Raw genomic sequence first — 57671 nt, 5'->3', positions numbered from 1 at the left:
TCTTTGAGCGCACGCAGCTTGGCAGCGACAGAAAAGGCAGCCTGGCCGCCGCCCACGATGACAAGTCCGTCCGACATAGTGCCGTTCCTTATATAAATAGAGGCCAGCACGTGGCCTTGCGCAGCCGCTGCTTCACAGGCACGGGTAGCGCCGTCATTCGGCCGCGTCAATGGAATCCCACCTTGCGACATGTGTGGCGGAATCTTCACCTTTTTCAGTGAATTGACGGCATTTTATGCTTCAGCTTCAGGATGCAGCAGCGATCCATCCGTATGATGCGGGTGTAACAGCAATGGGAGGGTGCGATGCCCTTGGGATTACATAAGGAAACACCAAGATCGATTCCTCATGACGAGGTTTTTGAGAAGTTTCAGATCGACCGGCCCGGCAAGATCATTTTCGTCGGCCACCACCTGAGCACGAAAACGCATTTCCGCTGCCTCGTGCGCAAGATTTCACTCTATGGTGCAGAGCTGGAAGTCAGTCCGCATTTACCGGTACCGAAGAATTTCTTCCTCGAAATCCTCGGGGTTCGCGACGATATTGGCTGTACGCTCATTCGACGCGAGGAAGAAAAGGTCACGGTTGGCTTCAACATGCTGATCGATTCCGAATTCCTGCATCATGTGATCAAGCTCAGCTTTGCCTCGAGCCACTGATTGATGACACGCTGCGACGGGAGGCGCTGGAGGAGGCGCCTCCCGCTTTGGCGTACTGGCTCTTGCTCATCTCGATCGCCTGCCCTCGTCGGAAGGCAGGCTGCTCCGGTCTTGCGTGTGCGCCAAACACCCCTATGGTGTGGCCGTTTTCACCGATGACCGGACCCCGAGCATGACTGCCTTTCAGCGCTTCACTCCCCTTCTCGCCAGCCTGCCCTCCACAGTCCCGTTTGTCGGGCCGGAAGCAATCGAGCGCAATCGCGGCCTTGCCGTCAAAGCGCGCATCGGCGCCAATGAAAGCGGTTTCGGCCCGGCACAGTCGGTCTTCGAGGCAATCGCTGCGGCTGCGCGCGAAACCTGGTGCTATGCAGATCCGGAAAACTTTGCGCTGAAGCAGGCTCTGGCAGCCCATCTTGGCTGCGCACCCGCCAATCTGGCCATCGGCGAGGGCATTGATTCGCTGCTCGGCCAGATCGTGCGCATGGTCATTGAGCCCGGCATGACGGTTGCCACTTCGCTCGGCGCCTATCCCACGTTCAATTTCCACGTGGTCGGTCATGGCGGACGCCTCGTGACCACGCCTTATGTGGATGATCGTGAAGATCTGGACGGCCTTCTCGATTTGGTGAAGCGCGAGGATGCGCGGCTAGTCTATTTCGCCAATCCCGACAATCCGATGGGCAGTTGGTGGGATGCAGACGCGGTTCTCGCCTTTGCCCGTGCCGTTCCGGAAACCTGCCTGCTCATTCTCGACGAAGCCTATTGCGAAACGGCGCCGGCGGGTACGACACCCGCCATCAGCGCGCTTCTCGACCGACCCAATGTCATGCGCACCCGCACTTTCTCGAAAGCCTATGGGCTTGCCGGTGCGCGCATCGGCTATGTCATCACCACGCCGGACAATGCCACTGCATTCGACAAGATCCGCAACCATTTCGGCATGCCGCGCATCAGCGTCGCCGCCGCCATCGCGGCCTTGAAGGATCAAGCCTATCTGGCCGATGTCACCCAGCGCATCTTGCAATCACGCCAGCGTATTGGCGCCATCGCTCTCGCCAACGGTCTTTCACCCCTGCCCTCTGCCACGAATTTCGTCACCATAGATTGCGGGCGCGATGGCATCTATGCCCGCGCCATAGTCGATGGGCTGATGGAACATGGCATCTTCATCCGCATGCCGGGCATTGCCCCGCTCAATCGCTGCATCAGGATCAGCACAGGCACGCCGGCCGATATGGATCTTCTGGCCGATGCCCTGCCGAAAGTACTGGCGGCAATCGGCTGATCCAAGGGCTGAGCCAAACACGAAAGCCGCGCCGGTCTTGTCTCGACCGGTCGCGGCTTTTCGTTGGGCCAGCGCCGTCATGGCGCAATGCCAGCGGCCCTTCATTGTTTTTATTGTCGTAGCTTTCAGGCGTTCCGCACCGGCATCAGGCTGGCCAGCGCTCGACCTTGTCAGTGCATGGTCATCCACTCGCGGGCGGCACGCAGTGCCTCGGCAAGCTGCATCTTGGTCATCGAATGCGACAGGTCTGCCCGAAGTTCGGCCGCCCGGTCTGAGCCCTTGATGGCCGCGATATTCAGCCATTTGTGGGCCGCGACCAGATCGACAGGGCAACCGCGACCGGTGGCATACATCAACCCCATGTCGCAGAAGCTTTCAGCGCGAGCTTCGCCACCCATGCTGGCCATTTCGGAATGCTGCATTTCAAAGCGTGCCATCGGTCAAAATCCCTGTTTCGAGCCTGTTGTCGGTAGTCCCTGTCTTCTTCTTGCCCTTTCGGGCCCCGTGGAGATCACCGTCTTCAGCGGCTTTTTGATCCTTGCGGGCGGCAGGTTTTCCCTGCTCGTTTGATGTCCCCATACTGCCTGGCGGAGTTCAAAATTCGCCTAAAATGCATGATTAATTTGAAGAAAACAAAGTGCAAACGCTTGGTAAACTTGGGTTTTTGTTAAACATCACAAGCCCTGCGCATTAAGGATTTCAGCGCTTTTGGAAGCTTCCATTAACCATGGCGATTTTACCCTTCCTTCACCCTGTTTCGACGAGTGATTTTTCTCAAAGGCTTTTCCGGTCGTCGAAAGACCTCGAAAAATCAGGCACGAAGACCCGTTTACCTTTACGTGTGCGTAAGATAATTTGCGCTCTGGAATATCCGGCGCCGGGAGGAGCCTGCGCTTGGAGCCATTATGTGCAACGGGAGGAGAGACGACATGATCAGGAAGACGGGATTGGTGGCCGCCACGCTACTGGCATTCGCCGGCAGCGCATGGGCCGCAGAACCCATCGAAGGCAGCTGGAAGACGGCAAGCGGCGAAACGGCGGCGATTGCCAAATGCGGCTCGGCCTTTTGCGTGACGCTGAAAACCGGCAAGCATTCCGGCAAGCAGATCGGCAAGATGAGCGGCACAGGCGCCGAATACCAAGGTGAAATCACCGATCCGGAAGCCGACAAGACCTATAGCGGTTCCGGCTCTGTCAGCGGCAATGCGCTGAAGATGAAGGGATGCGTCATGTCGGTATTCTGCAAGACGCAGACCTGGACGCGCCTTTGAGGCTAAGGCCTGCTGCCGGCGGCTGATGCGCCGGCTATCGATACGGGGTGAACCGGCGCTTGCGCGGGTTCACCCTTTTTTTGCGAAACAGAGCGCCTTGGCGCCCTGCCTCGGCAAGGCCTGCAGCGAGACGCTTGGAAAGATCGGACAGACAAAGGGAAAGACGTAATTTGCTTGTTAGAAAGAGCACATTATAATGGCTCATGAGCAAACGAATCTTTTCCCTCTCTTCACCGCCCTTCATCAGCCCCGCGCCGTTTGAGCCGCAGATGTTCGATGATCCTGCAAAGGCCGTCGATGCGCTTGCCGCACTTTACGAGCGCAATACCGCCTTCCTGATCGACGGGTTTGGCGGGCTTGCCAAGGGCGAACCGGTCAGCGGACGCTATCGGGCCTGCTATCCGCAGGTGAGCATCGAAACGAGAAGCTTTGGCCACATCGATTCGCGCCTCTCCTATGGCCATGTCACCTCGCCCGGCATCTACACGACAACGATTACCCGCCCAAAGCTGTTTCGCCACTACCTGAAGGAACAGCTCGGGCTTTTGATGCGCAATCACAATGTGCCGGTCACCGTCAGCGAATCGACGACGCCGATCCCGCTGCATTTCGCGTTCCGCGAAGGCGCGCATGTTGAGGCCTCGTCCTCGACCGTCCTCAATGACATGCCGCTGCGCGATCTTTTCGATACGCCCGATCTCAACACGACGGACGATCTGATTGCCAATGGCGAATATGATCAGGTGCCGGGCGAGCCGGCGCCGCTTGCGCCGTTTACCGCGCAGCGCATCGATTATTCGCTGGCGCGCCTCAGCCATTACACGGCCACCAGCGCGGAACACTTTCAGAATTTCGTGCTGTTTACCAACTACCAGTTCTACATCGATGAATTCGCCGCCTGGGCACGCGAACTGATGGCGAATGGTGGCGAGGGCTATACGGAATTTGTCGAGCCCGGCAATCTCGTCACACCGGCCGGCAGTGACAAGCCGCCCGAATCGCTGGCCCGCCTGCCGCAAATGCCGGCCTATCACCTGAAGAAGAAAGGCCATGCGGGGATTACGCTCGTCAATATCGGCGTTGGCCCCTCGAATGCCAAGACGATCACCGACCATATCGCCGTGCTGCGCCCGCATGCCTGGCTGATGGTTGGCCATTGCGCCGGCCTGCGCAACAGCCAGCGTCTGGGCGATTATGTTCTGGCACACGCCTATATGCGCGAAGACCACGTTCTGGATGATGACCTGCCGGTCTGGGTGCCGATCCCGGCGCTTGCCGAAGTGCAAAAGGCGCTGGAAGATGCGGTTGAGGAAATCACCGGTCTCGAAGGCTTCGAGCTGAAGCGCATCATGCGCACGGGAACCGTTGCGACCATCGATAACCGCAACTGGGAACTGCGCGACCAGGCAGGGCCAGTCAAGCGTCTCTCCCAGGCCCGCGCCATCGCGCTCGATATGGAATCGGCAACGATTGCCGCCAATGGCTTCCGCTTCCGCGTTCCCTATGGCACGCTGCTCTGCGTCTCCGACAAGCCGCTGCATGGCGAGTTGAAGCTGCCGGGCATGGCAACCGAATTTTATCGGACACAGGTGCGCCAGCATCTGAAGATCGGCATCCGCGCCGTGCAGAAACTGGCCGCCATGCCCACCGAGACCCTGCATTCCCGCAAGCTGCGCAGCTTCTACGAGACGGCGTTTCAGTGACATCACGCTAGAGATGCGTTATGGTGATCTGCATATGGAGGCTCCTATGCAGATCACGTTCAATGTAGACGATGCCCTGTTGATCGAAGCCAAGGAAGCGACAGGTCTGCCCCTGACCGCGAGCCTGGAAGACGTGCTTCGTCGGTTTCTCATCATCGAGAAGCAAAGGCGTGCTCTGGATAAACTTGAAGGTACCGGCTGGGATGGCCCGCTTGAGGTACGTCCCAGCTTGGAAACGCTGGCGGCGGAATTTCGGGCGCTCACTGCACATAGGCAGCACACACCGTCAGAGGATCTCATGCGAGAGGGGCGCGCTGAGCGGTGAGCATCTTCGTCGTAGACGCAAGCGTGGTGATCAAGTGAGTCGTCAATGAGAGGGAAACGCCACAGGCGGTTGCCCTTGCCAAACGGCACCAGTTGATTGCTCCCGATCTGATCCTGCCGGAATGCGCCAACATCTTCTGGAAGAAGGTGCGGCGCGGCGAGCTGACGTCGGCAGAGGCACAGTTTGCCGCACGACTTATCGAAGGTTCCGACATGCAGTTGGCGCCGCTCCTGCCGCTTTTCGGCAAGAGCATTCAGCTTTCCCTCCTACTCGATCATCCGGCCTACGACTGCACCTACCTTGCGTTGGCATTGCAGGAACGCTGCCAGTTCGTCACGGCGGACGAAACGCTCGTCCGCAAACTGCAGCAAAGCGCCGATTCTGACCTGCGGCAGATAGCACTATCATTGGCGAATGCCGTTTAGCGGTCTGACGATCCTTCGGCCCTTCCCCTTGCCACCAGCATGGACAAAAGCGTGCCGACGACGGAACTGACGATGATCAGCAGATGTGCGTTGACCGACGCCCGGCCAAGCACACCCAGCGCACCTTCTTTGTGATCGGCACCGGAGCCGAGCGCGCCGGCAATGATGCCGGCCGGATAGGTGCCGATGCCGCCCGGCGCATGGACGGGCAGAACCGAGGACAGCTCTCCGCCCAATGCACCGCCAAAGGCTGATCCCAGCGGGATATCGGCGAGCAACAGCAGTACCCAGGCGAGCACCGCAATCTTGACGAACCAGTTGATCAGCGTCGCCAGCCAGGCGCGGATGAAGGCCGGGGTGTCGAGCGGCAGGCCGGCTTCGACTTCGCCGAGCATGCGTTGCAGCTTCACCGGCAGGGTTCCGTGGAGAAGACGAAACAGCGGGCGGCGCAACGCAAAGCCGAAGGCCGGCAGGAGCGCGAAGAGAACCCAGCCCACCCAGAGAAGCAAGCCGCCCTTTTCCAGCAGAAGTCCCGCCCCGGCCGCCGCCAATAGCGCATGCAGGTCGAAAAGCCGCATGACGAGGAGCGCTGCACTGGCTCGCGTGAAGGAAACGCCGAATTCCTGTTTCATCAATAGGGGAAAGCTCACCTCCCCGCTTCGAAATGGCAGCATGACATTCAACAGGTTATGCACCTGCACCAGCCGCAGAAGACGGGGAAACTGGCCGCGGGTTTCAGTGGGGAAATAATCGTGTATCCGCCAGGTGCGCAGCACATAGGTTGAGAGCAAAAGGCCCATGGCCGTGCACAGCATGGCCCAGCCGGCATCCTGCCAGCGGCGGACAATCTCGCCCCAGCCCCAGAACCATTCGATGAAGAAGCCATAGGCCAGCACTGCGCCCAATGTGACGAGCGTGGCTCCGTGTCTTTTGGTCCAAGATTTTCGTCTGGCTGGCATCTCATACATCATATAGTGAAGGCACGCGTGACGTCCGTTGACGTTGCAAGGACGGCGCGCCCAGCGTACCGAAACCATCGTGGTTTAGGAGAAAGAGCCAGTGCAGACAATTGCGGAAGCGATCAAGCCCTCTCAGGCGCCAATCGCAGATATTGAGCTTTCCATCGTGGTTCCGGTCTTCAACGAAGAGGAAAGCCTTGGGCCTCTGATTGCCCGAATCACGGATGCCATGGCCGCCTATGCCTTGCCATGGGAGCTCATTCTGGTTGACGACGGCAGCACGGATGCGACGCTTGCCAATGCAAGAAGCGCGCTCGGCAGACCGGGGCTTGATCTGCATGTGGTGGCCCTGCAACGCAATTTCGGCCAGACGGCTGCCATGCAGGCCGGCATTACCCAGGCGCGCGGTCGGTTGATAGCCACGCTGGACGGCGACCTGCAGAACGACCCCAAGGACATTCCGCACATGGTGGCGGAACTGGAGCGGCGCGAACTCGATCTTCTGGTCGGCTGGCGCAAGAACCGTCAGGATGGCCTGCTGCTGCGCAAGGTCCCTTCCTTCATCGCCAACCGGCTGATCGGCCGAATGACCGGCGTGCGCCTGCATGATTATGGCTGCAGCCTGAAGATCTACCGCGCAACCGTCATCAAGCAGGTGAAGCTGATGGGCGAAATGCACCGCTTCATTCCGGCCTGGGTGGCCGGCGTGGTGCCCAGTTCCCGCATTGGCGAAATGCCGGTCGCCCATCACGCGCGCCAGCACGGCACGTCGAAATACGGCATATCGCGCACCTTCCGGGTCATCCTCGATCTTCTGTCGGTGATGTTCTTCATGCGCTTCAAGGCGCGGCCGGGCCATTTCTTCGGCTCTCTCGGCCTCGGACTCGGCAGCCTTGCCGGCCTGATCCTCGGCTATCTCTTCATCGATAAGTTCGTCTTCGGCAGCCATATCGGCACGCGACCGCTCTTCCTGATCGGCGTCATGCTGTTTCTGTCTGCCGTTCAGCTGATCACCACCGGCATTCTCGCCGAGATGATTGCCAGAACCTATTATCGCGACGACAATTCCGTCAGCTACATCGTTCGCGATGTCTATAGCGACGAAGCGCCCCGCTGAACTGCTCAGCGGGAGGCCGTATCACGCAAGTGATCGAGCCCCTTGCGCAGGGTCTCGGTCATCTGGTCCACTTCGCTGCGGGAAATCACAAGTGCCGGTGAGGCCAGCATGCGGTCGCCGGTGGCGCGCATCACCAGGCCGTTTTCCAGGCAATGATTGCGCACAGTGGAACCGGCATCGTCGGGCTTGGCAAACCGGCGGCGGGTTGCCTTGTCGGCTGCAATCTGCACCCCGGCAATCAGGCCGACGACATCCACCTGACCGACGATCTCGTGGTCTTCCAGGCTTTTGAGCGACGCTGCGAAATAAGGGCCGATATCGTCGCGCACCCGCTCGACCAGCCCTTCCTCCTCGATGATACGCAGGTTCTCAAGCGCTGCTGCGGCACAGACCGGATGGCCAGAATAGGTAAAGCCGTGGTTGAAGTCGCCCGCCTCCTCGATCATGACGCGGGCGACGCGGTCGCTGACCAGCAAGCCGCCAATCGGCAGATAGCCGGATGACAGACCCTTGGCGATCGGCGCCAGATCCGGCTCGAAACCGAAATGCTGGTGACCGAACCAACTGCCGAGACGCCCAAAGCCGCAGATCACCTCGTCGGCCACCAGCAGGATATTGCGCTCGCGGCAGATGCGGGCAATCTCCGGCCAGTAGGTGTCCGGCGGTACGATGACACCGCCGGCCCCCTGGATCGGCTCGGCAACGAAGGCCGCGACATTTTCCTCGCCCAGTTCGTCAATCCTCGCCTCCAGCTCGCGCGCCATCTTCAGCCCGAATTCAGCCGGCGTCAGATCGCCGCCATCGGCATACCAATAGGGCTGGCCGATATGCGAAATGCCCTCGATCGGCAGGTTGCCCTGCTCATGCATGTGCTTCATGCCGCCCAGCGAAGCGCCGGCCACCGTCGAGCCATGATAGCCGTTGCGCCTGCCGATCACATGGGTCTTGGATGGCTGGCCCAGCGCCTTCCAATAAACGCGTGCCATGCGAAACCAGGTATCGGTCGCCTCGGAGCCCGAATTGGTGAAGAAGACATGGTTCATCCGCCCGCCGGTATGGGCGGTGACCTTCTGCGCCAGAAGCGTTGCCGGCTCGTTCGTCGTGCCGAAGAAGGTGTTGTAATAGGGCAGCTCGTTCATCTGCCGCGCCACGGCCTCGGCGATCTCACGGCGTCCATAGCCGATATTGACGCACCAGAGGCCGGCAAATCCATCGAGATATTTCTTGCCCTGCGCATCCCAGATGTGGACGCCCTCGCCGCGCGCGATGATGCGCGTGCCCTTCTCGTTCAGCTGCTTCATATCCGAAAAGGGATGCAGATGGTGGGCCGCATCGATGGCACTGAGATTGGAAAGGGCTTTCATCGCGTTCACGGCATCCTCCGCATACCAAAGGGCCGTTACGGGCTATGGCATGCCTGATTGTAAGGCGGTTTCTGATCGGCTACGAACATGGACCAAGGGGAACACGTTTGGCAAGGAGCCCTGTCGGCTCCCGCATGCGAACGCAAAAAGACAGGGCAATGGGATGACGAATGACAGCATGACGGACGGTGGACAGGCGCAGGCCGAGGACACAGCAAGCCCCGAGGCGCGCATCGAAGTGCTGCTGGTTGGCATGAACGGTGATCTGCGCGGCAAGATGATCCCGCTGAAGGCCGAGGACAAGGTGTGGAAGAACACCGTGCGCCTACCCTCCTCCACCCAATCGCTGGATATCTGGGGCGACGACAATGACGACATCACCCAGATTTCGCTGACGCTGGGAGATCCGGACGGCATCTGCGTGCCGGACCGCAATTCGCTGGCGGCGCTACCCTGGGGGCCAAAGGGTTCGAAACAGGTTCTGGCCACCATGCATCGCCTATCGGGTGAACCGCATGAGATCTGCCCGCGCGCCATCCTTACCCGCGTGCTGGAGCGGTTCAAGGAGCGCGGGCTGACACCGGTTGTGGCGACCGAACTGGAATTCTACGTCATCGAGCCGGATTTCCGCGAGACGGGAAAGCCGATGCCGCCAAAGGCGCTGGTGATGAATGGCGAGGTAGAAGGCTTCCAGCTCTATGACATGCGCGCCACGGCAGCCATGGAAGACTATCTCGATACGGTCCGCCGCTTCTGCAACGATATGGGCCTGCCTGCCGATGCCACAACGGCGGAATTCGGCCCCGGCCAATTCGAGGTGAACCTCCTGCACAGGCCGGATGCTATGGCCGCTGCCGATGACTGTATCTACCTGAAGCGCGTCGTGGATTTTGCTGCCCGCCGGCATGGGCTCAAAGCCACCTGCATGGCAAAACCCTATGGCGATCAGGCAGGCTCCGGCCTGCATGTGCATGCCAGCATCATCGACCGCGACGGCAACAACATTCTCGACGCACGCGATGGCGATCCGCTCAAGCTCAAATCCATCACGGCCGGCATGCTGCAGACCATGCAGGCGGCGCAGTTGGTCTTTGCCCCCTTTGCCAATTCCTATCGGCGCTTCCAGCCAGGTTCCTTTGCGCCCGACAAGATCGATTGGGGTTTTGGCCATCGCGGCACGGCCATCCGCATCCCGGATTCGTCAGGACCGGCAGCCCGCATCGAACACCGCGTCGCCGGCGCCGATGCCAATCCGCATCTGCTGCTCGCGGCCATCCTCGGCGGCATATTGCTCGGCCTTGATGAGACGCTCGATCCAGGCCCCGTCACCGCGCCGGGCAGCGAACCCGGCAATCCGGACGTGCTGACGCATGATTTCCTGACCGCCGTCGATCGGTTCCGCGCCTCGGATTTCATCCGCGATCTCTTCGGTGCCGAATACCAGCGTATCTATGGCGATACGAAACGCAAGGAGGCCATGACCTTCCTGCGCACCGTTTCCAGCTTCGACTACCAGACCTACCTGCCGAGGATTTGAGGCCTCACAGCCCCGCAGCAGTCTGATCCAGGGCGCCCTCCCGTGCCTGCACCTGGGCCATAGGGTGCTGCGGCTTGCGCACCAGCACCTTCAACTCGCCCGCATGGATCTTCAGATGCACATCGCGATCCATTGGCAGAAGTTCGCCATCGATCACGCAGCGCAGATCATGGCGCTTGCGGGGAAAATGCAGTTCCACCTCCTGCACGGTCATGGCGTTGACGGACTCATTGTCCTTGAGGCGCCCGCGCAAGATATCGATTGCCAGTCGGGCCACGCCCGTCGGCGTCAGCGGATCGGCCGTATAGAAACCGAGGTGCCCGCCTGTCACGCTATCGGCAAACAGCAGCGCATCGCTGCCAAACTCGTTGTTCGATACCGAAATGGCCGAAACCCTGCGACGACCCTGATGGCCTCTCGCATTGAACTCCATCTCAAAGACCGGCGGATTGAGCATGACGCTGAGGGCAGCGCGCGTGCTGGCGCGTATCTTGCCGAGTCTTGAGGCAAAACTCATCTGGTTGCGATAGCGCACCATGCGGGCATGCAGACCGGCGGAAAACTGGTGCACGAAGCTGCGCCCATTGGCACTGGCAATATCCACCTGCGCCACCTCCCCCTTAGCCAGCACGTCAAGCACCTGCCAGATATCGAGCGGCAGCTTCAAGGTGCGGGCAAACAGGTTCATCGTGCCGGCCGGTACGATCCCGAGCGCCAGGCCGCTCCGCCAGGCAATGCCGGCGGCAACCGAAATCGTGCCGTCACCGCCGCCGGCAATCAGGCCATCGACGCCTTGAGTGACTGCCACCTTTTCCATCGCATCAACCACGTCCTCTCCCGAGACGACACGGCATTCGATGCTATGCCCCTCGGCACGGAACACCTGCTCGGCCTTGCGGCAATAGGCATCCATGTCGGTCGTCCTGAAAGTGCCGCCGTCGCGGTTGAAAATGGCGATAAGGTTCATGGGCGCATGGGTTCCGGGACAAGAGGGCGGCATCACAACGGGGTAGCGTCAAAATGGTTGCTTGCGGCGCGGCGGCAAGTGTCAGACGCCTTATGCTCGCCAATCGTGATAATTTAGCGACCGCAATTTCGCCTCTCCCGCAACGCAAAATAGTATGGTAGCCTTATCAATAGAGCTTTCCTTGAAGGCTCGACCTCCTCCCAAATTCGGCCGGCGCCCAGGCGTCGGCCTTTTCTTGAAAATGCCATGACCGACGCTACAGCCGATCTTTCCCAAGCGCCGGCCCGCCACGAGGCCGCGCCGCTTTCTCCGCTCACCATTGCCCTGATCGAAATTGCGCTCGCCGTCGGTGGCTTTGCCATCGGCACCGGCGAATTCGCCATCATGGGACTGTTGCCGAATGTGGCTGCGACCTATGACGTGTCGATCCCGCAGGCCGGTCACGTTATCAGCGCCTATGCGCTCGGCGTCGTCATCGGTGCGCCAATCATTGCGGCACTCGCCGCCAAGCTGCCGCGCAAGACCCTGCTTCTTCTGCTGATGTCGGTGTTTGCGCTCGGCAATGTGGCAAGTGCGCTGGCGCCCGAATTTGCAAGCTTTACCGTGTTGCGCTTCATCACCGGCCTGCCGCATGGCGCCTATTTCGGCGTGGCAGCACTGGTGGCCGCCTCCATGGCGCCGCCGCACCGGCGGGTGCGGGCGGTCGGTCGTGTCATGCTGGGTCTGACGATTGCAACGCTGATCGGTACGCCGGTTGCCACCTTCCTTGGCCAGATGATGAACTGGCGCGCGGCCTTTCTGCTGGTGGCAGCCGTCGGCGGCCTCACGGTGGCGCTGATTGCCCTTTACCTGCCGAAAGACCGAGTGGCCGAAGGTGCAAGCATGCGCCGGGAACTCAGCGCCTTCGGGCGTCTGCAGGTCTGGCTCGCCTTTGCGGTGGCAGCCATCGGCTTCGGCGGCATGTTCTCGATCTTCAGCTATATCGCCAAGACCACCACCGATACGGCCGGCATGCCGGTTTCCATGGTCGCGGTGGTGCTGGCACTCTTCGGCATCGGTATGAATGTCGGCAATATTGTGGGCTCGCGCATGGCGGATTATTCGCTGAACGGCACGATCGGCGGCATGCTGGCCGCCAATGTGCTGATCATGGCCGTCTTCTCGCTCACGGCGCACAATCCAGTCATGCTGTGCATTTGCGTGTTCCTGACCGGCTGCGGCTTTGCCGCCTGCCCCGCCGTGCAGACACGGTTGATGGATGTGGCTGCCGATGCGCAGACGCTGGCTGCTGCAACCACCCATTCCGCCTTCAACATTGCCAATGCGCTCGGCGCCTGGCTCGGCGGACTGGTGATTGCCGCTGGCTTTGGCTATGGCGCCACCGGCTATGTCGGCGCCGTCCTGTCCGCGCTTGGCCTTGTCGTCTTCCTGATTTCGATTGCCGTCGAGAAGCGCGAGAGACGCCGAACTGCCTGACAGAGCCAGTGCCGCAGAGCTTTTCAGCCTGACGCACCGTCTCTTCAAGTCAGGCGCGAGCTTCCTGGATGACGACCACCCGATCGCCAACCTTGACGCGGGCGGCCAGGTCGATGACGTCGTGGTTCATCATGCGCACGCAGCCGCTCGACATGGCATGGCCGATGGACTGCGGCTGGTTCGTGCCATGGATGCGGAAATGCGTGTCATTGCCGCCGCGATAGAGATACATGGCGCGCGCGCCCAGCGGATTGTTGGGACCGCCCGGCATGCCGCCGGCATATTTCAGGTTTTTCTGCGGATCGCGACGGATCATGTTTGCCGTCGGCGTCCATGTCGGCCATTCCGCCTTGCGCCCCACATAGGCATTGCCGGACAAAGCAAGGCCGGCGCGGCCGACGCCCACACCGTAACGGATCGCCTTGCCATTATCGAGGACGTAGTAAAGGCGGCGCGCCGGTGTATCGACCACGATGGTTCCGGGCTTGTGCGGCGTTGCATAGGCCACTTCCGTGCGGCGCAGCTCCGGCTTGATCTGGTCGATCGGCACCGTCTTCAGCGGAAACTTTTCTGCCGGCAATGCAGAATAATCAGCCTGCGGGTTCATCGTTGCTGTGGAGCATCCAGCCAGAAACAGCGGAAGCCCGAAGATTAGCCCGCGGCGCGAGATCGACATGATTGTGTCCTTATTGCGGTCAATTCTTGGATTGACGGCAACTTACGGACATTATGGTTAACGAATAACTAATACAACCTTGAAGTCTATCTGCTGCGCGACAGATTTATCGGCAACGCAGGTTCCTAATCATCATCGCATGGCCAGCTGTCGGGCACAGACAGCCCCTGCGGAAGCTTCGTGTGCTGATCGCCACAGGCCAGCGCCACCTGATCCTGCTTCAAACCAGTAGCCTTGGTCAGGTCCAGCCCCTCGATGCGGGTCAAAAACATGAAGGCATTGTCGAAATCGACCGGGCCGTCGAACGTGGCATTGTGGAAGGTCGCACGCGATAGGTTCGTCATCGAGAACCGCGTATCGCCGATCTCTGCCTTATAGAAGATCGCCCGCCCCAGTTCGGCCTTGGTGAAATCGACGCCATGCAATTGCGCGCCAGTAAAATTGGCCCTCTGGATTTCGGCTGACAGGAAAATCGCACGATCGGCGCGAATGCCGGAGAAATCGGCCCGATGGCCCTCGGTCTTTTCAAAATTGGCGCCCGTTGCGTCTGAACGGGCCAGCGAAGCCCGCATCAGGCTGGCTTTGGTCAGATTGGCGGATTTCAGGCTGCTGCCGCTCAGATCCGTCATGCCAAAATCCACGCCAGACAGATTGGCGCCATCAAAGACGCTGCCGTTCAGCATCAGCAGGCGCTTCTTGCACTGGCTCCAGTCAACGCCCTGCGCCGCCTCGCTCTTGCATTTGCCAACCGCACTGGATGGCTTGGAGGGAACGAGAATGAACAGTCCGGCCGCCACCGCCACGACCGGCAGAAGCAAGCGGCCCCGGCTGCGGCGGCACCGCAGCCAAAGTTGTCGCAGGGTCCATGCTTTCATCGCGCGCGCTTTTGACGTCATGTGCTCACCCGTTGCCCGGCAATCGAAAGCCCGGCTCCATGTCTTCCCTTGTCAGTATAGCCTAAAGCGAAACAGGATGACACTGCGCCGGACATGTTACATGCTCGGATAGACCGGTCCCTCGCCGCCTTGCGGCGGAACCCAGTTGATGTTCTGGTTCGGGTCCTTGATGTCGCAGGTCTTGCAATGCACGCAGTTCTGCGCGTTGATCACATAGACCTCTTCGCCATCCTTCTCGACCCATTCATAGACGCCGGCCGGACAGTAGCGCGTCGAGGGACCGGCAAAGATGGCAAGTTCCGAACGCTTCTGCAGATCCATGTCCTTCACCTTCAGGTGAACCGGCTGGTCCTCCTCGTGATTGGTATTGGACATGAATACCGAGGAGAGACGATCGAAGGTCAGCACGCCGTCGGGCCGCGGATAGTCGATCTTCGTGTGGTTGGCCGCCGGTTCCAGCGAGGCCGCATCCGTCTTGCCGTGCTTCAGTGTGAAGGGCGAGGTGCCGAATATCTGGTTGATCCACATATCGATGCCACCCAGCGCCACGCCGATCGCCGTCCCGAACTTTGACCACAGCGGCTTGACGTTGCGCACCCGCTTCAGATCGCGGCCGATATCGCCGGCGCGCCATTCGGCCTCGATGGCCACAGGCTCGTCATTGGCGCGACCGGCAGCAATCGCCTCTGCAATCTTTTCCGCCGCCAGCATGCCGGACAGAACCGCGTTATGGCTGCCCTTGATGCGCGGCACATTGACGAAACCGGCGGAACAGCCGATCAGCGCGCCGCCGGGGAAGGAGAGCTTCGGCACCGACTGGTAGCCGCCTTCGGTGATCGCACGCGCGCCATAGGAAAGGCGCCTGGCCCCTTCGAACGTGGCGGCGATGGCCGGATGTGTCTTGAACCGTTGGAACTCCTCGAATGGCGAGAGATAGGGGTTCTTGTAGTTCAGGTGGACGACGAAACCGACAGCCACCAGATTGTCGTTCAGGTGATAGAGGAAGGAGCCGCCACCGGTCTTCATGCCGAGCGGCCAGCCGAAGGAGTGCTGCACGAGACCGGCCTTGTGCCGCTCAGGCTTCACCTCCCACAGTTCCTTGAAGCCAATACCGTATTTCTGCGGCTCGCGGCCCTCATCCAGCTTGAATTTCGCGATGAGCTGCTTGGCAAGCGAACCGCGCACGCCCTCGCCGATCAGCACATATTTGCCCAGAAGCGCCATGCCGCGCGTGTAATTGGGGCCGGGCTCACCATTCTTCTCGATGCCCATGTCGCCGGTCGCAACGCCGATTACGGCACCGTCACCATTGTAGAGCACGTCGGTCGCGGCAAAGCCCGGATAGATATCGACGCCCAGCGCTTCGGCCTTCTCGGCCAACCAGCGACAGACGAGACCCAGCGAAACGATGTAATTTCCGTGATTGTTCATCAGCGGCGGCATTAGGGCATTCGGCAGCCGCACGGAGCCGGCAGGCCCCAGAAACAAGAACTGGTCATCGGTCACTGGCGTCTGGAAAGGATGCCCCGTCTCATCGCGCCAATCCGGAAGCAGCCTGTCGATGCCGATCGGATCGACCACGGCGCCGGACAGGATATGCGCGCCAACCTCTGCCCCCTTTTCGAGGACGACGACGGAAAGCTCTGGATTGACCTGTTTCAGACGGATCGCGGCCGAAAGACCCGCAGGCCCCGCCCCGACGATCACCACGTCGAACTCCATGCTTTCGCGCTCGGGAAGCTCCATATCGCTCATGTCTCTGCTCCGCTTAAGCCACACCCCATATCCTCATTCTCCTTGTCAAAACGCGCACCGCTTGTCGAGCCGGCATGCGACAGTGAATGGTCCGGTTGGGCAGGCTCCTCCTCATTCCACCGAAAAGATTATATTACGCTTACGTACACGTCAATAATATCTCTGGAAGCCAGCCTCAATCAGGCGCGTGATTGCGTCCGGCCAAGCCGATCATTGTCGCCTCCGCGACGAGGAAACGCCCCGGATCAGGAAAAGATGGAGTGCGCCTTGCCCGATAGATGTGGAAACTCTCAATCGCTCTTGCAAATCTACGCCGAACCTCGGCTTCTTGTCAGCCAAAACCGGAACGCAAGGACCAAGCAATGCCGAAAGAACCCAAGCTTGAACATTCGGAATTCTCCGGCGAGTTCGAAGACGATGGCGTCACGGTTCTGGTGGATATATTCCGCCCGGCCGGCACGCAGAATGACTGGCAGCTCGAAGTGGTGAGCCAGGACGATTATGTTACCTCCTGGGACGAACCCTTCGGCACCGATCGCGATGCCTGGGAAGAGTTTCTGGCCACCGTCGAGCGCGACGGTATCCACTCCTTCGCGGAAGACGACGAAGACGACGTGGACGAAAGTGCCGCCAAGCACTGAGCCTGGCGAAAAGCTGAGACACGGCTGGCGCCCTGCCCGCGTTGAAACCCTGCCTCCGACGCTATAGGCTTGGCGCAGCAAACGCATACGAGAAGGATCGACCCCATGGATTTCGGCATTTCCGGCAAGCGCGCACTCGTGCTCGCCTCCTCCCGTGGCCTTGGCCTCGGCATCGCAACGGCCCTGGCACGCGAAGGTGCCAATGTGCTTTTATGCGGACGAAGCGGTGAGCGGCTGGCCGAAAACTGCAAGGTGATCAATGCGCTCGGCAAGGGCAAGGCCGACTGGGTCTGGTCGGATCTGGCAGAACCGGATGCGGTGGATCACCTGACCAAGGCTGTAGCGGAAAAGCTGGGTGGCGTTGATATCCTTGTCAACAACACAGGCGGCCCGACGCCCGGCACGGCCGAGGAAATGACCACAGCCAAGCTCGAGAGCTTCTTTCAGAGCATGGTGATGAGCGTCATTTCCGTCACCAACGCCTTCCTGCCGGCGATGAAGGAACAGGGCTTTGGCCGCATCCTGACGGTTGCCTCTTCCGGCGTCTTCGAGCCCATCCCGAACCTTGCTTTGTCGAACACGCTTCGCGGCGCGCTGGTTGGCTGGAATAAGACGCTGGCAACAGAAGTGGCGGGCCACGGCATTACCGCCAACCTTCTGCTGCCCGGCCGCATTCATACCGATCGCATCGACGAGTTGGACGGCGCCAATGCCAAGCGCACCGGGCGCTCGCTGGACGAGGTGCGCACCGCCTCCATCCAGTCGATCCCGGCTGGACGTCTTGGAACCGTCGAGGAATTTGCAGCAGTCGGCGCCTTCCTCTGCTCTGGCCCTGCGGCCTATGTGACGGGCAGCATGATCCGCGTCGATGGCGGGGCGGCAAAGTCGCTCTGACAAGCGCCTGCGGCCATCAAGCAATGGCATGGATTTGCATCTGGCTGGTCGGTTCAAAAACCGGCCGGCTTTCATATGAGGAGCTGACTAACATGCGATTGATCCGTACTGCCGTCACAGTGCTTGCCTGCCTCTTCATCCTCGTCGGCTTGATCTGGATCGGCCAGGGAACAGGCTATTTCCCCTATCCAGCCTCCAGCTTCATGATCAACCAGACGCCGTGGATTGCCTATGGTGCGCTTCTGGCTGCCGTCGGCGCCGGCCTGTTGCTGGCATTGCGCCGATACCGTCGATAGGCGAAACACTCTCAACTTTTCGCGATCGAACTCTATTTGGCGGACATTACCGAAGTTTAAGGTGCTTTTTGACCGCGTGAGGCGTTTTCTCGGTCTGCCGCCATTTCGCACTGCAGCATCATGGCGGAGGTTCCGCACTCGACGCTGTCAGGCACACTCATGAAAAAGCTCTGGTCCTTCCTCGGCATCACCATCATTGCTGGTGCCGGCGCCGTGTACTACCGGGATTTACTCCCCCCTGCCTTGCAACTCCCTGCAATCCAGCCGTTACTTGCTGCAACGGGCATCATCGATATGCCGGCCAAGGATGCGGCAGATCCCGCCCAGCACCGCTCCGCCTCCACGGGCGAGACGCGTACACCGGGCCAGCATGCCGACGGCAAGGGTCAGGGGCAAGGCAACCAAGGCCAAGGCCAAGGCCAGGGCCAGGGCCAGGGCGGGCGCCGCAATGGCGGGCCATCCGTGGTCAAGACCGTGCCGGCACGGCTCGGCACCCTGCCGCTCGACGTGACCGCCACCGGCTGGGCGGAGGCTGCCCGCATCACCACAATTGCCGCCCTGCAACAGGGCCTGGTGGTTTCCGTTGCCGCCCGCGATGGACAGGAAGTGAAGGCCGGTGATCTGATCGCCAAGCTGGATGATCGCACAGCCATGGCAGCCGTTGCCAAGGACAAGGCGAATATCGCCAGCGATGCGGCAGGCCTTGCGGAAGCCGAGGCGGCTCTGGCCCGCGCCGAAAACCTGCTGAAGCAGAACGCCCAGTCCCAGCAGGGCTTCGAGCAGGCGAAAGCCGCACGCGATTCGGCCGCCGCAAAGATCGATGCCGACAAGGCGACGCTTGCCGCAGATGTCGTGGCGCTCGAACACATGGAAATCCGCGCACCCTTTGACGGGCGGCTCGGCGATATAACGGTCAGCGAAGGCACCTTTGTCAGCGCCGGCGCCAGCATCGTTACCATCACCCAATATGATCCCATTCTGGTCGGCTTTCGCCTGCCACAGCGCTACCTGCCGCAATTGCATGTCGGCATTGTCGATGGCGCACCCGTCGATACGGATCCGGCAGCCACCGGCGGCGTGAAAGACCGGGGCAAACTGACCTTCTTCGACAATGCGGTGGACGAAGCCTCGGGCACCGTGCTGGTCAAGGCGCAGTTCAACAATGATAAGGGCACGCTCTGGCCGGGCGAGAACGTCAATGTGACGGTGCGTTTCGCATCCAATGAACAATCGATCATCGTGCCGACCGTTGCCGTGCGGCCCGGTGCCGATGGCAATATTGTCTACACCGTGGGCGAAGGCGCCAAGGTGCATGCCGCCAAGGTCAAGGTCCTGCGTGCCAATGGCGACGAGACGGCCATTGCCGAGGGTCTCTCCGCAGGTGACCATGTGGTGGTAGAGGGCCAGTTGCAGCTGGTGGATGGCCAGACCGTCGTCGAACAGATCGCCGGCAAACCGGGAGAACAGCCACTGCCGGTTGCCGATGCCAGCGCCGTCACGGGAGGCACCAAGCCATGATCCCAGCCTTTTGCATCAATCGGCCCGTGGCGACGACGCTTCTGGCCATAGGCCTCGTGCTCGCTGGCCTTGCCGGCTATCGCATGCTGCCGGTCGCCGCCCTTCCCAAGGTGGATTTCCCCACTATCAATGTATCGGCAGCATTGTCCGGCGCCTCGCCGGAAAGCATGGCGACCTCGGTTGCCACACCGCTGATCAAGCAGTTTGAAACCATTCCAGGCCTCGCCGAAATCTCGTCCACCAATTCGCTCGGCAATACCTCGATCGTGCTGCAGTTCGATCTCAACCGCAATATCGATGCCGCCGCCGCCGATGTTCAGGCCGCCATATCGCATGCGACGCGCCAATTGCCGAGCAATATGACGACGCCGCCCAGCTACCGCAAAACCAATCCGGCGGATGCCCCCATTCTGCTGCTGGCCGTCAATTCCGACGAACTGCCTCGCTCCAAGGTCGACGAGATCGCCGAAAACGTCATCTCCCCGCTTTTGTCGACTCTGTCGGGTGTGGCGGAGGTCAGCATCTATGGCTCGCAGACCTATGCGGTGCGCGTCGAGCTGGATCCGAGCCAATTGCAGGCGCGCAGCATCGGCGTCGATACCGTCACCTCGGCCATTGCCGGCGCCAACAACCAGATACCGGTCGGCTCGCTGCAGAATGGCAGCCAGCGGCTCACCATCAATGCCAATACACAGCGCACCAATGCCGAAGAATTTCGCTCGCTGGTGATTGCCACCAAGAACGGTGCACCCATTCATCTGGGTGACGTGGCAGAAGTGAAGGATAGCGTCGATAACCTCGATGCAGGCAGCTGGTATGACGGCAAACAGGCCATCATCCTCGCCGTACAGCGCCAGCCGGACGCCAATACCGTCGATGTGGTGAACGAGATCCGCGCCAAGCTTCCCGCTTTGGCGCAGCAATTGCCGCCCTCGGTCAACGTGCATGTGATGAACGATGCCTCCACCGCCATCAAGGATGCCATTGCCGACGTGCAATTCACCCTGTTCCTGACGATCGCGCTCGTCGTTCTGGTGATCTATCTCTTCACGGGCCACCTGATGGCCACCATCATCCCCGGCCTTGCCGTGCCGCTATCGCTGATTGCCACATTCGGCGCCATGTCCATGCTCGGCTACAGCATTGACAACATATCGCTTCTCGGGCTGACGCTCTCGGTCGGCCTTGTGGTGGACGATGCCATCGTCATGCTGGAAAACATCCTGCGCCTGCATGAGGAAGGCCTGCCAATGCGCGAGGCGGCCCTGCAGGGCGCTTCGGAAGTCAGCTACACCATCCTGTCCATGTCGATCTCGCTGGTGGCGGTGTTCATTCCCATCCTGCTCATGGGTGGCGTCGTCGGTCGCCTGTTCAACGAGTTCGGCATGGTGGTAACGCTTGCCATCATGGCGTCTGCGCTTGTCTCGCTGACGGTCACGCCGATGCTCGGCGCGCGGCTGTCGGCCCATAGCGGCCGCCCGCCGATGATCATCCGCTGGTTCGAGGCGGGCTTTTCGCGCACGCTGACCGGTTATGACCGCTCGGTTGCCTGGTGCCTGAAGCACCGTGCCATCGTGCTTGCCGCCTTTGTCGGCTCGGTCGCAGCGTCCGGCTATCTGTTTGCCACTCTGCCCTCCAGCTTCTTTCCGCAGGAGGATACCGGGCGCCTGTCGATTTCGACACGGGCTCGCGAGGATATTTCCTACACCGCCATGCGCGATCTGCAGGCCCAGGTGGCCGCGATCATAAAAACAGATCCGGCCGTCGAACACGTCACCTCCATTGTTGGTGGCAGCGCCAGAAGCCCGCTCAACAACGGCACCATGTTCGTCGAGCTGAAGCCGAAGGAAGAGCGTGCGCCGCTTGCCGATACGATTGCCAATCTGCGCAAACAGACCGCCAGCATTGCCGGCATCAAGACCTATATCAATCCGCAGCAGAGCCTTCGCTTTGGCGGGAGAAGCACCGCCAGCCAATACCAGCTGGTCATCCAGGCGTTGAATGCCGACACCACCAATGAATGGGCCAACAGGATCCAGGCCGAACTGCGCCGCGACCGCACGTTTACCGATGTCACGTCCGATGCGCAGAACGGTGCCATTGCCGCCGATATCGCCATTGATTCCAACAAGGCCGCAGCCTTCGGCATCACCAATGACCAGTTGCGCAAGACACTCGAAATGGCATTCGGCGGCTATACGGCCGCCCAGATCCAGTCGACCGGCGACAGCTATGACGTGATTGTCGAATTCGACAAGGACAAGCCATGGAGCGATGAGTTCCTGCGCGATATCAATGTCCTGTCGTCAAAGACAGGCACGCTGGTGCCTCTCTCGAACTTTGCCAGCGTCACCCGCAAGGCGGCCCCCGTCACCATCAACCAGACGGGCCAGCTGGTCTCTACGACGGTATCTTTCAACCTGCCGGATGGCGTGTCGCTCAGCACCGCGACAGCGCGCATCGATGCCATCAAGCAGAACCTCTCCATGCCATCGGATGTCTTCACCTCCTATGGCGGAACAGCAGCCATCTTCAAGGATTCGCAGGGCAATACCGGCCTGCTCATTCTTGCAGCCGTGGTGACGATCTATGTCGTGCTCGGCGTGCTCTATGAAAGCTTCATCCATCCGCTCACCATACTGTCGGGCCTGCCGGCGGCGGCCTTCGGTGCCCTGGTGGCACTGAAGGTGATGAATTTCGACCTCTCGGTGATTGCGCTGATCGGCCTGCTGATGCTCATCGGCATCGTCAAGAAGAACGCCATCATGATGATCGATGTCGCGGTGGAGCTGATACGCGACAAGGGCCAAAGTGCCGTTGTCGCCATTCACGAGGCCAGTGTGCGACGGTTCCGGCCGATCATGATGACCACTTTCTGCGCCCTGCTCGGCGCACTGCCGATTGCGCTTGGCTCCGGTGCAAGTTCGGAACTGCGCCAACCGCTCGGCATTGCGGTTGTCGGCGGGCTTCTCGTCTCGCAACTGCTCACCCTGTTCATCACGCCGGTCATCTTCGTCGAGATGGATCGGATGGGACGGGCTCTGTCGCGGCTGTTTTGGCGCGGCGACAAACAGCCCCCGGCCAATTCGCATTCGGTCGGGCACGTCACACCGGCGACGGCTGCTGCCGCCGAATAGTGTGTCCCACAGCGCGCAGCTCCCGCCAATCGACGGGTGCTGCGCATGCGACCTTGAAATCTTGCCTTTCCTGTGCGATCAGCGCGCCTCATCTTTTCGGGGGGCGCTGGTCGCCTTCATTGCGTTCGAGGCGCCAGACGCTTCGTTTCAGCTCATTTTTGACAGGAAGGACGAAGCCATGGCACGTGCGCTTGGGCTCGACTTTGGCACGACCAATACCGTTCTGGCACTGGCAGAAGCCGGTGGCACAACCACCCATTCGCTGCCGTTTGAAAGCAGCGCCGGCGTGACCGACAGCATGCGTACCGCGCTGTCCTTCATGAAGGATCCGACGCTCGGCGCCCAGGCGCTGAAAGTGGAAGCCGGCCAGGCGGCCATCCGCATGTTCATCGACAATCCGGGCGATTGCCGTTTCCTGCAATCGATCAAGACCTTTGCCGCCAGCGCCGCATTCCAGGCAACGCTCGTCTATGCACGGCGCCAGAAGTTCGAGGATCTGATGGAGATCTTCCTGCGCCGCCTCAAGGCCTATGCGGGCACGGAATGGCCGGACGAAATCTCGCGCCTTGTGGTCGGTCGTCCTGTGCGCTTTGCCGGCGGCAACCCGGATGAAGCGCTCGCCATCGAGCGCTATCAGGCAGCTCTCACCCGTTTCGGTTTTCCGGAAATCCACTATGTCTATGAGCCGGTGGCCGCCGCCTATTACTTCGCTCAGTCGCTACAGCGCGATGCCAATGTGCTGGTCGCCGATTTCGGCGGCGGCACCACCGACTATTCCCTCATCCGCTTCGAGCGCCATGCCGGCCAGTTGCGCGCCGTGCCGATCGGTCATTCGGGCGTCGGCATTGCCGGCGATCACTTCGACTTCCGTCTGATCGACAATCTCGTCTCGCCGGAAATCGGCAAGGGCAGCCATTTCAAGAGCTTCGACAAGCTTCTGGAAGTCCCCGCCGGCTACTATGCCAATTTCGGCCGCTGGAACCAGCTGTCGATCTTCAAGACGACGCGCGAGTTCACCGATCTCCAGTCGCTGGTGCGCTCGGCTGTCGAGCCGGACAAGCTCGAACTGTTCATCGACCTCATCGAACACGACGAAGGCTACCCGCTCTATCAGGCGATTTCGGCCACCAAGATGGCACTGTCGAATGGCGATGAAGCAGAATTCCGCTTTGCCCCGCTCGGCAGGGCCGGCCACCGCACCGTCAAGCGCAGCGATTTCGAAAGCTGGATCAGCGATGACCTGTCGCGCATCGAAGGCGCACTGGACGAGGTTCTGGAAAAGACCAACACACCGGCCAGCGACGTCGACAAGGTCTTCCTCACCGGCGGCACCTCTTTCGTGCCGGCCGTCCGGCAGATCTTTACCCGTCGCTTCGATGCAGACCGCATCGAAAGCGGTGGCGAGCTTCTGTCCATCGCCCACGGCCTTGCTCTCATCGGAGAAAGTGGCGACGTTGCCCAATGGGCGGCATGAGCCGCTTTATCGCGGGGGCTCGATAGGCTAAGATAAAACCATGATCTCAGCCAGAACCCTCGCCCCGGCGGAAGTTGCCGCTCTTTTGCATTTCTATGCGGATGCAGGCGTGGAATGGCTGCTGGAAGACGAGCCGGTCGATCGCATTGCAGCCTTTGCCGCACAGCAGGCCGCACACGCCAGCCAGAAACGCGAGCGGACAGCACAGCCAGCCGAAGCGCCGCAGGCTGCGGCGCGCCGCGCTCCCGGTGGTGACAGAAACGCTGCCGCGCCGCCTGTGCGCGCGCCGGCATCCGCCACAGCCCTTGCCATTCCCGATGCAGAGGCGATTGCCTCTGCAAGGCTTGCCGCCTCTTCAGCGCATTCTCTCGAAGAATTGAAGCTGGCGCTGGAAGCCTTTGGCGGCTGCAATCTGAAGAACGGTGCGCGCTCCACCGTGTTCACCGATGGCAATCCGGCAGCCGGCGTCATGATCATCGGGCCGATGCCGACCGCCGATGACGACCGCGACGGCGTGCCCTTTTCCGGGCGCCAGGGGCAATTGCTTGATCGCATGCTGGCAGCCATCGGCCTGTCGCGCCAAACGGCACTTATCAGCAATGTTGTGCCGTGGCGCCCGCCGGGCAATCGCCCGCCCTCGGCCGTCGAAATCGATATCTGCCGGCCCTTCATCGAGCGGCAGATCGAGCTTGCCGCGCCAAAACACCTGCTGCTCTTGGGCAATTTCACCGCACGCTACTTCTTTGGCGAAGATGGTACGATCTTCAATCTGCGCGGCGAGTGGCGGGATCTGACCTTCGGCAACATGACCGTGCCGGCGCTTGCCAGCCTTCACCCACAGGATCTGCTCACGGCACCGGCCAACAAGGCGCTCGCCTGGCGGGATCTCATGCTGTTTCGCAGCCGCCTGCCAGGGTAATACCAAGCGTCGATGATAGGAACCCATTGCGTGGGACCGGAGACGTTCATCCGGCAAGGAGCATACCGGAGAGCGATGCTGTTCGCATCGGTCGAGGATTGCGACATAGCCGGTGAACGAAATCCGGCCCATCCGAAGGACCGGGCGCTTTTGCCTCCCGGACGTTGTCGCAAATCCTCGCCGGACCGAGAGGTCCGACTGTGGTTTTCTCCTAGCCGGAAATCAAAATCGCTCCGGCGCAATCGGTTTCTACCATCGACGCTTGGTATAACAGCATCCTTAAGAAGCATTCTTAAAGTTTTATGAAAGCAGCCATGCAAAAGGCGCATGGCAGCGGCGCGGACATGATGCTTGAAGAAGCAATGCTGCGGTGCAATATTAGCAATGCGTCTTGGGAGGAACCCACTTCAGGAACCAAGGCCATGCGAATGCGCAACCGCCCTATTCATTCCGGCTTCGAGACCCTGCGTCTCGCAGGTCTCTCGCCCCGCTCTACCGAGGGCTATCACAGTTTCGGCTCGGCAACGAACGAGCAACTGACGGCCAGTGCTTTCGGACGCCGGATCGGCCTTAGCCGCCCGACAGCCGTGTTTGCCGATTTCCGCGAGCGTTGAGAAAAAACATGACTCTGTTCAATCCCATCCGTCGCCTGCGCAGCAATCTCGCCAGCATTTCGACTGCCGTGCGTGCCAGCAGCGAATATACCCGCTCTGCCGCCCGCATCCAGGATCAGGCCGCCTGCGCCGACAATGCGATTGCCGGCATCCCGATCTGACCGCCCTACAGAGACTGATTACGCGGCAGGCGACGACGCCTTCCGCGCTGCCTTGCGTTCAAGCCCCAGCTGGTGCTCGCGGTAGATGATGAAGATGCCGGCCGATACGGTAATCACCGTGCCAAGCAGCATCTGCCAGGTGGGCACATCGCCGAACAGCACATAGGCAATCGCTATTCCCAGAATGATCGAGGAATATTCGAACGGCGCAACCGTCGAAACATCCGCATGCCGATAGCTTTCCGTGAGGAAAATCTGCGCCAGTCCGCCGCAAAAGCCGGATACGACCAGAAACACCGCCTCCTCGAGCGACAACACCGCCCAGCCGAAGGGCAGGCTCAGCAGCGAAAACACCGAGGCGGTCAGCGAGAAATAGACGACGATCGTGGCGGTCTTTTCCGTGCGCACCAATTGGCGCGTCTGCACCATGGCAAGACCACCGATCACCGCAGATAGGAGAACGGCCATCGCACCGATGGCCTGGTTCTTTTCCATGCCGCCTGCGCCAAACAGCGACAGTTTCGGCCAGGTGATGATCAGCACCCCGAAAATACCAAGTGCTACAGCCGTCCAGCGGTAGACGCGGACCTGCTCCTTGAGAATCAGCGAGGCGAAAATGACGGCCATCAGCGGGGAAGCATAGCCGATGGCAATGGCATCGGGCAGCGGCAGGTGGATAAGCCCGTAAAAACCACAGGCCATGGCGGAAATACCCAAGAGCCCGCGCTTCAGATGGCCAAAGGGACTGTCGGTGCGAAACGCCGTCTTCAGATCGCCGTTCAGCGCGAGATAGCCAAGGATCGGCACCAGTGCAAAAGCCGAACGAAAGAAAGTGATCTGACCCGCCGGAATATCCGGCCCTGCCGATTTGATGCAGGTCTGCATGCAAAGAAAAACGATGACGGACAGGATCTTCATCGTGATCCCCCGTAAGGGATCCTGCGTTTCGGAACTCATACTAAGGCTCGTTGCGGCCGGGCCGAGGATGACGGACCGAATTTGAAACATGACTCGCGAAGCGACAGACTATCGAACTTGGCGGCGATCATTCATCACGAATGCTGATGCACCCATCAATTGTATCGAGGCTTCAGCCGAATCTTACGCCGATGGCTGTCCGATTTCAGCACGGCTTTAACAATCGTTCAGTTTTCGATGCAATATTGCCCGGAACGCGATTGTCAAAAGACCGTCTGATATCAATAGACACGTCCAAATCAGGGAACATCATGCGTACAGACACGGGTCAGATTGTGCATCTGGCAGATTACCGCCCCACTGACTTCGTCCTGGAACGCGTCGATCTTACCTTTGAGCTGGATCCGGCTGCCACTCGTATTGAAACCCGGCTGATCTTCCATCGCCGCGACGGCGTTGATTTCGGCCAAGCTTTGGTACTCGACGGCGATGAACTGACGCTTGCCGAACTGCGTCTCGATCAGAACGAGCTTCCGGCCGGACAGTTTGACGTAACGCCGGAAAGCCTGACGATCCGCGGCTTGCCGGAAAGCGTGCCCTTCGAAGTCACCATCATCACGATCATCAATCCGGAAGCCAATACCCAGCTGATGGGTCTATATCGCACCAATGGCGTCTATTGCACGCAGTGCGAGGCGGAAGGTTTCCGGCGCATCACCTATTTCCCCGATCGCCCGGATGTGCTCGCGCCCTACACGATCACCATCATTGCCGATAAGGCCGCCAATCCGGTGCTTCTGTCGAACGGCAATTTCCTCGGTGGCGGCAATTATGACGAAGGTCGGCATTTCGCCGCCTGGTTCGACCCCTTCCCCAAGCCAAGCTATCTATTTGCGCTGGTTGCCGGCGATCTCGGTGTCGTCGAAGACACGTTCACGACGATGTCGGAGCGCGAGGTCACGCTGAAGATCTATGTCGAGCACGGCAAAGAGGCACGCGCCGCCTATGCCATGGACGCCCTGAAGCGCTCCATGAAGTGGGACGAAGAGCGCTTCGGCCGCGAATATGATCTTGATATCTTCATGATCGTTGCCGTGTCCGATTTCAACATGGGCGCCATGGAGAACAAGGGCCTCAACGTCTTCAACGACAAATATGTTCTGGCAGATCCGGAAACGGCGACCGATCAGGACTATGCCAATATCGAAGCGATCATCGCGCACGAATATTTCCACAACTGGACCGGCAACCGCATCACCTGCCGCGACTGGTTCCAGCTGTGCCTGAAGGAAGGCCTGACGGTCTATCGCGATCACGAATTCTCCGCCGACATGCGCTCGCGTGCCGTCAAGCGCATTGCCGAAGTGCGTCACCTGAAGGCGGAACAGTTCCCGGAAGATGCCGGCCCGCTCGCCCATCCGGTGCGCCCGACGAGCTACCGTGAAATCAACAATTTCTATACGACGACCGTCTACGAGAAGGGCTCCGAAGTCACCCGCATGATCGCCACCCTTCTGGGCCGCGATACATTCAAGGCGGGCATGGATCTCTATTTCGAGCGTCATGATGGCGAGGCCGCAACCGTCGAGGATTTCGTCGCCTGCTTTGCCGAAGTCAGCGGCCGCGATCTGACGCAATTTTCCCGCTGGTACCATCAAGCCGGAACGCCGATGGTCACCGCGTCTGGCGCCTATGATGCAGCAAGCCAGAGCTTCACGCTGTCGCTCGAACAGATGGTGCCTGCAACGCCCGGTCAGTCGGTCAAGGAACCGATGCACATTCCGCTGTCCTTTGCGCTCATCCTCGACAATGGCTCGATTGCCGAGCCGGCCTCGGTATCGGGCGGCGAAGTCTCGGGCGATGTGCTGCATCTGACCGAGCGCAAGCAGGATTTCACCTTCACCGGCATTGCAGCGCGTCCTGTCCTCTCGCTCAACCGCAGCTTCTCGGCACCGATCAATCTCGATTTCAAGCAGGCCCCGGCCGATCTGGCTCATATTGCCCGCCATGACAGCGATCTGTTTGCCCGCTGGCAGGCGCTGACGGATCTGGCTCTGCCAAACTTGATACAGGCCGCCCGCGATGCACGCGAGGGCCGCGCAATCTCCTGCGATGACGCGCTTGTCACAGCCCTTCTGGAAGCGGCCGCCGATGAAACGCTGGAACCGGCCTTCCGCGCCCAGGCGCTGGCCCTGCCCAGCGAAAGCGACATTGCCCGCGAGCTTGGCGGCAATAATGATCCGGATGCCATCCATGCCGGCCGCCAGGGCATTATCGCCCTCATCGCCAAGGCCGGATCCTCCGTCTTCGAAACGCTGTTTGCGACAATGGCCAGGAACGGCGCCTTCACGCCGGATGCGGCAGGCGCCGGCAGGCGCGCGCTGCGCAATAGCGCGCTTTCCTATCTCGCCTATGCGGAAGGAGGCGCACAGCGTGCAGCGGACGCCTTTGCCTCATCCGACAACATGACCGACATGACACAGGCGCTCACCGTTCTGGCGCATCGCTTCCCGGATGACGCGCTGACGCATGAGGCTCTGGATACATTCCTCCAGCGCTTCAGCGACAATGCGCTGGTTCTCGACAAGTGGTTCACCATCCAGGCCACCATTCCCGGCGATGCGGCCCTTGCCCGTATCAAGGCGCTGATGGACCATCCCCAGTTCGTTGGCACCAATCCAAACCGCGTGCGTTCGCTGATCGGTTCCTTCGCCTTTTCCAATCCCACCGGCTTCAACCGTGCCGATGGCGAGGGATACCGGTTCCTCGCCCAGCAGATCCTGGCGATCGATCCGCGCAATCCGCAGCTTGCCGCGCGCATCCTCACCTCCATGCGTTCCTGGCGGTCGCTGGAATCACTGCGTGCCGATCTGGCCCGCTCGGCGCTTGTGGAAATCCAGCGCTCGCCGAAGCTCTCGGCCGATGTCGGCGACATCGTCGAGCGCATGCTGAAAGGCTGAATGTCGAGCGACCGGCACGGCCTCAAAAATGCCGTGCCACACGCCGTTCAGCGCAGTTAAACGGGTACAAGCGGAATGTTCCAAAACCGCTTGTTTCCATTATGGTTAAAATTTTCTTAACCTCGCCTCTGGACAAGCCGAATCGGCAATGATTCACTGCCCTTAGATCGCAAGCGGCATTGCGAATCACTCACGAGGGATATTCCAGAACGATGGCGGACGTGCAGCGGGAAACTGCGGCCGAAGGGCGGCTGCGTTTCAAATTTCCGGACCGGGCCACGCTGGCCTGGCTGATCTCCGGAGACTGGCAGGCATCCGTCAAGCGCCGGGTCTTGCGCCTTCCCAGCGCAGAACTGTGGCTGAAGCGCTCCATCCCGCTTCTCATCATCGCATTTCTGGCCGTGGTTGCGGCCTCGCGCCTTATGGGTCTCGTGTCGGAACGTGCCCGCATGGAAGAGGCCGCGCGCCAGACGACGGCGCTTCTGGCAGCGGCCAGTTCGGCGGCCTTTGTCGGGCATGATGCCGATTTCGCCAATGCCGACCGACAGGCTGCCGAAGCGCGCCTCGCCCTCTTCCTGCCGCAGACAAAACTGCAACCGGACGCGCTTGTCATTCTCGTCGACAATGCCGGGCGCATCTATGCCAGTTCGTCGGATGATGCGCCTTATCTTGGCGCACGCTTTGATTCATTCCTGCCGGAAATGGTCGCCCTGCGCCGCTTCGGCGATGACGACGGCATTATCGAAACCACCTTCAACGGCGTGCCACACTATGCCGCGATCAAGAGCGTTGGCGGTGGCGGTCTGATTGTCGCGGCCCATTCTCTCGGCTCGATCAATGATTTCTGGCGCCAGCAGGTCTCGCTCAATGTCACGCTGTTTACCGGCATTTCCTCGGTACTGCTGGTCATTCTCTACGCCTATTACATGCAGGTGAAGCGCGCCCGCGATGCCGACGAGATCTTTCTGGAATCCAACCTGCGCGTCGAAACTGCCTTGTCGCGCGGCCGTTGCGGCCTTTGGGATTTCGATCTTTCCAATCGCCGCCTTTTCTGGTCGCGCTCCATGTATGAAATGCTCGGCATGCCGCCCGGCAATAATGTCCTGTCCTTCAGCGAAGCTGCCCGCATGATGCATCCGGCCGATGGCAATCTGTTTGCTTTGGCGCGCGCTGTCGGACGCGGCAATACAAAGCAGATCGACCAGGTGTTTCGCATGCGCCATGCAGCCGGACATTTTGTCTGGATGCGAGCCCGTGCCCAGATCATGCGCTCCAGCACGGGGCGCACGCATGTCATCGGCATTGCCATGGACGTCACCGAGCAGCACCGGCTTGCCGAACGCTATGCCGAGGCCGACCAGCGGCTGGCAGACGCCATCGAATGCACATCCGAGGCCTTCGTCCTGTGGGATAAGAATGATCGCCTCGTGATGTGCAACACCCATTTCCAGCAGGCCTATGGACTGCCGGATGGCCTGCTTGTGCCCGGTACTGAGAAAAGCATCCTGATGGCGACCGCCGCACGGCCCGTCATCGAGCGGCGCATTGCCGATCCTGATCACAGCGGCTTTTCGCGCACCACGGAAGTCCAACTGGCTGATGAGCGCTGGCTGCAGATCAACGAGCGGCGCACCCGCGATGGTGGCATGGTGTCGGTCGGCACCGATATTTCACTACTGAAGCGGCATCAGGAGCGCTTGCGCGAATCCGAGCGCCGGCTGATGGCCACGATTGGCGATCTTTCCTCCTCGCAGAAAAAGCTGGAACGCCAGAAGGCAGAACTGTCCACCGCCAATGCCAATTACCAGGCGGAAAAGGAACGCGCCGAAGCCGCCAACAAGGCAAAGTCGGAGTTTCTCGCGAATATGAGCCATGAGCTGCGCACGCCGCTCAACGCCATTCTCGGCTTTTCGGAAATCCTGCTCAACGGCATGTTCGGCCCGGTCGGTTCGCCGAAATATAGCGAATATGCCCGCGACATCCACGAGAGCGGCAAGCACCTGCTCAATGTCATCAACGACATTCTCGACATGTCGAAGATCGAGGCCGGGCATATGCGCATCCATTGCGAGATGATCGATCTTGCCCCGCTGATCGAGGAAAGCCTGCGTCTCACCTCCATCCCGGCGCAGGAGAAGAACATCGCCGTCACGCAGCGTGTCACCGAAGGCCTGCATATGGCCGGCGACCGACGTGCGGTAAAACAGATCCTGTTGAACCTCCTGTCCAATGCGGTGAAATTCACCAATGACGGTGGCCGCATCGAATTGCGCGCCCGACAGTCGGAACGCGGCGTGGTACTGACCATTGCCGATACCGGCATCGGCATCCCGAAACTGGCGCTTGGCAAGATCGGCCAGCCCTTCGAACAGGTTCAGAGCCAGTATGCCAAGAGCAAGGGCGGCTCGGGTCTCGGACTTGCCATCTCGCGCTCGCTCGTTGCCCTGCATGGCGGGTCCATGCGCATCCGCTCCAAGATCGGCAATGGCACGGTGGTCGCCCTGTTCATCCCCCAGAGGCCGCCCGCCGCGGCGAAACAGCTGTCAGGAAAATCGACCGAACAGACTTCGACAGCCGCTTGAGATCCGCCTCGATCAGCTTCAGGCTTGGCGCATCGGCGCCGGCACAGAGCCGTTCGATAAGACCCGCCGGCGCATCCTTCGGCTCGAACCTGCCCTCGACACAGAGCCTTATGATCTGCGACAGCTCCGTATAAAGCGTCAGCGCCGCAAGGCAGGTATCGCGATCGTCGGCGGAGAGAAGATCGCCGGAGGCTTGGGCTAGCGCTGCCGCCGTTCCGGTGCGATCTACCGGCTGCACGGCACCAGTATCCGGTCGCATCAGCTGCAGATATTGCGCCAGGAATTCGATATCGATCAGCCCGCCCGGTATCAGCTTCAAATCCCAGCTGTCCTTCGGCGGCTTTTCCTTGTCGATCAGCGCCCGCATCTCGGCCACGTCGGCGGCGATCTTTGCCCAGTCGCGCGGTGCGCTCAGCACCTCTTCAATCACGGTTTCCACCTCGGCGATCAGGCTGTCATCGCCGCAGATCAGCCGCGCCCGCGTCAGCGCCATATGCTCCCAGGTCCAGGCCTCTTCCTGCTGGTATTTGCGGAAAGCACTGATACGGCTGGCCACCGGCCCCTTGTTGCCGGAGGGGCGCAGCCGCAGATCCACCTCGAAAATGATGCCCTCCGCCGTCGGGGCAGACAGGGCCGCGATCAGCCTTTGCGTCACGCGGGTAAAATAGCGAACGGCATCCAGCGGCTTTGCGCCATCCGATTCCAGCACATCCTGCGGATAATCATAGAGAAGGATGAGATCGACATCGGAACCGGCCGTCAGCTCGAAACTGCCGAGCTTGCCCATGCCCATCACCGCAACCCGCCCGCCCGGATAGTCTCCATGCGCCTGGCGCATCTCGTCCATCACGGCACCAAGCGCTTGCTCGATGATGAGATCGGCAAGATCGGTAAAGGCCCGCCCGGCCTGCACGCCGGTAATCGCGCCCGTCAGCAAGCGGATGCCGATCAGAAAGCGCTGTTCGGAGGCAAAGATGCGCAACCGGTCGAGCACTTCCTCATAGTGGCGCGCAGCACCGACAAAGCTCGACAGCCGTTCGGCCAGATAGTCGCGCGTCGGGATTTCCGCCATCAGTCCAGGGTCCAGCATGCCGTCGAACACATGCGGACGCGCAGCAACGATTGCCGCAAGCCTTGGTGCCGCCGACATGATCGTCACCACCAGCGACAAGAGACCGGGATTGTTGCCAAGCAGCGAAAACAGCTGGATGCCGGCCGGCAGGGCCTTCAGGAAGCCATCAAAGCGCAAGAGCGCATCATCGGCCCTTTTGCTGTCGCCGAAGGCAGCAAGCAGATCCGGCATCAGTTCCGTCAGGCGTTCGCGCGCCTCCACCGATTGGGTGGCGCGATAACGCCCGTAATGCCAGGTGCGGATCACGCGCGACATGTCTTCTGGTCGGGCAAAGCCCAGCTTGGATAGTGTCTTCAGCGTTTCCGGGTCGTCGCTCTGCCCGGTAAACACCAGATTGCCATCGCTGCCGGAAAGCTTCGCCTCCTGCTCGAACAGCTTGGCATAGCGGCGTTCCACCATGCGCAGCACGCCTTCCAGCCGCTGCGCAAAGCCGGCTGTATCGGCAAAGCCCAGCATCAGGGCAATGCGCTTCAGCTCGCTTTCGGTCTCGGGCAGCCGGTGCGATTGCTCGTCACGCACCATCTGGATGCGGTGCTCGACATTGCGCAAAAACCAGTAGCCGTCGGTCATCGCCGCGGCAATGTCCGGGGTGATCCAGTTGGCGGCGGCCAGCGCCTTCAGCGCATCCTCGGTGCGCCGTTCGCGCAGAGCCGGCATGCGCCCGCCGGCAATCAGCTGCTGCGTCTGCGCAAAAAACTCGATCTCGCGAATGCCGCCGCGACCCAGCTTCACGTCATGGCCCTTTACTGCAATCGCGCCATGGCCCTTATGCGCATGGATCTGCCGTTTGATCGAGTGAATGTCGGCAATCGCCGCATAATCGAGATATTTGCGAAAAACGAAGGGTACCATGTCGCGCAGGAAGCCCGCGCCGGCAGCCAGATCGCCCGCCATTGGCCGCGCTTTGATATAGGCGGCCCGCTCCCAGTTCTGCCCGCGCCCTTCGTAATAGATGAGCGCGGCATCGACCGGCACGGCAAGTGCGGTGGAGCCCGGATCGGGTCGCAGCCGAAGGTCCGTTCGAAACACATAGCCGTCGCCGGTGCGCTCCTGCAAAATGCGGATCAGCCGGCGCATCATCCGGCCATAGACTTCGGTTGCCTCGAAAGGGTCGGGCAAAATGCCGGCATCCGGGTCAAAGAACACCACAATGTCGATATCGGAGGAATAATTCAGCTCATGGGCGCCAAGCTTGCCCATGCCCAGAACGATCAGCCCGGAACCGTGGCTCGGCCGCGCCGGGTCGGCAAGCCTCAGCTTGCCGCTGCCATGGGCTGACAATAGCAGGTGATCGATGGCAGCTGCCACCGCCGCATCGGCAAGCCCGCTCAGCCAGCCGGTCGTTTCGCGCGCATGAAACAAGAGGCCAAGATCGCCCAGCGCCAGCAGGAAACTCACCTCGCGCTTGGCGCAGCGCAGCGCCACCATCACCTCGGCTTCCGAGGGGATCGTGCCATCGTCTCGGCCCCGCCAGCAATCGCGCGCCTGGGCAAGCGCTGCCGAAAGAAGCTCCTCCAGCGGCTGGGTTATGGCTGCGGCCAGAAGCGCCGGACGCAGGACGGCGATATCCTTGAGGTAAGGCGAGAGTGACAGAGCCGCGACCAGAAAATCGCGCAGCGCGCCGCCGTCAGCCAGCATTGCCGCAATCGCCGGTTCACCAGCAGCCATGTCCTTCAGCGCCGATAGGGCAGCCTTTGCCTCGGTCTGGTTGAATGGCTTGATGATGTCGGCTTGCACATCTGCCAGGCGTCGTGGCTTCTCCGTCACTATTCGTCCTCCCTGCTCTCCCGAGAAGAGTGTTTAAGGCTTTTGGACGGGGAAGACCATGGTGACCGTGAGGCCCGGCACCGGCGCATCATCGCCATGGGTGGCCGACAATTCCAGCCGCCCGCCATGCAGTCCCATCACCGCCTCCACCAGAGACAGGCCCAGACCCGTGCCGGGCTTGGATCGGCTTTCGTCGAGACGCACGAAACGTTTGCGCACGTCCTCACGCTTGTTGGCGGGAATGCCCGGCCCGCTATCGGCAATCGATAGCCTCAGCCCCTGCGGCGATTGGGCAAGCGAGACGCGGATCGGCTGGTCGCCCGTCGCTCCGGCTGCATATTTGATCGCATTGTCGAGAAGGTTGAAGATCGCCTGGCCGATCAGTTCGCGATTGCCCTGCACGGTCAGGCCCGGCTCGATTTCCGTCACCAGACAAAGCCCGGCTTCTTCTGCCACCGGCTCGTAAAGCTCGGCGCTATCGGAGGAGATTTCAGACAGATCGACGGCGCTCATTTCGGCAGCCATGGATCCGGCCTCGACGCGCGAAATCATCAACAGTGCATTGAACGTGCGGATCAGCTGGTCGGATTCGCCGATAATGCCTTCCAGGGCGAGCTTGCGGACCTCTTCCCGGTCCTCGGACAGGGCATCGGCGGCCTTGTTGCGCAAACGCGTCAGCGGCGTCTTCAAATCATGGGCAATATTATCGGAAACCTGGCGCAGGCCCTCGTTCAGCTTCTCGATCCGCTCCAGCATGGAATTCAGCGATTCCGACAAGCGGTCGAACTCATCGCCGGACATGCCGACAGGCAGACGCTGCGAAAGATCACCGGCCATGATCTTCGTGCTGGCCGCCGACATCCGGTCGATCCGCTTCAGCGCATTGCGGCCAATGCCGAACCAGATTATCAGCGCGCCAAATCCCATGATCGCCAAAGCCACCATCAACGCGCGGCGTACGATGAAGCGGAAGCGGCCCGGCTCACCGAGATCGCGCCCGACCATCACCCGCAAGCCATTGTCGAGAAAAAACACGGTGGCCGTCGCCACATGCGGACGCGGCGGGCCGGTCTCGGTAAAGGGCTCGTAACGGAAGGGCATGCCCGTCCAGCCCTCGCTGTCCAGCACGCCGGGTTCCACGGTCGCCACATTGCCGGCCAGCATTTCGCCGGTCGGGCTGGCAATCACATAGAGATTGGCGCCCGGCTGGCGGGCCCGGCGCTCCATCATGCGCAGGAGAAGGTTGATGCCGCCGCGATCATAGGCGCCGCGCACATCGCTCGCCTCCTGCGTCAGGGCCTCGCGTACCTGCTGCGCCAGAAGACGTTCCGACATCGCCGTCACATAGACGACAAGCACGGCGGCGCAGAAGGCAAACAGCACGATGTAGATCGCCGACAGCCGCACGGCCGTCGAGCGGAACAGCAGGCGCAAGCGGCTTTTCGACACCTTACGCCTCGTCCTTCATCATATAGCCGGCACCGCGAATGGTCTTCAGCAGCGGGCGGTCGAAATCCTTCTCGATCTTGGAGCGCAGACGCGACACATGCACGTCGATGACATTGGTCTGCGGATCGAAATGATAGTCCCAGACATGTTCCAGCAGCATGGTGCGCGTCACCACCTGGCCGGCATTCTTCATCAGATATTCCAGCAGGCGAAACTCGCGCGGCTGCAAAAGCACGTCCTTGCCAGCGCGCTTGACCTCATGCGACAACCGGTCAAGCTCCAGATCGCCGACGCGGTAGACCATTTCCTGCTCGGGCGTTCCCTTGCGCCGTCCCAAAACCTCGACACGCGCCAGAAGTTCGCTGAAGGCATAGGGCTTTGGCAGATAATCGTCGCCACCGGCGCGAAGCCCGGTTACGCGGTCATCCACCTGGCCAAGTGCGGAGAGGATCAGCACCGGCGTATTGACGCCGCGCTTGCGCAGCTCGCTGATCACCGACAAGCCGTCACGGCGCGGCAGCATGCGGTCGATCACCATCACATCATAGGCATTTTCCGAGCCCATGAAGAGCCCGCTGTCGCCATCGCTTGCATGGTCCACGACAATGCCCGCCTCGCGAAAGGCTTTCGTCATATAGGCCGCGGCCTCGAGATCGTCTTCAATCACCAGAATCTTCATATGCGGGACCATATCCTCCCGCTGGCCTTCCGTAAAAGCGGATTCCGCGCCGGTCTGCACATGCGTTGTATCGCTCTGCATCTTCTGGGCCTCCTGAAAATGAAAAAGGGCGCCGGACCATCGCCGGCCCGGCGCCCTGTCATGCATGGATCAGGCTGATCAGCCTTCGTTGATCGGCAGTGCGATGAAGCGGCTGCCGGCCTGCGATTCCACCTGGAACAGGGCGCGCGAGCGGCCATCCTTGCGGGCAGCCTCGATGATCTTGCTGATGTCGGCGGCCGTCTTGACGTCCTGGTTGTTGACCGAGGTAATCGTCTCGCCCTGGCGCAGGCCACGGGCAGCGGCATCCGAATCCGGGTCAACATCGGTTACCGATACGCCAGTGCCGTCTTCACTTGGCGCAACCGTGATGCCGAGGCTGGCAAGCGCCTTTTCACTCGAAGGCTGCGGTGTCTGTTCGGTCGGGCTATTTTCGGCCTTGGCGGCATCGTCACTGGCAAGATTGCCCAGCGTGACAGGCACGGACAGTGACTTGCCGGCGCGCCAGATGGTGACGTCCACCTTCTTGTTCGGGCCGAGCACGGCAACCTTCTTGGCAAGGTCGCGGGCATCCTTGATCGGCTCGCCATTGACGGCGGTGATCACGTCACCCTGCTTGATGCCGGCCTTGCCCCCCGGAGAATTGTCCTGCGGCGCAACAACCAGCGCGCCCTTCGGCTCGGCAAGCCCCAGCGATTCGGCAATATCCTGCGTCACCGGCTGGATCTGCACGCCAAGCCAGCCGCGCTCGACCTTGCCATCCTGTTGCAGGTCGGCAATCACGTCCTTGGCGGTCGAGGCGGGGATGGCGAAGGCAATGCCGACGCTGCCACCGGACGGCGAGAAGATCGCGGTATTGATTCCGACCACTTCGCCATTCAGGTTGAAGGTCGGGCCACCGGAATTGCCACGGTTGACGGCTGCGTCCACCTGGAGGAAATCGTCATAGGGGCCGGAGCCGATATCACGGCCACGAGCCGAAACGATACCGGCGGTCACGGTGCCGCCAAGCCCGAACGGGTTACCGACAGCCACGACCCAGTCACCGACGCGGGTCTTGGTATCATCGGCGAATTTCACATAGGTGAATTTGCGGTTGGCATCGACCTTGAGCAGCGCCAGATCGGTGCGGCTGTCCTTGCCGACCAGCTTGGCGTCAAGCTCGGTGCCATCATCCATCACCACCGTGTAGGCGGAGCCATCATCCACCACGTGATTGTTGGTCACCACATAGCCGTCCTCGGAGATGAAGAAGCCGGACCCCTGTGCCGTCGGACGCAGGTGATGCGGACGGGTCGGGTTCTTATCGGCGCGCTGTTCATTGCGGCCGTTGGGGGCGCCATTCTGGCCACCGTTGGGACCACCGTTCTGGCCGCCGAAATCGCGGAAGAAGCGCTTCAGCGGGTGGTCGTCCGGCAGTTCGTCAAAGCCGCGACCGCCGAAATTGAAGGAAAAGCCATTGCCGCTATTGTCGGATACCGGGGTCGCATCGGACTGCACCCGCACGGAAACGACGGCCGGCGATACGGCCGAGACCACATCGGCAAAGCTTGGCGCCTGCGGTGCATTGACCGTCACGGGTTGTGCGAAAGAGTCATAAACATGGACCGGAATGCCCGTGGAAAGCATGACGGCCGCGATACCGGCGACGGTCGTTCCCTTCAACACGGTCTTCAGCGTGGGGCGTCCGATTTTGCTCATGGTTCGATACCTTCTGTTCATTCTGCGTGGAACTGTCTTCTGGACTGGAGTGCCGGCGAACCGGCTGCGGTGGATGACTGAAGATATAGGGAGCCCCACGTTAACTGCACGTGTCCGCCAGGTGAATTGTTCGTAATGTTGAAGATAACGCGAAAATAGCAAAGGCGGATTACTTGCCCAGCAGCGCATCGATACGCGCCTGCTCTTCCGGCGTCAGCGGTTTTTCCACGCCGCTGCGGGTCCGGCGACGCGACATGACGAACACGCAAAAGCCGCCGACCACCAGCAGCACGGCCGGCATGGACCAGAGCGCAATCGTCTTGCCGCTGAGGCGCGGCTTCAACAGCACGAACTCGCCATAGCGAGACACGACATAATCGATCACCTGGGTGTCGCTATCACCGCCGACAATCCGTTCGCGCACCAGCACGCGCAGGTCGCGCGCCAGTTCGGCATTGGAATCGTCAATCGACTGGTTCTGGCAGACCATGCAGCGCAGCTGACCAGACAGGTTGCGCGCCCGCTCCTCCAGTACCGGGTCCTTCAAGACCTCGTCGGGATTGACGGCCAGCGCCGGCAGCGGTGTGAGAACCACGGCAAGGATGAGGAGTACGTAATAGAGACCCCCTCTGGCCTGCCGGCCATCTCCCCCACAAGGGGGGAGAGAATATGGGGCAACCGTTGGCGCGACAGCTTGCAAACCCGAAAGCCAGGTGACGAGGCGTCGGCTCCAGCCTGTCTCCCCCCTTGTGGGGGAGATGGCCGGCAGGCCAGAGGGGGTCTGTCCCTTTTGGCCGATCATTCCGCCGGCTCCATCGCCAGCTTTACGGGCTTGGCGCGACGGCTGGGCGCACCCACCCGAAGCCTGCGATCCGAAAGCGACACGAAGCCGCCGATCATCATCACCACCGCGCCACCCCAGATGAACAGGATCCATGGCTTCCACCAGATGCGCACGACGATACCGCCATCGGTCATCGGGTCGCCCAGCGAAACATAAAGCTGGCTTGCGCCAAAGGTCAGGATACCGGCCTCGGTGGTCGGCATGCGCCGCGCCGTATAGATGCGCTTGGAGGACCAGACATCGGCGACCACCGCGCCATTTCGGCTCACGGTGAAATGCCCGCGTTCCTCGGTGAAATTCGGACCGATCGCCTCACGAAGCCCGTCAAACACGAGGCTATAGCCGCCGGCCTCGGCGCGCATGCCGGGCTTCATCTCCAGCACATGCTCGGTCTCAAACGTGGTCACGGCAACAATGCCCAGCACGGTCACGCCAAGCCCCATATGCGCCAGCGCCGAACCGAAGGCGGAGCGCGGCAGGCCCTTGAAACGGGCAAAGGCGATCTTGAAGGCAAGCTTGCCGAAATTGGCGCGGTACCAGAGATCGGTCAGCGATCCGAAGATGAGGTAGAAGCCGAGCGCCAGACCCAGCGCCGCCAGAACCGGGCCGCCATTTTGCGCATAGAAGAAAGCAAAGCCCGCCACCAGCGCCATGCCCGCGACCACATAGATGCGTTGCAGGGCGCCCAAAAGATCGCCGCGCTTCCAGGCCAGCAGCGGCCCAAAGGGCACCGCCAGAAGCAGCGGTATCATCAGCAGACCGAAGGAAAGATTGAAGAAAGGCGCACCGACGGAGATTTTCTCGCCGGTCAGCGTTTCCAGCACCAGCGGATAGAGCGTGCCGGTCAAAACGGTGGCGGTCGAGACGGTCAGGATCAGGTTGTTGAGGACGAGCGCCCCCTCGCGCGAAATGGGCGCAAACAGTCCGCCGCTCTTCAGCTGCGGCGCCCGCCAGGCAAACAGCACGAAGGCGCCGCCAATGAAGAAGCTGAGGATGGCAAGAATGAAGATGCCACGCGACGGGTCGGTGGCAAAGGCATGCACGGAGGTCAGCACGCCGGAGCGCACCAGGAACGTGCCGAGCAGCGACAGCGAAAAGGTCATGATGGCAAGAAGCACCGTCCAGATCTTCAGCGCCTCGCGCTTTTCCATCACCAGCGCCGAATGCAGAAGGGCAGTGCCGGCAAGCCAGGGCATGAAGGACGCGTTTTCCACCGGATCCCAGAACCACCAGCCGCCCCAGCCCAGTTCGTAATAGGCCCAGTAGGAGCCCATCGCAATTCCGGCGGTCAGAAACGTCCAGGCCGCCAGCGTCCAGGGTCTCACCCAGCGCGCCCAGGCCGCATCAATACGCCCTTCGATCAGCGCTGCCACGGCAAAGGAGAAACAGACGGAAAAGCCGACATAGCCGAGATAGAGAAGTGGCGGATGGATGGCGAGGCCAAAATCCTGCAGCACCGGGTTGAGGTCCTGGCCTTCCGCCGGCGCCGGATCAAGGCGCATGAAAGGATTGGACGTGAACAGGATGAACAGCAGGAAGGCCACCGTGATCCAGGCCTGTACTGTCAGAACATTGGCCTTCAGCGTATCCGGCAGGTTGCGCCCGAATATAGCGACCAGCGCGCTGAACAGCGTCAGCGTCAAAAGCCACAGCATCATCGAGCCCTCGTGATTGCCCCAGACGCCGGTGATCTTGTAGACCATCGGCATCAGCGAATGGGAGTTTTCCCAGACATTGAGCAGCGAGAAATCCGAGACCGCATAGGCCCAGGTCAGTACGGAAAACGAAAAGGCGACAAGACAGAACAGCGTGATCGTGGCCAAAGGCGCCAGGTCCATCAGCGCGGTATCGCCACGTCTGGCCCCGATCACCGGCAGGATGGAGGCAATCAGCGCGGTCGCCAGCGCCAGCACGAGGGCATAATGGCCAATCTCGATGATCATCGGGTCGCCTCCTTCGGGTCTTTCCAGACGCCCTGTTCCTTCAGGCGGTCGGCCACTTCGCGCGGCATGTAGTTTTCGTCATGCTTGGCCAGCACCGAATCGGCCTTGAAGGCGTGCGCCGTGTCGAACGTGCCCTCGGTCACCACGCCCTGCCCCTCGCGAAACAGGTCGGGCAGGATACCGGTATAGCTGACAGGCACGCTGCCCCCGCCATCGGTTACCTTGAAGCTCACGGTCGATCCCTCGCCGCGCACCACGGAGCCGGCCTCCACCAGCCCGCCAAGCCTGATGCGGGTGCCGGGTGCCACATTGGTTTTCGCCAGATCGCTCGGCATGTAGAAATAGGCGATCGACTGGCTGAAGGCGAACATCACCAGAAGCACGGCGACCAGAATGAAGCCGACGCCGCCGGCAATCACCGTCAGGCGTTTCTGCTTGCGGGTCATTGCGTTGCTCCCTCCACCGGAATTCCGATCTCGCGCGCCAGAGCCAAAAGCCGGCGCCCCGGCTCGCCATCGGCCGGAAATGTCTTCAGGCCCGCCTGTAGCGCTTCGCTGGCCTTTGTCGCATCGCCCATCACCTGATAGGAGCGCACCAGACGCAGCCAGCCTTCGATATTGTTCGGATCGTCCTTCAGCTTTGCCGCCAGGCTGTCGATCATGCCCTTGATCATCTGGCTGCGGTCCGCCGGAGACATGTCTTTCGCCGCCGCCACGTCTTCAGCGCTCGGATTGCCAAGCATCTGCGGTGCAGCAGCAGTGGCCAGCGGCGCGCCACCATTCTTGGCGATATGCTCGTTGACCAGCGACGCCCAGGCGGCACCCGGCGGTGAATCCCTGGCCAGCGCTTCAAAGGCGCCGCGTGCCTCGGCCGCACGCCCGGCCTGCTCCAGCGCAAGCGCCACATAGAAGCGGGCGCGCATATTGCCGGCATCCAGCGCCACGGCCCGCTCAAAAGCCACGCGTGCCTCTTCCGTCACGATCCCGTCATTGGTGGCCACCAACGTTTCGCCAAACCCCGCCAGCCGCTGCGGGCTCTCGCCCAGAAGCCGGATCGCATTGCGATAGGCCTGGTCGGCATCGGGCAGGCGCATGGTGCGGAAATAGATCGGCGCCAGAAGGTCCCAGCCGGCGCCGTCATTGGGGTTCTGCGCCAGGTGCCGCTCGGCTTTGGCCACCAGAAGCGCCATGTCATTGCCGGGATTGGCCAGACGCGCCTCCAGCGGCTGCGAAGGCAGGCCGGGCGAACCGAGCGTGACGTAAAGACAGAGCCCGGTGACGGGAAGACAGAGGATCACGAAAGCCGTCGCCAGCCGGTGCCTCGCCGGTGCGCGCCCGGCAGGCGCGACCTTTGCCGCTGCATCGGCGACCGCCAGCAGGCGGCGGCCGATTTCGGCGCGGGCATAGCCGGCATCCTCTGCGCCGATCAGCCCCTGCCCCAGGTCACGGTCGATTTCGCGCAACTGGTCGCGGTAAACGGCAGCCTCGTCCTCGCCGTCTGCGACAGTGAGGTGCGACGCCTTCATCAGCGGCGCGATGAGAAGCGCCGTGACCCCGGCCGTGAAACATGCAAGTACGATCCATAACACCATGTAGGCCAATTACTTCAAGCCGGCTCCCTTTCCAATCGGAACCGGAGCGATGACACAAATTTGAGGCGTTTCGCCGCAATCTTATGGCAGACCTATCGCCGCTCGCGCTGTTGCGAGCCTTGATGTGTGTCAACCGGCATCAGGTCAAGGGCGACCATGTGCCGTCGGCATTGCGGCAGGCAACACCGCGCGCCTTCACATCCGGCCCTCCGGCAGACAGCGTATGGCTATATTGGCGGCAATTCTGCGATCCGACCTGATAGGGCGCGGCGGCCACCACTTCGCCCTTGGCGTTGCGTCCGCTCCAGGCCACCGGCTGGCCAACAGCTGTCGCTTCCAAAGCCTGATATTCAGCCTCCAGCGCCCTTTGCCGGTCACTCGTGCTGATATCCACGCCCGTGCGTCCGACTATGCCGCCCTGAAGGGCTGCAATATAGGGCGTGGCTGGCGCGCGCGCGGTAAATATCCCGCCCGAAGGCCCGCCACCGGTTGTGGTGCATCCGGCCAGAAAGGCCGCAGACAAAAGCGGTGACACAGCGAATTTGGCAAAGCGCAAGCGCATTCTTCTCCAACCGTTCTGGCATTCACATGCCGGGATAAAGTCACCTTGTGCATCAGGTTCCTGATTTGCCTGATCTGACCTTTTAGCGTTTTTGCAAACAAGGTCGAGACAGAACTTGAAAGTGTGGCATCTTTCTGTCGCCTACTCATGGTGATTGTAAGGCCATTGTGCGTCTCGACAATTTAGATTTTGACACAGGCTCGCCCCCTCCGGCGCAATCGGCCACCATCGATCAGATGCCGCCGGCTCAGGCGGCTTCCTTGGTCACGCCCGGCAGCGTCAGCACGGCGCGCAGGCCGCCATGCGTGCCGCGTGAAAGCTCAAACCTTCCCTGATATTCGCGGGTAATCTCGCCGACGATCGACAGGCCAAGGCCTGTGCCCGGCTTGCTTTCGTCCAGCCTGCGACCGCGCTTCAGCGCTTCCTTGATGTCATCGGGCTCTAGCCCCGGCCCGTCATCTTCCACCACGATCTCCACCCAGTTGCGCCGGGCCGGATCCGCCCCTTCGGGCGCAAGCGCCGGCGCAATCGTCAGCCAGACGCCTGAGCCGGCATAGCGGGCGGCATTTTCGAGAAGATTGCCCACAGTCTCCTCCACATCCTGTTGTTCCATGGCCAAGGACAGGCCGGAGGTCACCGATGTGAGATCGAAATTCTTGTCGGGGTTCAGCCGCCGCATCACGCGGATCAACCGCTCCAGCACCGGCTCGGCCTCAGTGCGGGCCAGAAGTGATTCGCGCTGGGCGGCAATGCGGGCACGGTTGAGATAGGATTGCACCTGCCCCTGCATCGCCTCCGCCTGGCTGCGCACCAGTTCGCCATGCGGCTTTTCCAGCAGCCGCGCCTCGTTCAAAAGCACGGCTATCGGCGTTTTCAGGGAATGGGCCAGGTTGCCCACCTGCATGCGCGCCCGCTCGACAATGCGCCGATTGCTATCGATCAGCGCATTCATCTCGACGGTCAGCGACTGGATTTCGCGGGGAAACTCGCCCTCAAGACGTTCGGCCTCGCTGCGCCGCACCTTTTCCAGCGCCCGGCGCGCCTCGTCCAGGGGCCGCAGACCAAACAGGATGGCCAACCCGTTCACCACCAAACTGCCAAGCCCGAACACGACAAGCGCGATGTAGAGATTGCGGGTAAAGCCGCGCACGTCATCATCGACGATGTTCAAATTGCCGGAGACGCGAAAGCGCGCCGCGCGGCCTTCGCTGTCCAGCACCACTTCCGTCTCCGCCACCAGGACGCGGTTCCCGAAGGCGTCGGTCGCCGGGTAAAAGCGCTCATAGCGATTGTTGAAGGGCACATTGAGAATGGTGGGAACGGCAATGTTCGACACGCCCAGCGAGGAGGAAGACAGCGGCGTCGCGGCAAAGGTGCCAAGCGGTTCGACAATCCAGTACCAGCCGGTTTCCGGCTGCGAAAATCGCAGGTCACCCAGTTGCGGATTGCCCGCAAGGCTGTTGTCGTCCCCGATGGTGACGGAGTTGATGACATTGTAGAGTTGCGCTCGCAGCAGATCGGTAAACGCCCGTTCCGAGGATTTGGCATAGAGCGCCGAAATCACCAGCGCGATCACCACCAGCGCCACCGCCGACCAGGCTGTCGCCAGAAGCAGAACGCGGGCGGTGACCGATTTAATGACCATTGGAAGGTGCTTGCATACGGTAGCCGAGGCCACGCACCGTCTCGATCAGGTCCACGCCGATCTTCTTGCGCAACCGCCCGACAAATACCTCGATCGTATTGCTGTCGCGGTCGAAATCCTGATCATACATGTGCTCGATCAGTTCGGTTCGTGACACCACCTGGCCCATATGGTGCATCAGGTAGGAGAGAAGCCGGAATTCATGCGAGGTCAGCTTCATGGCCATGCCGTTCACCGTCGCCTTTGAGGCCTTGGTATCGAGCTTCACCGGCCCGCAGGTCAGTTCGGAAGAGGCATGGCCGGCGGCGCGGCGAATAAGCGCACGCACCCGTGCCAGAACCTCCTCGACATGAAAGGGCTTGGCCACATAGTCGTCGGCACCGGCATCGATGCCCGCCACCTTGTCGCTCCAGCGATCTCGCGCCGTCAGCATCAACACCGGCATTACCTTGCCGGACTGGCGCCATTTCTCGACAACCGTGATTCCATCCATTTCCGGCAGGCCGATATCGAGGATCACGGCATCATAGGGCTCGCTTTCGCCCAGATAATGCCCCTCTTCGCCGTCGAATGCCTGATCGACCACATAGCCGGCCTCCTTCAGCGCATCGGTCAGCTGCCGGTTCAGGTTGACGTCGTCTTCGACCAGGAGAATGCGCATGTAAGCCTCGAAACGGATTGGCGGGAAGTCCTTTGCCGTCGCTTCTACTACATCGGCACCCGTACCGTCACCTTGCGCGGGCGCTCGCCGCTGCCCTGCACCAGAACGGTCACAACGCAGGTGCGGCCATCATTGGATGGCTGCGCCGAAAGCAGCTGCCCGCCGGTATCGCGCACCACTTTGGAGGCCGCATCACCGCAATCGCCGGCCACCAGAATCAGGTAGTCCAGCGCAGCGGCCTGGCTGACCGAGAGGCCAAGCAGCGCCGAGGCGACTATCCCGATCAGCTTTTTTGATGCCATGACTACAACTTCCGCTCACGGTGACGCACGGGTTTATGAAACAAACCAATGGGGAACTATGTAGCCAATGACGCCTGAATGGCAAATGAATGCGCCGCCCCCCTGTTCACGATCAGGACAAGGGCCCGCTTTTCGTTGCTGAAATCGACGTTCGGGCGGAAAGCCGGCCATAGATGGCAAAGATGCCGCCAACTGCCCCGGCAAGGCTGACAATCGCGTCGGCAAGCGCATTCTGGTCGCTCACCGAGATGTCCCGGCCGCTCATTTGGAGCAGCGAGGCACTGATCGCGATCAGCGCGCCCCAGACGGTTTTCGACTGATACCAGGTCTTGCTATTGTCCATCATGCATCTCCTTCGCGTTTGACGGGAATATTGGTTTCAAGTGCGATGCCGAGCGGCACCGCCCGGCCAAGCTGGCGCAGCCGAATGCGGAAACTGGTCTGCGCTGCACCAAAATCATTGAGTTCAAGGCTGTCGGTGTAGAGATAGAAAGGCCCCGCCACATCCACGCTGCGCATCACCGTGACGCCTGCCATCAGCTCCAGCCGGTAGCGGTCCTCCGGCTCGTCCAGGGGAATATCGGTGGCGGCCCAGTCATAGGCATCGCTTCGGGCCCGTCGCACCCAGCTGAAGGCCACGCCACCGGCCTGCCGTCTGCAACGCGCATGCACCGGCGCAAGCGGTGTCTCGGCGCGCAGGCCACCGGCAAACGAAAAGGGGCCGGCCTGTCCACCGCCCGTGCCCAGCGCCTCGACCAGCCAGTTCTGCGCTATGCCGCGCTCGTCAACCGTCAGCCCAAGCGGCACCACGGCCTCGTCCAGCACAACGACCGGCGATCCGGCAGGCGCGCCCGCCGCCATGCCATCCTCGGTGCCGGAAAGCCCGCGCAACAGCTGGCTGAGCCGCCAGTGATTCGGCGCCGTTTCTTCCGCCATGGCAAAACCCAGCACCTCCCAGCTGCCGCTGGCGCATTGCACCGCAATCCGGTTCGTTCCCGACAGCACGGAGGTCTCATCCGACGAGGACAGTCCGCCGAAAGACAGATCGATCTCGATTGCGCCGGAACGGTCAAAGCGACCCCAGACACCGGCCTGAAGGTCTGCCGACAGCCGGCCGGTCCGCGCCGGCCTGTCCACAGCCGCGCGGCTGCGATAGGCCTCGGTGCCAAGCGAACTGGAGAAAAGCACGCGCCGCCAGGGCCGGCCATAGACAGCGCCCCGCGCAAAGGCTTGCGCCTCGCCGCTTTCAAACCGCGGCAGGTCGAGAAGATGCACAACCGGCGAAAAGCCGGAGCTGGCATTCGTTCCCGCCGTGCGGCCAGGGGCAGAGGGTGCGGCCGCCAAGACCGCAGCCGGCTCGTGGCGGCGCGCCTCGACGCGGCGAACCTCGCCATCCTCGATGCGGGTCACGACATAGACACCGTCCGGTCCTTCGCTGAGGCGGATCGCGTCGCCCGCTTCCAGCGAAACCATCGCCGGCGAAAGCGGAAAGCTCAGGCTGCGCCGCGACAGGTGGTTGTCGCGCAGCAGCGCTTCCACCAGCGTCAGCGCCGCCTCCTCGTACAGCACGCCGGCCAGATCGGCGCGCAGCATGCGGTTGCTGCTCGTGCCTGCCCGGCGCGAGCGAACGCTTGCCTGCTCGTAATCCAGCAGCGGATTGGCAAAACTTGCCACCACTTCGGCGGCAAAATCGCTGTCATGGCCGCGCATCTCGCTCCAGGCCGACTCATCCTCGCGCTCGGCCAGCACATCGATCACCTGTGCGGCGAGCGCCGCCTTCGTGCGCGAGCGAAACACCAGCCGCCCGCCATCCTCCTTCACGTCGAGCAGATAGGCGCTGGCCAGCGGCTCGATCAGCGCGCGCGCCGATGTCGTATCGGCCTGTATATAGCCGATCAGGTCGCCGCTCACCTGAGAGACATCATGCTCGGGAAAACCATGGTCATGCAGAATGGCGGCAATGGCATCGGCCAGCGTCGTTGCGCCCAGCCTGCCGGTCAGCCAGTGGCCGGTGCGCCAGTTGTCGCCATCGCTCCACACCCAGAGATTGTTGGGAAAGGCCGGATAAGGCCGCGCATCCCAGGTCCAGACAAAGATATGCTCGGGATCGACCATGCCTTGCGGCGCGCCGCCACCCAGCCACCAGTCGAAATGCGCTTCGAGAAAGCGCCGCTGCATGCTGTCGGAGCGTGCCCCATTGGAAAAGTGGGGCCTTGTGCTTTCCGAGGATTTCGGATCGACAAAGACATTCGGCTGGTTGGCACCTTTATCGATCGCCGGGCAGCCAAGCTCAGTAAACCAGATCGGCTTGGAACCCGGCACCCAGGGCGTCGCAACGGCCTGCTCCGCGCCGCCCGTGCGGTTGAAATGCGGATTGCTCCACCAGTTCACCAGGTCCTTGTAGCGGAAAACCCAGGGCTTGCCCGAAAGTCCGTCGGTAATGGGTAAGCGGACACGGTTCTGCCGGTCCGCGCCGCTCGCATAGTACCAGTCATAGCCCTCGCCGCTCGCAATCGCCGCCGTCATCGCCGATTTGTCGTCTGCCAGGCGCGCGCCATCCGGATTGCCGCCACCAAGGTCGCTATCGCGCCAGTCAGACAGCGGCATGTAATTGTCGATGCCAACTGCATCGATTGCCGGCGAGGCCCAGAGCTGATCGAGATGGAAAAACACCTCGCCTGAGCCATCCGGCGGGTGGTAGCCGAAATATTCAGACCAGTCGGCACCATAGGTCAGCTTGGTGGCAGGCCCCAGAAGGGCGCGCACATCGCCTGCCAGCCGCACCAGTTCAGCGACGAAGGGAAAGCTGTTGCCCGCCCCGCGCACCTGGGTGAGCCCGCGGAATTCCGAGCCGATGATGAAGCCGTCGACACCACCGGCAGACAGCGCAAGTCCCGCATAATGCTGTGGCGCGGCGCGACCTTTCGGACAAAGTGGCGTTAGCTTTCGGACACGAAAACAATTCCTTTTGTGTTGTTAGCCCCGCCGCCCGTACTCATGCTGCCGGTCGGCGCAGCTCTTCCTGTTCTTCGGCCGGAATGAAGCCGTACGCGGATAGATGGTCAGCAGCATTCAGCAACATCTCCACACCCCCATGGGTGCCAGCACTCTCCGCCAAAGACCGGGTGCGGTCTCGCCTTCATGAATGAAGCACCAATTCTGAGAAACTACCGGCCCGGCGTCCATTTCGTCGGTCAGGTGATACACAGAACCGCCAGTGATGCGATCACCGGCCTTTATGGCGTCCTCAATCGAATGACGCCCTTTATGCAAAGGCAGCAGTGACGGATGATAGCCGATAGCTTGGGAGGCTACGGCTCTGACCTCGGGTGGTATGAATACAAAAGCGTGCGCGCAGATCAACAGATCGACAGGGTGGTCAAGAAGCCGCCATAGGCCTTCCCTCTTATAGCAGACGACCACGGCGCCTGCCTCCATAGCTGCAGTGTGCAACCGGTCTGTTTCGTCCGGGACTGCCACAAAGCCAATCTGATAAGATTGCCGGAGCTGATCAAACACCTGCTGGGCCAACCACTTTTGGCCAATGATACCGACCTTCATGCGCGGATCTCCGTTCCTTCAATATAGCGGAAGCCCTGGACGGCGCGGAAATGTCCGCCATAGCCGGATTTCATGCCCGCGCACTTGGCACTCTTCCCCTTGCTGCCGCCGTAGAGAACGCTGGAAACTTGCGTCCATTTTGGGTCGCGGCGCAGGGCCATCGCGAGACCGGGATGTGATGTGTGGAACAATGTCGGCATGGGTATTGCGTAGCGGTTTTGGCCACGCCGCCATGCCGCAGAGACCGCATTCAAAAACCGCATACCAACGACCGCGACGACATTCTGGCATAACAACCAGCCGGCAAGCGCGCGCCTCAACCATGCCGGGCCGGGTGGAAAACGCCACATGGGCGACAGGCTCACCGTCAACAAAGGCGACATAGCAAGTTGCCGCGATCATATGCGGAAGCTTCAGATAATGATGCGGCTCAAAATAGCGCCACCATTGCCAATTGGTTTGGCGGATTTCCACGGTGATCTTGGGTCGTTGCCGATGACACCTCCCGGTGAACTCACCCGTCGCGGTGTCATAGACCCAATCCGGGTCGAGCCAATCAACAATATCATAGTGACAAGACAGCAGAACCGCGCGCCCTTCGGTGCGCCGCCACGCCTTGGCAATCTGCCGGTCCACGACACTTGTGAACTCGTCAATGACGATTTCCTCCGGCTGATCGCACACGATCCGGGCAAGATCGGCCCGGAATTTCTCACCATTTGAAAGAACGTGGTAGGGCCGCAGCCATGCCGGAACCGAACCAAGACCTACCGAAGCAAGCGCCGTGGTCGCATCATTGAAGTCACGGTCAGGAGCAATGGCATCAATTATAGGTCTATCTTCCGGCCAATCGACACGAGCCATTCTATCCGTCTGGAAAACCCGCCGGCCAAGAGATGTTTTGCCTGACCCGGACGGGCCAACGACAAGCCCGATTTTCCATGGCGTGTCTTCGACCGGCAAATCGACTGTGATGTCAAAGCCGCTCCCGTCTTCGACGTTGAACAGCGATTTGACCCGTGCCGCCCGATAGCTTTCAAAATCCAAGCATGAATGATGGATGGAAATTTTCACGTTACCACCACTTTGATTTTGCAGTTTCGGATGGCTGTCAGCGCGTCATAGAGCAGGCTTTGGGCCTCCTGATCCTCACAGATCAGGATAACGCCCTGCTGGTGACGGTGTCGGTAGCGATTCCGACCGGGGGCTTTCGCCGGCAAGGGCGGCATATCAGTTTCGGTTGGCATGGTAGGCGTGTTTCCCTGTCGCTCCTGGCGATCGGGTGCGGGCTCGGATGGCCTCAGATGATTGATTGAGCCGCAGCGGCGGCATTTGATTTCCAGATCGTTAGAAATTGCGCCCTGCTTTGCCCTGAACAGAAGCGCGGAACAGGAACCGCATCTGATATTCTCCAATTGTGATTCACTCTCGACTCAGTCACATGTTGCCGGCCCTGCGCAGGGTGCGGGTGTGACAGTTGTCTTTCGGTGCTGTCGGACGGGTTCGGACGCTAATCTTGACCCCGTTGCTCGGGGTGTTTGCGCACCCCGGCCACCCGCTCAAAATGACGCGGATGCTTTGTCGGTGAAGCCGGCCCGCCGTTAAGACGCCCCCCAGCCTATTGCCGCAATCTCTTCGGGATTGGTTTTACTGTTCGCTTCAGCGGTCAGCATGGCAAGTTTCGTCTGGCAGGCCACAACATGGGCCTTGCCGTCGCTCCCGACCCGCTGGATCTGCAAAGCGTCGTGCTGCCGGAAAGCCCATGCGCCGTTTTCGTCCTGGCACCAAAAAGGAGTGCTCCAATCGGGAGAAAGGTCGGGCAAGAGGCTGTCGGTCACCGAACCCATGAGATTGATCTGGTCGATCTGCTGGCTCGGATAGATGTGCAGCGATCCGAGTGCATCAGATGTGAAGCCTCCGACAATGGCGGCCCCGCAGGCGCTGGTAATTGCCGAAAGGCGGATCTGCCGACAGGCATCCAGGGCGGATGAGGCAACGATCAAACCATAGGGTGCGACAACAGCCAGCATGGACGTAACTGTTTGGTCGCCTGCCCTGTCCCTCGGCCACGTAGTCGGTGTGCCGCCGGCTGCAATGAAATTGACATAGTCAGCATCGTCCTCCGCTATCAGATGCTGGCACGAGGAGCTGTAGATCCTCCCGTCATCGGCCACCCAGTACCAGGCACTGTGGTTGTAATTAAGCATACTGCCCTCCCGTCGATTTGGTGCCGTCCAAGGAACCGGGATAGTAATTCTCACCGGAGCCATTGGTGTTGATCACGCCGTTAAGGGATGCTGCATAGCGCGGTCCAATCGCGTTACCTGCTCCGGTAATGCTGGCGTAGAGCACATTGATATCGCCATTTGTCGCGACAACGAATGCCCCGAAGGACAGCGCGGTTGTCGCAAAGATCATTGTCGGCAAAACACTGGCTGATCTGATCACGCCGCTGTCAGCGGCGTAGAGGTGACCGACTGCCGCACCGCCCGCCATGATATGCGAGCCAGTCAGAAATATTGACCCGCCCGCGCCGCATGCGATGTGAGCACCGCCACCAGATGTACCCACGTGATACATCGTGCCGACCGTGGCCGACGCCCCAAAAACGGAAATGTTGCTCTGGCCGGCAGCGCCCTGCGGCGTGAAGCCGGAGACTGTATAGCCATCATGAGCCAGGATGATTCCAGGGCTCCCGCTGACGCCACCCACAACGACGCTCTGGGGAGACGCGTTATTTCCGACAATGGAGATGGTGCCCCCGCTTGCCGAGCGGTTCGTTTGGAATGATGAATAGGCGCCGTTCGCCACCGAAATCGTAGCCACAAACCCATTCAGGTCGAGTGAGCTCACGACATCAACTGCACGCTGAATTGTGGCGAAAGCAGCGCTTGCAGACAGGCCACTATTACTGTCATTGCCAGTCAAGGCATTGACGTAGTACGGCCTGTTTGCAACGAGAGACGGGGGATTGGCGACGCTGGACCAAAATTTTGTGCCGTCGTAAACAAAATCGACCAAGCCAATCATTTCTCCGCCTGACAGGCCTCTGCCAAACCGATCGACAACGTTTTTTGCCCCGAGCACGTTTAGGTCCAGGGTCACCGGACCTAGGTTGACAAATGGGACAAAGGCGCTGAACCGCAATCCGGCCACTAGAGCGATAGGCGCTGGTGTCAGTGTCGCCGTAAGCGCGTTCGCAGTTCCCCCGACCACCGCATAGGTCCATCGGCCAGATTGTGCATCGAGCGCCAGCTTTTCGATATATGCACCGCCGACCCTCTCAAAGAGGCGACCATCCGGCAGGGCAATGCCGTGGCCATCGGTTGGGACCGCATAGGACCAGGCCGTGCCGGACCATTCAGCGATCCGACCGATGTTTGCAGCCCATGCGCCTGTTGCGCCGGCCGGAACAAGATAGGTGTCGCCCTGGGCCGGGCTTGCCGGAGGCGCGGTCACCGTCATGGAATTGACCGCCAGCCAAGGAAGACGGTTGAGCTTCGTCACCGCCGTAATGCGGGTATTTACCCAGTCGCGGCTTGCAAGGAACTCGACATAGGCGCCGCCGATCCTTTCAAAGATACGACCATCCGGCAGGCCAATGCCATGGCCATCGGTTGGCACCGCATAGGACCAGGCCGTGCCGGACCATTCAGCGATCCGGCCGATATTTGCAGCCCATGCGCCTGTTGCGCCGGCCGGAACAAGATAGGCGTCACCCTGGGCCGGGCTTGCCGGCGGCGCGGTCACTGTCATGGAATTGACCGCCAGCCAGGGCGTCCGCATCATCTGCGCCATGGGTATCTTGCGGCTCATCACCCATTCGCGGCTTGCCAGCAAAATAGACGGATCAACCAGCAGGGTTACGTTAGCATTTTCGCCGATGACGATCTGGAATTCATAACGAATGTCTTCCAGCTGCCCTTCCTGGGCAGTTGGCTTGTATTGGCTGACGGGCTTTGCGACGGCGATCATCGCACCGGCTTGGTCAAAAATACCAAATTCGCGCATCCACCAGCCACCGACCTGGGTGGGAATGATCGCCGTAACGAGGATCGCTGAAGGGTTGTCCGGATCAGTCGCTACGCTTTCAACCGGCGTGCGCCATATTTCGCGCACCAGGGCGGTCGAGGCGGCGGTGGGATTGGTGTCAGCACCATTGCCGTCGCCAATGGCAAAATGGGTGATAACCACCGCAGCGCCACCGGCGGCGCTTTGCGCAAGCTTGGTCTTTCCGGCGTTGGTGATGAGAGAAAAATAGGCCTGTGCCATGGGTCACGCTGCCCCTGCGTTAATGCGAATGGTTCGGAGCGCATAGGCTCCCGCTCCAGAGAATGTCGAAATCAAATGCGATGCATCGCCCAGCCGTGGCGCCATGATGCGAACCGTTCGGCCTCTGCGTGCAGCGGCGCCAGGGCGAAGATTGATGTCACCGCGCACGCCATATTGAATGGCGACGTCCTGGCTGTGGCGCTTGGTGGCGGCAATCACGCGGGCAGCAGCGCGCTGGTTGGGCAGATCGAGCGGGGCGTGCCCATTGATGACGGTGTCATTGAGGAACAGCACGACCTTATGGGTGTCGTGGTGAGCTTTCGGGGTCTGCTGGTACCACTGCGTCCAACGGGCGGAAATGCCCAGCGTTTCCAATGCGCGGCGAACACCGGCAACCGTGCCGCTCATCGCGTGGATCTCCGGCGCCGCATCGATCATCGCCCGCAGCAGGTCTTCACGCATGTCGGCCGAGACGAAATCGCTCAAACCCCGCTCGATGACCATCACAGGCAGCAAGGCCGTTGGCGCCGTGAAGGCATCCTGGATCAGCAGCGAGGAAGGCTGGAACCGGGACAGCACAGCCGAAAGCGCCGAGACAAAATCGCGGTCACGTTGGTCGCTGATACCGGGCGGAACCAGCAGCGGGGAAATGAAATCACTCATCGCCCACCACCACGACATTGACGGCAAGGTTGCCAAGCACTGGAAACTGGAAGGTGGCAAGATTGGTAAATTCAAAGCTCGTCAGCTTCGCATCGGCCACGCGCGGCAAGGATTTGATCGCGGAGGTGATAACCGAGGGGGCGATCTGGCTTCCCAGTTCCTGCGTCCAGGGCTGGAATGCCGCCCGTGCCGCATCTTCGAACAAAGCCTGCTGGCCGGTTGCAGCTTCACGCACCCGCACGGTCAGCGCTATGTCAAACACCACAGCGATCGGGGAAAGCACGGATACATCATCGCCCATGGGCCGCAGTGTCTCCGGGTCCAGATAGGCCAGAACCTGCGCCTTCAGTTCATCAGTTGGCAGGCCGTTGGTCATCAGTGGATAGATGTCGATAGAGCCGGGCTCTGGCCTGATAACCGCGACATCGACAATCTGCGGGCTCACCGCCATGACGTGCTCGCGGTAGCCGTCACGCGGGCCGGACTTGGAAATCCTATGCAGCGCGTTGGCCGCACGCAGGCGAAACCGCTCCTGCTCCTCAATGTCGGTCCCACCGGAAACCACGCTCGTGTTGCCGGCCGAGGTGACGAAGGCCACCGGATCAAGGATGTCGGTCACCGCGCCGACGCTGAGGCCGTTCCAGGCGGCACCTGGCTGTTCGGCCGTCGCGGTGATCGAAGCCGCCAGCATTCCCGACGGGATAATCAGATCGGCATCCGTTGCGAATGTCACCGCACTGGCGGCGGCCACCCGCGTGCCCTTCGGGATCACCGTATCGAGCAGGCGAATGGCGGACAGACGGAATTCAAGGGTCGTGACGGCGGCCTGCGCCAAAAGCCTGTAGGTCGAAACACTGGCTGCGCGGTTTTCCAGATGAATGCCTTCGGAAAACACCACCGTGTTTTGCAACACGCCGGTTTGCGCCGCTTCGTTCAGGACCGAAAGCGCATAGGCCGCCACCTCGATCAGGAACATTTCGGTCTGCGCCGGGTAAAGCGTGCGGCCCGATACTTCCTCGAACTTCGCCTTGAACAGCGCCTTCAGGACGGCGGGGTCGCGCTCGAAAAACTCAGGTGCGCCAGCCGCGCGAAGCTGCTTGATGGTACGCTTGACGGGATCAGCCATTGTAGGACACCTCCGTCATGGTGATGTCTTCAAGCACCGACTGGACAGGCCGCCAGAACACCCGTGTCCTGAAATGCGAGAAGGCCAGCGTCAGTACCTCGACCTTCTCGACCGTCACGCGCGGTTCCCAGATGGTAATCGCATCCCAGATCTCGCGGGTCAGGTATGGAATGCCGATGGAGGGATGCTTGTCGATGGCGCCCAGAATATCGCAGCCCTTTTCCGGCTCGGTCGGAACAGAACCCTTCGGCGTCAAAACGATATTGGTGATGGATTGGCTGAGATCATCGACCGCCGTCACCACGTCGCCGTAGCTATCGGCAGCCACGCCCGTCTGTAGGTCGGCGCGGCCAACCTTCAAAGACCAGTGGCGGTGGGTGATTGTGTCCTTGTCGATCATGCCGACAAGGTAGCGGGTGGCACAAACGAAAATGACCGGACGTCGGGTCCGGTCATGGCGTGAGGTTGTCGGGGTCTGCTATCTAAGGGCGCAGAAATAGCGGGAATCAGTGTGGAGGGCAAGGCGATGGCGGATCAACAGGACCTATTGGCATTTCTCAACTATCCAAATGAAACTCTTTCCAATGAGTACAAGAGCTGGCTGGATTTGACTACAAACAAAGGCAAGGCAACGCTTGCAAAAGCAGCTATTGCACTTGCCAACCATGGTGGGGGCACGATTGTAATTGGCATGCGCGGCGAAGGTGAAGAGAAACTGCAATCACTGTCTTGCCCCGCTAATGTTCGGCGCTACACCACGGACTCCGTTAATGCAGCTATTAATCGATACGCTGACCCACAAATGCACTACGACGTGAATTTCGAGGTTCATCCTGAAACAGGAGTCGAACATGCATTTATAAATGTACCACCATCCACGGTGCCAGTCATGAGTGTCCGTCATCGAATGATTTGAGACAGACTGGCTTTGGAAGGATTGGAGTTTCTGGTCCGTCTGCTTGTTGATTTAAGCTGCTTGTTGCCGATGTTGCAATCGACGCTGCCTGATTGTGTCGCGTTTGATCCTTTTTCGCTCCAGCAGGATGGTATGACCGCGTCCGAAGTAGACGTCGGCGGGTGTCAGATTTCCGATGCTTTCATGGTATCGCTGGTGATTGTAGTACTCGACGAAGGCGGCGATCTGGGCTTGAAGGTCTTCGGAGAAGAAGTAGTTTTCGAGCAGGATGCGGTTTTTCAATGTCTGC

At 60.9% G+C, this 57671-nt stretch carries 52 protein-coding genes and 1 pseudogene (1 of these 53 running past the window's edge); 21 read left to right on the top strand and 32 right to left on the bottom strand.

Annotated features, from left to right (window positions below; translation table 11 throughout):
* Positions 1 to 77: the 5' portion of an FAD-dependent oxidoreductase gene (locus E8M77_RS22255; protein ID WP_137132797.1), read on the bottom strand. 1141 nt of this gene lie to the left of the window's left edge; the window shows 77 of its 1218 coding nt (coding positions 1-77); its start codon is at positions 75 to 77; its stop codon lies beyond the left edge, outside the window.
* Positions 78 to 305: 228 nt separating this feature from the next.
* Between E8M77_RS22255 and E8M77_RS22250 the strand changes: the two genes are divergently transcribed.
* Positions 306 to 659: a hypothetical protein gene (locus E8M77_RS22250; RefSeq protein WP_137132796.1), complete on the top strand. Its 354-nt coding sequence runs from the start codon at positions 306 to 308 to the stop codon at positions 657 to 659.
* Between the two features lie 172 nt (positions 660 to 831).
* Entirely contained in the window at positions 832 to 1944 is a 1113-nt protein-coding gene (locus E8M77_RS22245; RefSeq protein ID WP_137132795.1) for a pyridoxal phosphate-dependent aminotransferase, read from the top strand.
* A 170-nt stretch (positions 1945 to 2114) separates the two neighbouring features.
* On the opposite strand, the gene E8M77_RS22240 is transcribed toward E8M77_RS22245, so the two are convergent.
* On the bottom strand, positions 2115 to 2381 hold the full coding sequence (locus E8M77_RS22240; protein WP_137132794.1) for a sel1 repeat family protein: 267 nt from the start codon (positions 2379 to 2381) through the stop codon (positions 2115 to 2117).
* 492 nt (positions 2382 to 2873) lie between these two features.
* Here E8M77_RS22240 and E8M77_RS22235 point away from each other — a divergent pair, with 492 nt between their 5' ends.
* From E8M77_RS22235 to E8M77_RS22220, 4 genes are all read left to right on the top strand, one after another.
* A complete protein-coding gene (locus E8M77_RS22235) occupies positions 2874 to 3215 on the top strand; it encodes a DUF2147 domain-containing protein (protein ID WP_137132793.1) in 342 nt (113 codons plus the stop codon).
* A 203-nt stretch (positions 3216 to 3418) separates the two neighbouring features.
* Positions 3419 to 4918 (top strand): AMP nucleosidase, encoded by a 1500-nt coding sequence (amn, locus tag E8M77_RS22230; protein ID WP_137132792.1) that lies wholly within the window; start codon positions 3419 to 3421, stop codon positions 4916 to 4918.
* A gap of 46 nt (positions 4919 to 4964) precedes the next feature.
* Positions 4965 to 5243, top strand: a complete 279-nt coding sequence (locus E8M77_RS24095) for a hypothetical protein (RefSeq protein ID WP_205910516.1) — start codon at positions 4965 to 4967, stop codon at positions 5241 to 5243.
* A 92-nt stretch (positions 5244 to 5335) separates the two neighbouring features.
* The gene (locus E8M77_RS22220) at positions 5336 to 5668 is read left to right on the top strand and encodes a type II toxin-antitoxin system VapC family toxin (protein ID WP_137132791.1); all 333 of its coding nucleotides are present in this window, start codon (positions 5336 to 5338) and stop codon (positions 5666 to 5668) included.
* On the opposite strand, the gene E8M77_RS22215 is transcribed toward E8M77_RS22220, so the two are convergent.
* Positions 5665 to 6627: a lysylphosphatidylglycerol synthase domain-containing protein gene (locus E8M77_RS22215; protein WP_246659366.1), complete on the bottom strand. Its 963-nt coding sequence runs from the start codon at positions 6625 to 6627 to the stop codon at positions 5665 to 5667. The two genes, E8M77_RS22220 and E8M77_RS22215, sit on opposite strands and share 4 nt — an antisense overlap.
* A 100-nt stretch (positions 6628 to 6727) precedes the next feature.
* Between E8M77_RS22215 and E8M77_RS22210 the strand changes: the two genes are divergently transcribed.
* Positions 6728 to 7744: a glycosyltransferase family 2 protein gene (locus E8M77_RS22210; RefSeq protein WP_137132789.1), complete on the top strand. Its 1017-nt coding sequence runs from the start codon at positions 6728 to 6730 to the stop codon at positions 7742 to 7744.
* A 5-nt stretch (positions 7745 to 7749) separates the two neighbouring features.
* Here the strand turns inward: E8M77_RS22210 and E8M77_RS22205 are convergent, their stop codons facing one another.
* A complete protein-coding gene (locus E8M77_RS22205) occupies positions 7750 to 9108 on the bottom strand; it encodes an aspartate aminotransferase family protein (protein ID WP_137133079.1) in 1359 nt (452 codons plus the stop codon).
* 163 nt (positions 9109 to 9271) lie between these two features.
* Between E8M77_RS22205 and E8M77_RS22200 the strand changes: the two genes are divergently transcribed.
* Positions 9272 to 10645 (top strand): glutamine synthetase family protein, encoded by a 1374-nt coding sequence (locus tag E8M77_RS22200; RefSeq protein ID WP_137132788.1) that lies wholly within the window; start codon positions 9272 to 9274, stop codon positions 10643 to 10645.
* A gap of 4 nt (positions 10646 to 10649) precedes the next feature.
* Here E8M77_RS22200 and E8M77_RS22195 read toward each other — a convergent pair whose 3' ends face one another.
* Positions 10650 to 11612 (bottom strand): diacylglycerol kinase family protein, encoded by a 963-nt coding sequence (locus E8M77_RS22195; RefSeq protein WP_137132787.1) that lies wholly within the window; start codon positions 11610 to 11612, stop codon positions 10650 to 10652.
* A 246-nt stretch (positions 11613 to 11858) separates the two neighbouring features.
* Between E8M77_RS22195 and E8M77_RS22190 the strand changes: the two genes are divergently transcribed.
* Positions 11859 to 13088 carry an MFS transporter gene (locus tag E8M77_RS22190; RefSeq protein WP_137132786.1) on the top strand — a complete coding sequence of 410 codons (1230 nt, stop codon included), beginning with the start codon at positions 11859 to 11861 and terminating at the stop codon, positions 13086 to 13088.
* A gap of 49 nt (positions 13089 to 13137) precedes the next feature.
* On the opposite strand, the gene E8M77_RS22185 is transcribed toward E8M77_RS22190, so the two are convergent.
* The 3 genes from E8M77_RS22185 to E8M77_RS22175 all read right to left on the bottom strand — a co-directional run bounded on the left by E8M77_RS22185 (position 13138) and on the right by E8M77_RS22175 (position 16415).
* Positions 13138 to 13764 (bottom strand): L,D-transpeptidase, encoded by a 627-nt coding sequence (locus E8M77_RS22185; RefSeq protein ID WP_137132785.1) that lies wholly within the window; start codon positions 13762 to 13764, stop codon positions 13138 to 13140.
* 125 nt (positions 13765 to 13889) lie between these two features.
* Positions 13890 to 14582: a pentapeptide repeat-containing protein gene (locus E8M77_RS22180; RefSeq protein ID WP_246659365.1), complete on the bottom strand. Its 693-nt coding sequence runs from the start codon at positions 14580 to 14582 to the stop codon at positions 13890 to 13892.
* Between the two features lie 174 nt (positions 14583 to 14756).
* The gene (locus tag E8M77_RS22175; protein ID WP_137132783.1) at positions 14757 to 16415 is read right to left on the bottom strand and encodes an electron transfer flavoprotein-ubiquinone oxidoreductase; all 1659 of its coding nucleotides are present in this window, start codon (positions 16413 to 16415) and stop codon (positions 14757 to 14759) included.
* A gap of 362 nt (positions 16416 to 16777) precedes the next feature.
* Here E8M77_RS22175 and E8M77_RS22170 point away from each other — a divergent pair, with 362 nt between their 5' ends.
* The 9 genes from E8M77_RS22170 to E8M77_RS23985 all read left to right on the top strand — a co-directional run bounded on the left by E8M77_RS22170 (position 16778) and on the right by E8M77_RS23985 (position 26069).
* Entirely contained in the window at positions 16778 to 17056 is a 279-nt protein-coding gene (locus E8M77_RS22170) for a hypothetical protein (protein WP_137132782.1), read from the top strand.
* A 105-nt stretch (positions 17057 to 17161) separates the two neighbouring features.
* Complete coding sequence (locus E8M77_RS22165; protein WP_137132781.1) at positions 17162 to 17950, top strand: SDR family oxidoreductase; 789 nt, start codon at positions 17162 to 17164, stop codon at positions 17948 to 17950.
* Between the two features lie 92 nt (positions 17951 to 18042).
* Entirely contained in the window at positions 18043 to 18246 is a 204-nt protein-coding gene (locus E8M77_RS22160) for a hypothetical protein (RefSeq protein ID WP_170975969.1), read from the top strand.
* Positions 18247 to 18405: 159 nt separating this feature from the next.
* Entirely contained in the window at positions 18406 to 19764 is a 1359-nt protein-coding gene (locus tag E8M77_RS22155) for an efflux RND transporter periplasmic adaptor subunit (RefSeq protein WP_137132780.1), read from the top strand.
* Positions 19761 to 22901, top strand: coding sequence for an efflux RND transporter permease subunit (locus tag E8M77_RS22150; protein ID WP_137132779.1), 3141 nt, complete (start codon positions 19761 to 19763; stop codon positions 22899 to 22901). Before E8M77_RS22155 ends, E8M77_RS22150 begins: the two co-directional genes overlap by 4 nt.
* A 178-nt stretch (positions 22902 to 23079) precedes the next feature.
* Positions 23080 to 24375, top strand: coding sequence for an Hsp70 family protein (locus E8M77_RS22145; RefSeq protein WP_137132778.1), 1296 nt, complete (start codon positions 23080 to 23082; stop codon positions 24373 to 24375).
* 40 nt (positions 24376 to 24415) lie between these two features.
* Entirely contained in the window at positions 24416 to 25294 is an 879-nt protein-coding gene (locus tag E8M77_RS22140) for a uracil-DNA glycosylase (RefSeq protein WP_137132777.1), read from the top strand.
* A gap of 422 nt (positions 25295 to 25716) precedes the next feature.
* Entirely contained in the window at positions 25717 to 25908 is a 192-nt protein-coding gene (locus E8M77_RS22135) for a hypothetical protein (RefSeq protein ID WP_137133077.1), read from the top strand.
* An 8-nt stretch (positions 25909 to 25916) separates the two neighbouring features.
* On the top strand, positions 25917 to 26069 hold the full coding sequence (locus E8M77_RS23985; RefSeq protein WP_170975968.1) for a hypothetical protein: 153 nt from the start codon (positions 25917 to 25919) through the stop codon (positions 26067 to 26069).
* An 18-nt stretch (positions 26070 to 26087) separates the two neighbouring features.
* Here the strand turns inward: E8M77_RS23985 and E8M77_RS22130 are convergent, their stop codons facing one another.
* Complete coding sequence (locus E8M77_RS22130; RefSeq protein ID WP_137132776.1) at positions 26088 to 27026, bottom strand: DMT family transporter; 939 nt, start codon at positions 27024 to 27026, stop codon at positions 26088 to 26090.
* A gap of 272 nt (positions 27027 to 27298) precedes the next feature.
* Between E8M77_RS22130 and pepN the strand changes: the two genes are divergently transcribed.
* Positions 27299 to 29947 (top strand): aminopeptidase N, encoded by a 2649-nt coding sequence (pepN, locus tag E8M77_RS22125; protein WP_137132775.1) that lies wholly within the window; start codon positions 27299 to 27301, stop codon positions 29945 to 29947.
* A 212-nt stretch (positions 29948 to 30159) separates the two neighbouring features.
* Positions 30160 to 32529: an ATP-binding protein gene (locus tag E8M77_RS22120; protein WP_137132774.1), complete on the top strand. Its 2370-nt coding sequence runs from the start codon at positions 30160 to 30162 to the stop codon at positions 32527 to 32529.
* Here the strand turns inward: E8M77_RS22120 and E8M77_RS22115 are convergent.
* From E8M77_RS22115 to E8M77_RS22010, 22 genes and pseudogenes are all read right to left on the bottom strand, one after another.
* Complete coding sequence (locus E8M77_RS22115; protein WP_137132773.1) at positions 32453 to 35428, bottom strand: bifunctional [glutamine synthetase] adenylyltransferase/[glutamine synthetase]-adenylyl-L-tyrosine phosphorylase; 2976 nt, start codon at positions 35426 to 35428, stop codon at positions 32453 to 32455. The genes E8M77_RS22120 and E8M77_RS22115 overlap by 77 nt on opposite strands.
* A gap of 33 nt (positions 35429 to 35461) precedes the next feature.
* Positions 35462 to 36877 carry a HAMP domain-containing sensor histidine kinase gene (locus E8M77_RS22110; protein ID WP_137132772.1) on the bottom strand — a complete coding sequence of 472 codons (1416 nt, stop codon included), beginning with the start codon at positions 36875 to 36877 and terminating at the stop codon, positions 35462 to 35464.
* Between the two features lies 1 nt (position 36878).
* The gene (locus E8M77_RS22105) at positions 36879 to 37568 is read right to left on the bottom strand and encodes a response regulator transcription factor (RefSeq protein ID WP_281408218.1); all 690 of its coding nucleotides are present in this window, start codon (positions 37566 to 37568) and stop codon (positions 36879 to 36881) included.
* A gap of 147 nt (positions 37569 to 37715) precedes the next feature.
* Positions 37716 to 39296: a Do family serine endopeptidase gene (locus E8M77_RS22100; RefSeq protein ID WP_137132770.1), complete on the bottom strand. Its 1581-nt coding sequence runs from the start codon at positions 39294 to 39296 to the stop codon at positions 37716 to 37718.
* Positions 39297 to 39465: 169 nt separating this feature from the next.
* Positions 39466 to 39900 (bottom strand): cytochrome c-type biogenesis protein, encoded by a 435-nt coding sequence (locus tag E8M77_RS22095; protein WP_137133076.1) that lies wholly within the window; start codon positions 39898 to 39900, stop codon positions 39466 to 39468.
* 194 nt (positions 39901 to 40094) lie between these two features.
* Positions 40095 to 42083, bottom strand: coding sequence for a heme lyase CcmF/NrfE family subunit (locus E8M77_RS22090; protein WP_137132769.1), 1989 nt, complete (start codon positions 42081 to 42083; stop codon positions 40095 to 40097).
* Positions 42080 to 42529: a cytochrome c maturation protein CcmE gene (gene ccmE, locus E8M77_RS22085; RefSeq protein WP_137132768.1), complete on the bottom strand. Its 450-nt coding sequence runs from the start codon at positions 42527 to 42529 to the stop codon at positions 42080 to 42082. Before ccmE ends, E8M77_RS22090 begins: the two co-directional genes overlap by 4 nt.
* Positions 42526 to 43674: a c-type cytochrome biogenesis protein CcmI gene (gene ccmI / locus E8M77_RS22080; RefSeq protein ID WP_137132767.1), complete on the bottom strand. Its 1149-nt coding sequence runs from the start codon at positions 43672 to 43674 to the stop codon at positions 42526 to 42528. Before ccmI ends, ccmE begins: the two co-directional genes overlap by 4 nt.
* A gap of 139 nt (positions 43675 to 43813) precedes the next feature.
* Positions 43814 to 44236, bottom strand: a complete 423-nt coding sequence (locus E8M77_RS22075) for a hypothetical protein (protein WP_137132766.1) — start codon at positions 44234 to 44236, stop codon at positions 43814 to 43816.
* Between the two features lie 247 nt (positions 44237 to 44483).
* The gene (locus E8M77_RS22070) at positions 44484 to 45881 is read right to left on the bottom strand and encodes a HAMP domain-containing sensor histidine kinase (RefSeq protein WP_137132765.1); all 1398 of its coding nucleotides are present in this window, start codon (positions 45879 to 45881) and stop codon (positions 44484 to 44486) included.
* Positions 45871 to 46542, bottom strand: a complete 672-nt coding sequence (locus E8M77_RS22065; protein ID WP_137132764.1) for a response regulator transcription factor — start codon at positions 46540 to 46542, stop codon at positions 45871 to 45873. The genes E8M77_RS22070 and E8M77_RS22065 overlap by 11 nt, the downstream gene beginning before the upstream one ends.
* A gap of 47 nt (positions 46543 to 46589) precedes the next feature.
* A complete protein-coding gene (locus tag E8M77_RS22060; RefSeq protein ID WP_137132763.1) occupies positions 46590 to 46844 on the bottom strand; it encodes a hypothetical protein in 255 nt (84 codons plus the stop codon).
* A 112-nt stretch (positions 46845 to 46956) separates the two neighbouring features.
* Positions 46957 to 47187: a hypothetical protein gene (locus E8M77_RS22055; RefSeq protein ID WP_137132762.1), complete on the bottom strand. Its 231-nt coding sequence runs from the start codon at positions 47185 to 47187 to the stop codon at positions 46957 to 46959.
* Positions 47187 to 48755, bottom strand: coding sequence for a phage tail protein (locus E8M77_RS24435; protein ID WP_281408217.1), 1569 nt, complete (start codon positions 48753 to 48755; stop codon positions 47187 to 47189). Before E8M77_RS24435 ends, E8M77_RS22055 begins: the two co-directional genes overlap by 1 nt.
* Positions 48756 to 48908: 153 nt before the next feature.
* Positions 48909 to 49739: pseudogene (locus E8M77_RS24430) on the bottom strand (glycoside hydrolase TIM-barrel-like domain-containing protein); the annotation flags it as partial.
* 177 nt (positions 49740 to 49916) lie between these two features.
* A complete protein-coding gene (locus E8M77_RS22045; protein WP_137132760.1) occupies positions 49917 to 50405 on the bottom strand; it encodes a formyltransferase family protein in 489 nt (162 codons plus the stop codon).
* Between the two features lie 18 nt (positions 50406 to 50423).
* Positions 50424 to 51479, bottom strand: a complete 1056-nt coding sequence (locus E8M77_RS22040; RefSeq protein WP_205910515.1) for an ABC transporter ATP-binding protein — start codon at positions 51477 to 51479, stop codon at positions 50424 to 50426.
* A 527-nt stretch (positions 51480 to 52006) separates the two neighbouring features.
* Complete coding sequence (locus E8M77_RS22030; protein ID WP_137132758.1) at positions 52007 to 52612, bottom strand: hypothetical protein; 606 nt, start codon at positions 52610 to 52612, stop codon at positions 52007 to 52009.
* Positions 52605 to 54677 carry a phage tail protein gene (locus E8M77_RS22025; RefSeq protein WP_137132757.1) on the bottom strand — a complete coding sequence of 691 codons (2073 nt, stop codon included), beginning with the start codon at positions 54675 to 54677 and terminating at the stop codon, positions 52605 to 52607. The genes E8M77_RS22030 and E8M77_RS22025 overlap by 8 nt, the downstream gene beginning before the upstream one ends.
* A gap of 3 nt (positions 54678 to 54680) precedes the next feature.
* Positions 54681 to 55340, bottom strand: a complete 660-nt coding sequence (locus tag E8M77_RS22020) for a phage tail protein I (protein WP_137132756.1) — start codon at positions 55338 to 55340, stop codon at positions 54681 to 54683.
* Complete coding sequence (locus tag E8M77_RS22015) at positions 55333 to 56466, bottom strand: baseplate J/gp47 family protein (protein ID WP_137132755.1); 1134 nt, start codon at positions 56464 to 56466, stop codon at positions 55333 to 55335. Before E8M77_RS22015 ends, E8M77_RS22020 begins: the two co-directional genes overlap by 8 nt.
* Positions 56459 to 56866 carry a GPW/gp25 family protein gene (locus E8M77_RS22010; RefSeq protein WP_137132754.1) on the bottom strand — a complete coding sequence of 136 codons (408 nt, stop codon included), beginning with the start codon at positions 56864 to 56866 and terminating at the stop codon, positions 56459 to 56461. Before E8M77_RS22010 ends, E8M77_RS22015 begins: the two co-directional genes overlap by 8 nt.
* A gap of 126 nt (positions 56867 to 56992) precedes the next feature.
* On the opposite strand from E8M77_RS22010, the gene E8M77_RS22005 reads away from it, so the two are divergent.
* A complete protein-coding gene (locus E8M77_RS22005; protein WP_137132753.1) occupies positions 56993 to 57382 on the top strand; it encodes an RNA-binding domain-containing protein in 390 nt (129 codons plus the stop codon).
* Positions 57383 to 57433: 51 nt separating this feature from the next.
* Here E8M77_RS22005 and E8M77_RS22000 read toward each other — a convergent pair.
* Positions 57434 to 57671 (bottom strand): integrase core domain-containing protein (locus E8M77_RS22000; protein WP_205910514.1); only part of this gene is annotated, 238 nt, incomplete at its 5' end.

It is taken from the genome of Rhizobium sp. FY34, from assembly GCF_005222845.1.
In the GTDB taxonomy this organism is placed as follows: Bacteria; Pseudomonadota; Alphaproteobacteria; order Rhizobiales; family Rhizobiaceae; genus Neorhizobium.
Note: the sequence above shows the minus strand (reverse complement) of the source record. Positions and strands in the feature narration are given on the sequence as shown.

Coding starts and splice junctions, on each gene's coding strand:
- E8M77_RS22205 (WP_137133079.1), bottom strand. CDS start 9,108: ATGAAAGCCCTTTCCAATCTCAGTGCCATCGATGCGGCCCACCATCTG.
- E8M77_RS22045 (WP_137132760.1), bottom strand. CDS start 50,405: ATGAAGGTCGGTATCATTGGCCAAAAGTGGTTGGCCCAGCAGGTGTTT.
- E8M77_RS22245 (WP_137132795.1), top strand. CDS start 832: ATGACTGCCTTTCAGCGCTTCACTCCCCTTCTCGCCAGCCTGCCCTCC.
- E8M77_RS23985 (WP_170975968.1), top strand. CDS start 25,917: ATGACTCTGTTCAATCCCATCCGTCGCCTGCGCAGCAATCTCGCCAGC.
- E8M77_RS22025 (WP_137132757.1), bottom strand. CDS start 54,677: ATGGCACAGGCCTATTTTTCTCTCATCACCAACGCCGGAAAGACCAAG.
- E8M77_RS22160 (WP_170975969.1), top strand. CDS start 18,043: ATGCGATTGATCCGTACTGCCGTCACAGTGCTTGCCTGCCTCTTCATC.
- E8M77_RS22090 (WP_137132769.1), bottom strand. CDS start 42,083: ATGATCATCGAGATTGGCCATTATGCCCTCGTGCTGGCGCTGGCGACC.
- E8M77_RS22145 (WP_137132778.1), top strand. CDS start 23,080: ATGGCACGTGCGCTTGGGCTCGACTTTGGCACGACCAATACCGTTCTG.
- ccmI (WP_137132767.1), bottom strand. CDS start 43,674: ATGGTGTTATGGATCGTACTTGCATGTTTCACGGCCGGGGTCACGGCG.
- E8M77_RS22065 (WP_137132764.1), bottom strand. CDS start 46,542: ATGCGCATTCTCCTGGTCGAAGACGACGTCAACCTGAACCGGCAGCTG.
- E8M77_RS22055 (WP_137132762.1), bottom strand. CDS start 47,187: ATGGACAATAGCAAGACCTGGTATCAGTCGAAAACCGTCTGGGGCGCG.
- E8M77_RS22105 (WP_281408218.1), bottom strand. CDS start 37,568: ATGGTCCCGCATATGAAGATTCTGGTGATTGAAGACGATCTCGAGGCC.
- E8M77_RS22240 (WP_137132794.1), bottom strand. CDS start 2,381: ATGGCACGCTTTGAAATGCAGCATTCCGAAATGGCCAGCATGGGTGGC.
- E8M77_RS22170 (WP_137132782.1), top strand. CDS start 16,778: ATGCCGAAAGAACCCAAGCTTGAACATTCGGAATTCTCCGGCGAGTTC.
- E8M77_RS22175 (WP_137132783.1), bottom strand. CDS start 16,415: ATGAGCGATATGGAGCTTCCCGAGCGCGAAAGCATGGAGTTCGACGTG.
- E8M77_RS22155 (WP_137132780.1), top strand. CDS start 18,406: ATGAAAAAGCTCTGGTCCTTCCTCGGCATCACCATCATTGCTGGTGCC.
- E8M77_RS22140 (WP_137132777.1), top strand. CDS start 24,416: ATGATCTCAGCCAGAACCCTCGCCCCGGCGGAAGTTGCCGCTCTTTTG.
- E8M77_RS22030 (WP_137132758.1), bottom strand. CDS start 52,612: ATGCTTAATTACAACCACAGTGCCTGGTACTGGGTGGCCGATGACGGG.
- E8M77_RS22235 (WP_137132793.1), top strand. CDS start 2,874: ATGATCAGGAAGACGGGATTGGTGGCCGCCACGCTACTGGCATTCGCC.
- E8M77_RS22015 (WP_137132755.1), bottom strand. CDS start 56,466: ATGGCTGATCCCGTCAAGCGTACCATCAAGCAGCTTCGCGCGGCTGGC.
- amn (WP_137132792.1), top strand. CDS start 3,419: ATGAGCAAACGAATCTTTTCCCTCTCTTCACCGCCCTTCATCAGCCCC.
- E8M77_RS22070 (WP_137132765.1), bottom strand. CDS start 45,881: ATGGTCATTAAATCGGTCACCGCCCGCGTTCTGCTTCTGGCGACAGCC.
- E8M77_RS22060 (WP_137132763.1), bottom strand. CDS start 46,844: ATGGCATCAAAAAAGCTGATCGGGATAGTCGCCTCGGCGCTGCTTGGC.
- E8M77_RS22215 (WP_246659366.1), bottom strand. CDS start 6,627: ATGCCAGCCAGACGAAAATCTTGGACCAAAAGACACGGAGCCACGCTC.
- E8M77_RS22165 (WP_137132781.1), top strand. CDS start 17,162: ATGGATTTCGGCATTTCCGGCAAGCGCGCACTCGTGCTCGCCTCCTCC.
- E8M77_RS22100 (WP_137132770.1), bottom strand. CDS start 39,296: ATGAGCAAAATCGGACGCCCCACGCTGAAGACCGTGTTGAAGGGAACG.
- ccmE (WP_137132768.1), bottom strand. CDS start 42,529: ATGACCCGCAAGCAGAAACGCCTGACGGTGATTGCCGGCGGCGTCGGC.
- E8M77_RS22005 (WP_137132753.1), top strand. CDS start 56,993: ATGGCGGATCAACAGGACCTATTGGCATTTCTCAACTATCCAAATGAA.
- E8M77_RS22120 (WP_137132774.1), top strand. CDS start 30,160: ATGGCGGACGTGCAGCGGGAAACTGCGGCCGAAGGGCGGCTGCGTTTC.
- pepN (WP_137132775.1), top strand. CDS start 27,299: ATGCGTACAGACACGGGTCAGATTGTGCATCTGGCAGATTACCGCCCC.
- E8M77_RS22195 (WP_137132787.1), bottom strand. CDS start 11,612: ATGAACCTTATCGCCATTTTCAACCGCGACGGCGGCACTTTCAGGACG.
- E8M77_RS22075 (WP_137132766.1), bottom strand. CDS start 44,236: ATGCGCTTGCGCTTTGCCAAATTCGCTGTGTCACCGCTTTTGTCTGCG.
- E8M77_RS22190 (WP_137132786.1), top strand. CDS start 11,859: ATGACCGACGCTACAGCCGATCTTTCCCAAGCGCCGGCCCGCCACGAG.
- E8M77_RS24095 (WP_205910516.1), top strand. CDS start 4,965: ATGCAGATCACGTTCAATGTAGACGATGCCCTGTTGATCGAAGCCAAG.
- E8M77_RS22020 (WP_137132756.1), bottom strand. CDS start 55,340: ATGAGTGATTTCATTTCCCCGCTGCTGGTTCCGCCCGGTATCAGCGAC.
- E8M77_RS22200 (WP_137132788.1), top strand. CDS start 9,272: ATGACGAATGACAGCATGACGGACGGTGGACAGGCGCAGGCCGAGGAC.
- E8M77_RS22010 (WP_137132754.1), bottom strand. CDS start 56,866: ATGATCGACAAGGACACAATCACCCACCGCCACTGGTCTTTGAAGGTT.
- E8M77_RS22130 (WP_137132776.1), bottom strand. CDS start 27,026: ATGAGTTCCGAAACGCAGGATCCCTTACGGGGGATCACGATGAAGATC.
- E8M77_RS22150 (WP_137132779.1), top strand. CDS start 19,761: ATGATCCCAGCCTTTTGCATCAATCGGCCCGTGGCGACGACGCTTCTG.
- E8M77_RS22250 (WP_137132796.1), top strand. CDS start 306: ATGCCCTTGGGATTACATAAGGAAACACCAAGATCGATTCCTCATGAC.
- E8M77_RS22185 (WP_137132785.1), bottom strand. CDS start 13,764: ATGTCGATCTCGCGCCGCGGGCTAATCTTCGGGCTTCCGCTGTTTCTG.
- E8M77_RS22135 (WP_137133077.1), top strand. CDS start 25,717: ATGCGAATGCGCAACCGCCCTATTCATTCCGGCTTCGAGACCCTGCGT.